This window comes from Lysinibacillus sp. NPDC092081, assembly GCF_044755845.1.
GTDB lineage: Bacteria > Bacillota > Bacilli > Bacillales_A > Planococcaceae > Lysinibacillus.
On sequence record NZ_JBIVRU010000003.1, the window covers coordinates 57,672 to 115,342 of the forward strand.

60 protein-coding genes and 2 pseudogenes (2 of these 62 cut by a window edge) are annotated in these 57,671 nt (G+C 35.2%); 49 read left to right on the plus strand and 13 right to left on the minus strand.

Annotated elements, in window-relative coordinates; all coding sequences use genetic code 11:
• From ptsP to ACIQLB_RS07700, 7 genes are all read left to right on the plus strand, one after another.
• Window positions 1-1,453: the 3' portion of a phosphoenolpyruvate--protein phosphotransferase gene (gene ptsP, locus ACIQLB_RS07670; RefSeq protein ID WP_400723294.1), read on the plus strand. The gene continues 260 nt to the left of window position 1, outside the view; the window shows 1,453 of its 1,713 coding nt (coding positions 261-1,713); its start codon lies beyond the left edge, outside the window; it ends in the stop codon at window positions 1,451-1,453.
• 185 nt (window positions 1,454-1,638) lie between these two features.
• A complete protein-coding gene (locus ACIQLB_RS07675) occupies window positions 1,639-2,508 on the plus strand; it encodes a LysR family transcriptional regulator (protein ID WP_400723297.1) in 870 nt (289 codons plus the stop codon).
• A gap of 47 nt (window positions 2,509-2,555) precedes the next feature.
• A complete protein-coding gene (locus tag ACIQLB_RS07680) occupies window positions 2,556-3,293 on the plus strand; it encodes an urease accessory protein UreH domain-containing protein (protein WP_400723299.1) in 738 nt (245 codons plus the stop codon).
• A gap of 217 nt (window positions 3,294-3,510) precedes the next feature.
• Window positions 3,511-3,834, plus strand: a complete 324-nt coding sequence (locus ACIQLB_RS07685; RefSeq protein WP_053593001.1) for a YnfA family protein — start codon at window positions 3,511-3,513, stop codon at window positions 3,832-3,834.
• A 66-nt stretch (window positions 3,835-3,900) separates the two neighbouring features.
• A complete protein-coding gene (locus ACIQLB_RS07690) occupies window positions 3,901-4,395 on the plus strand; it encodes a hypothetical protein (RefSeq protein WP_400723302.1) in 495 nt (164 codons plus the stop codon).
• A gap of 235 nt (window positions 4,396-4,630) precedes the next feature.
• The gene (locus ACIQLB_RS07695) at window positions 4,631-5,644 is read left to right on the plus strand and encodes an IS1595 family transposase (RefSeq protein WP_400723305.1); all 1,014 of its coding nucleotides are present in this window, start codon (window positions 4,631-4,633) and stop codon (window positions 5,642-5,644) included.
• Window positions 5,645-5,830: 186 nt separating this feature from the next.
• Window positions 5,831-6,364 (plus strand): hypothetical protein, encoded by a 534-nt coding sequence (locus tag ACIQLB_RS07700; protein ID WP_400723308.1) that lies wholly within the window; start codon window positions 5,831-5,833, stop codon window positions 6,362-6,364.
• Window positions 6,365-6,697: 333 nt separating this feature from the next.
• Here ACIQLB_RS07700 and ACIQLB_RS07705 read toward each other — a convergent pair whose 3' ends face one another.
• The gene (locus tag ACIQLB_RS07705; RefSeq protein ID WP_400723311.1) at window positions 6,698-8,041 is read right to left on the minus strand and encodes an NRAMP family divalent metal transporter; all 1,344 of its coding nucleotides are present in this window, start codon (window positions 8,039-8,041) and stop codon (window positions 6,698-6,700) included.
• Between the two features lie 416 nt (window positions 8,042-8,457).
• Between ACIQLB_RS07705 and ytaF the strand changes: the two genes are divergently transcribed.
• The 3 genes from ytaF to ACIQLB_RS07720 all read left to right on the plus strand — a co-directional run bounded on the left by ytaF (window position 8,458) and on the right by ACIQLB_RS07720 (window position 10,815).
• A complete protein-coding gene (gene ytaF, locus ACIQLB_RS07710; protein WP_400723314.1) occupies window positions 8,458-9,087 on the plus strand; it encodes a sporulation membrane protein YtaF in 630 nt (209 codons plus the stop codon).
• Between the two features lie 110 nt (window positions 9,088-9,197).
• Window positions 9,198-9,857: a DUF1232 domain-containing protein gene (locus tag ACIQLB_RS07715; RefSeq protein ID WP_400723317.1), complete on the plus strand. Its 660-nt coding sequence runs from the start codon at window positions 9,198-9,200 to the stop codon at window positions 9,855-9,857.
• 19 nt (window positions 9,858-9,876) lie between these two features.
• Window positions 9,877-10,815, plus strand: coding sequence for an LCP family protein (locus ACIQLB_RS07720; RefSeq protein WP_400723320.1), 939 nt, complete (start codon window positions 9,877-9,879; stop codon window positions 10,813-10,815).
• 332 nt (window positions 10,816-11,147) lie between these two features.
• On the opposite strand, the gene ACIQLB_RS07725 is transcribed toward ACIQLB_RS07720, so the two are convergent.
• From ACIQLB_RS07725 to ACIQLB_RS07740, 4 genes are all read right to left on the minus strand, one after another.
• Window positions 11,148-11,621: a hypothetical protein gene (locus tag ACIQLB_RS07725; RefSeq protein ID WP_400723323.1), complete on the minus strand. Its 474-nt coding sequence runs from the start codon at window positions 11,619-11,621 to the stop codon at window positions 11,148-11,150.
• 61 nt (window positions 11,622-11,682) lie between these two features.
• Window positions 11,683-11,898 carry a hypothetical protein gene (locus ACIQLB_RS07730; RefSeq protein ID WP_400723326.1) on the minus strand — a complete coding sequence of 72 codons (216 nt, stop codon included), beginning with the start codon at window positions 11,896-11,898 and terminating at the stop codon, window positions 11,683-11,685.
• Between the two features lie 210 nt (window positions 11,899-12,108).
• The gene (gene nhaC, locus ACIQLB_RS07735) at window positions 12,109-13,491 is read right to left on the minus strand and encodes a Na+/H+ antiporter NhaC (RefSeq protein ID WP_400723329.1); all 1,383 of its coding nucleotides are present in this window, start codon (window positions 13,489-13,491) and stop codon (window positions 12,109-12,111) included.
• 122 nt (window positions 13,492-13,613) lie between these two features.
• Window positions 13,614-14,381: a sulfite exporter TauE/SafE family protein gene (locus tag ACIQLB_RS07740; RefSeq protein WP_400724041.1), complete on the minus strand. Its 768-nt coding sequence runs from the start codon at window positions 14,379-14,381 to the stop codon at window positions 13,614-13,616.
• Between the two features lie 398 nt (window positions 14,382-14,779).
• On the opposite strand from ACIQLB_RS07740, the gene ACIQLB_RS07745 reads away from it, so the two are divergent.
• The 6 genes from ACIQLB_RS07745 (at window position 14,780) to ACIQLB_RS07770 (ending at window position 20,141) form a co-directional block, all read left to right on the plus strand.
• Window positions 14,780-15,400, plus strand: a complete 621-nt coding sequence (locus tag ACIQLB_RS07745) for a DUF47 domain-containing protein (protein ID WP_400723332.1) — start codon at window positions 14,780-14,782, stop codon at window positions 15,398-15,400.
• 15 nt (window positions 15,401-15,415) lie between these two features.
• On the plus strand, window positions 15,416-16,432 hold the full coding sequence (locus tag ACIQLB_RS07750; RefSeq protein WP_400723335.1) for an inorganic phosphate transporter: 1,017 nt from the start codon (window positions 15,416-15,418) through the stop codon (window positions 16,430-16,432).
• Window positions 16,433-16,689: 257 nt separating this feature from the next.
• Window positions 16,690-17,388 (plus strand): response regulator transcription factor, encoded by a 699-nt coding sequence (locus ACIQLB_RS07755; RefSeq protein WP_400723338.1) that lies wholly within the window; start codon window positions 16,690-16,692, stop codon window positions 17,386-17,388.
• Window positions 17,385-18,842 carry a HAMP domain-containing sensor histidine kinase gene (locus ACIQLB_RS07760; protein ID WP_400723341.1) on the plus strand — a complete coding sequence of 486 codons (1,458 nt, stop codon included), beginning with the start codon at window positions 17,385-17,387 and terminating at the stop codon, window positions 18,840-18,842. The genes ACIQLB_RS07755 and ACIQLB_RS07760 overlap by 4 nt, the downstream gene beginning before the upstream one ends.
• A complete protein-coding gene (locus ACIQLB_RS07765; RefSeq protein WP_400723344.1) occupies window positions 18,842-19,909 on the plus strand; it encodes a LolA family protein in 1,068 nt (355 codons plus the stop codon). Before ACIQLB_RS07760 ends, ACIQLB_RS07765 begins: the two co-directional genes overlap by 1 nt.
• A gap of 10 nt (window positions 19,910-19,919) precedes the next feature.
• Window positions 19,920-20,141 carry a hypothetical protein gene (locus tag ACIQLB_RS07770; protein ID WP_400723347.1) on the plus strand — a complete coding sequence of 74 codons (222 nt, stop codon included), beginning with the start codon at window positions 19,920-19,922 and terminating at the stop codon, window positions 20,139-20,141.
• Window positions 20,142-20,389: 248 nt separating this feature from the next.
• On the opposite strand, the gene fabF is transcribed toward ACIQLB_RS07770, so the two are convergent.
• A complete protein-coding gene (gene fabF / locus ACIQLB_RS07775; RefSeq protein ID WP_400723349.1) occupies window positions 20,390-21,625 on the minus strand; it encodes a beta-ketoacyl-ACP synthase II in 1,236 nt (411 codons plus the stop codon).
• Window positions 21,626-21,746: 121 nt separating this feature from the next.
• Here fabF and ACIQLB_RS07780 point away from each other — a divergent pair, with 121 nt between their 5' ends.
• Window positions 21,747-22,598, plus strand: coding sequence for a helix-turn-helix transcriptional regulator (locus ACIQLB_RS07780; RefSeq protein ID WP_400723352.1), 852 nt, complete (start codon window positions 21,747-21,749; stop codon window positions 22,596-22,598).
• 217 nt (window positions 22,599-22,815) lie between these two features.
• Window positions 22,816-23,763 (plus strand): MBL fold metallo-hydrolase, encoded by a 948-nt coding sequence (locus ACIQLB_RS07785; RefSeq protein WP_400723355.1) that lies wholly within the window; start codon window positions 22,816-22,818, stop codon window positions 23,761-23,763.
• 25 nt (window positions 23,764-23,788) lie between these two features.
• On the opposite strand, the gene ACIQLB_RS07790 is transcribed toward ACIQLB_RS07785, so the two are convergent.
• The 3 genes from ACIQLB_RS07790 to ACIQLB_RS07800 all read right to left on the minus strand — a co-directional run bounded on the left by ACIQLB_RS07790 (window position 23,789) and on the right by ACIQLB_RS07800 (window position 25,050).
• Window positions 23,789-24,118 (minus strand): YrdB family protein, encoded by a 330-nt coding sequence (locus ACIQLB_RS07790; protein ID WP_400723358.1) that lies wholly within the window; start codon window positions 24,116-24,118, stop codon window positions 23,789-23,791.
• A 151-nt stretch (window positions 24,119-24,269) separates the two neighbouring features.
• Entirely contained in the window at window positions 24,270-24,623 is a 354-nt protein-coding gene (locus ACIQLB_RS07795) for a DUF4260 domain-containing protein (protein ID WP_400723361.1), read from the minus strand.
• Entirely contained in the window at window positions 24,610-25,050 is a 441-nt protein-coding gene (locus tag ACIQLB_RS07800; protein WP_400723364.1) for a MerR family transcriptional regulator, read from the minus strand. Before ACIQLB_RS07800 ends, ACIQLB_RS07795 begins: the two co-directional genes overlap by 14 nt.
• Before the next feature lie 113 nt (window positions 25,051-25,163).
• Here ACIQLB_RS07800 and ACIQLB_RS07805 point away from each other — a divergent pair, with 113 nt between their 5' ends.
• From ACIQLB_RS07805 to ACIQLB_RS07835, 7 genes are all read left to right on the plus strand, one after another.
• Entirely contained in the window at window positions 25,164-25,670 is a 507-nt protein-coding gene (locus tag ACIQLB_RS07805; RefSeq protein ID WP_400723367.1) for a sigma-70 family RNA polymerase sigma factor, read from the plus strand.
• Window positions 25,663-26,868 carry a hypothetical protein gene (locus ACIQLB_RS07810; protein ID WP_400723370.1) on the plus strand — a complete coding sequence of 402 codons (1,206 nt, stop codon included), beginning with the start codon at window positions 25,663-25,665 and terminating at the stop codon, window positions 26,866-26,868. Before ACIQLB_RS07805 ends, ACIQLB_RS07810 begins: the two co-directional genes overlap by 8 nt.
• A 284-nt stretch (window positions 26,869-27,152) precedes the next feature.
• The gene (locus ACIQLB_RS07815; protein WP_400723373.1) at window positions 27,153-28,601 is read left to right on the plus strand and encodes a tetratricopeptide repeat-containing diguanylate cyclase; all 1,449 of its coding nucleotides are present in this window, start codon (window positions 27,153-27,155) and stop codon (window positions 28,599-28,601) included.
• Between the two features lie 202 nt (window positions 28,602-28,803).
• Window positions 28,804-29,319, plus strand: a complete 516-nt coding sequence (locus ACIQLB_RS07820; RefSeq protein ID WP_400723375.1) for a sigma-70 family RNA polymerase sigma factor — start codon at window positions 28,804-28,806, stop codon at window positions 29,317-29,319.
• Window positions 29,306-29,968 (plus strand): TIGR04104 family putative zinc finger protein, encoded by a 663-nt coding sequence (locus ACIQLB_RS07825; RefSeq protein ID WP_400723378.1) that lies wholly within the window; start codon window positions 29,306-29,308, stop codon window positions 29,966-29,968. Before ACIQLB_RS07820 ends, ACIQLB_RS07825 begins: the two co-directional genes overlap by 14 nt.
• Window positions 29,969-30,097: 129 nt before the next feature.
• Window positions 30,098-30,682 (plus strand): biotin transporter BioY, encoded by a 585-nt coding sequence (locus ACIQLB_RS07830; protein ID WP_400723381.1) that lies wholly within the window; start codon window positions 30,098-30,100, stop codon window positions 30,680-30,682.
• A gap of 170 nt (window positions 30,683-30,852) precedes the next feature.
• Entirely contained in the window at window positions 30,853-32,427 is a 1,575-nt protein-coding gene (locus ACIQLB_RS07835; RefSeq protein WP_400723384.1) for an amidohydrolase, read from the plus strand.
• 311 nt (window positions 32,428-32,738) lie between these two features.
• Here ACIQLB_RS07835 and ACIQLB_RS07840 read toward each other — a convergent pair whose 3' ends face one another.
• The gene (locus tag ACIQLB_RS07840) at window positions 32,739-33,620 is read right to left on the minus strand and encodes a LysR family transcriptional regulator (protein ID WP_400723387.1); all 882 of its coding nucleotides are present in this window, start codon (window positions 33,618-33,620) and stop codon (window positions 32,739-32,741) included.
• A gap of 110 nt (window positions 33,621-33,730) precedes the next feature.
• Between ACIQLB_RS07840 and ACIQLB_RS07845 the strand changes: the two genes are divergently transcribed.
• The 3 genes from ACIQLB_RS07845 (at window position 33,731) to ACIQLB_RS07855 (ending at window position 35,254) form a co-directional block, all read left to right on the plus strand.
• The gene (locus ACIQLB_RS07845; RefSeq protein ID WP_400723389.1) at window positions 33,731-34,144 is read left to right on the plus strand and encodes a tautomerase family protein; all 414 of its coding nucleotides are present in this window, start codon (window positions 33,731-33,733) and stop codon (window positions 34,142-34,144) included.
• Entirely contained in the window at window positions 34,144-34,458 is a 315-nt protein-coding gene (locus ACIQLB_RS07850; RefSeq protein ID WP_400723392.1) for a carboxymuconolactone decarboxylase family protein, read from the plus strand. The genes ACIQLB_RS07845 and ACIQLB_RS07850 overlap by 1 nt, the downstream gene beginning before the upstream one ends.
• A 67-nt stretch (window positions 34,459-34,525) precedes the next feature.
• Window positions 34,526-35,254 (plus strand): SDR family NAD(P)-dependent oxidoreductase, encoded by a 729-nt coding sequence (locus ACIQLB_RS07855; protein ID WP_400723395.1) that lies wholly within the window; start codon window positions 34,526-34,528, stop codon window positions 35,252-35,254.
• 279 nt (window positions 35,255-35,533) lie between these two features.
• Here ACIQLB_RS07855 and ACIQLB_RS07860 read toward each other — a convergent pair whose 3' ends face one another.
• Complete coding sequence (locus tag ACIQLB_RS07860) at window positions 35,534-35,752, minus strand: FeoB-associated Cys-rich membrane protein (protein ID WP_400723398.1); 219 nt, start codon at window positions 35,750-35,752, stop codon at window positions 35,534-35,536.
• Between the two features lie 254 nt (window positions 35,753-36,006).
• Between ACIQLB_RS07860 and ACIQLB_RS07865 the strand changes: the two genes are divergently transcribed.
• The 13 genes and pseudogenes from ACIQLB_RS07865 (at window position 36,007) to lepB (ending at window position 49,544) form a co-directional block, all read left to right on the plus strand.
• Entirely contained in the window at window positions 36,007-37,776 is a 1,770-nt protein-coding gene (locus tag ACIQLB_RS07865) for a glycerophosphoryl diester phosphodiesterase membrane domain-containing protein (protein ID WP_400723401.1), read from the plus strand.
• 382 nt (window positions 37,777-38,158) lie between these two features.
• The gene (locus ACIQLB_RS07870; RefSeq protein ID WP_400723404.1) at window positions 38,159-39,106 is read left to right on the plus strand and encodes a stalk domain-containing protein; all 948 of its coding nucleotides are present in this window, start codon (window positions 38,159-38,161) and stop codon (window positions 39,104-39,106) included.
• A gap of 230 nt (window positions 39,107-39,336) precedes the next feature.
• Entirely contained in the window at window positions 39,337-39,774 is a 438-nt protein-coding gene (locus ACIQLB_RS07875; protein ID WP_400723407.1) for an NUDIX hydrolase, read from the plus strand.
• A gap of 378 nt (window positions 39,775-40,152) precedes the next feature.
• The gene (locus tag ACIQLB_RS07880; RefSeq protein WP_400723410.1) at window positions 40,153-40,710 is read left to right on the plus strand and encodes a cysteine hydrolase family protein; all 558 of its coding nucleotides are present in this window, start codon (window positions 40,153-40,155) and stop codon (window positions 40,708-40,710) included.
• Complete coding sequence (locus ACIQLB_RS07885) at window positions 40,700-41,245, plus strand: GNAT family N-acetyltransferase (protein WP_400723413.1); 546 nt, start codon at window positions 40,700-40,702, stop codon at window positions 41,243-41,245. The genes ACIQLB_RS07880 and ACIQLB_RS07885 overlap by 11 nt, the downstream gene beginning before the upstream one ends.
• Window positions 41,246-41,323: 78 nt before the next feature.
• A pseudogene (locus tag ACIQLB_RS07890) lies at window positions 41,324-41,464 on the plus strand (GNAT family N-acetyltransferase); the annotation flags it as partial.
• Between the two features lie 173 nt (window positions 41,465-41,637).
• The gene (locus ACIQLB_RS07895; RefSeq protein ID WP_400723416.1) at window positions 41,638-43,584 is read left to right on the plus strand and encodes a primary-amine oxidase; all 1,947 of its coding nucleotides are present in this window, start codon (window positions 41,638-41,640) and stop codon (window positions 43,582-43,584) included.
• Between the two features lie 21 nt (window positions 43,585-43,605).
• Window positions 43,606-44,151 carry a hypothetical protein gene (locus ACIQLB_RS07900; protein WP_400723419.1) on the plus strand — a complete coding sequence of 182 codons (546 nt, stop codon included), beginning with the start codon at window positions 43,606-43,608 and terminating at the stop codon, window positions 44,149-44,151.
• Between the two features lie 14 nt (window positions 44,152-44,165).
• A complete protein-coding gene (locus ACIQLB_RS07905; protein WP_400723422.1) occupies window positions 44,166-45,680 on the plus strand; it encodes an aldehyde dehydrogenase family protein in 1,515 nt (504 codons plus the stop codon).
• 33 nt (window positions 45,681-45,713) lie between these two features.
• A complete protein-coding gene (locus tag ACIQLB_RS07910; RefSeq protein ID WP_400723425.1) occupies window positions 45,714-46,526 on the plus strand; it encodes a DUF6597 domain-containing transcriptional factor in 813 nt (270 codons plus the stop codon).
• 1,055 nt (window positions 46,527-47,581) lie between these two features.
• A complete protein-coding gene (locus ACIQLB_RS07915) occupies window positions 47,582-48,214 on the plus strand; it encodes a TetR/AcrR family transcriptional regulator (protein WP_400723428.1) in 633 nt (210 codons plus the stop codon).
• A gap of 225 nt (window positions 48,215-48,439) precedes the next feature.
• Complete coding sequence (locus ACIQLB_RS07920; RefSeq protein WP_400723431.1) at window positions 48,440-48,673, plus strand: hypothetical protein; 234 nt, start codon at window positions 48,440-48,442, stop codon at window positions 48,671-48,673.
• Between the two features lie 280 nt (window positions 48,674-48,953).
• Window positions 48,954-49,544 (plus strand): signal peptidase I, encoded by a 591-nt coding sequence (lepB, locus tag ACIQLB_RS07925; RefSeq protein WP_400723434.1) that lies wholly within the window; start codon window positions 48,954-48,956, stop codon window positions 49,542-49,544.
• Between the two features lie 176 nt (window positions 49,545-49,720).
• Here lepB and ACIQLB_RS07930 read toward each other — a convergent pair whose 3' ends face one another.
• Window positions 49,721-50,386, minus strand: coding sequence for a DUF4097 family beta strand repeat-containing protein (locus tag ACIQLB_RS07930; protein ID WP_400723436.1), 666 nt, complete (start codon window positions 50,384-50,386; stop codon window positions 49,721-49,723).
• 150 nt (window positions 50,387-50,536) lie between these two features.
• On the opposite strand from ACIQLB_RS07930, the gene ACIQLB_RS07935 reads away from it, so the two are divergent.
• The 4 genes and pseudogenes from ACIQLB_RS07935 to ACIQLB_RS07950 form a co-directional block, all read left to right on the plus strand.
• Window positions 50,537-50,686: a hypothetical protein gene (locus tag ACIQLB_RS07935; RefSeq protein WP_400723439.1), complete on the plus strand. Its 150-nt coding sequence runs from the start codon at window positions 50,537-50,539 to the stop codon at window positions 50,684-50,686.
• Window positions 50,687-50,703: 17 nt separating this feature from the next.
• Entirely contained in the window at window positions 50,704-51,444 is a 741-nt protein-coding gene (locus ACIQLB_RS07940) for a MerR family transcriptional regulator (protein ID WP_400723442.1), read from the plus strand.
• Window positions 51,445-51,467: 23 nt separating this feature from the next.
• Window positions 51,468-52,124 (plus strand): GAP family protein, encoded by a 657-nt coding sequence (locus ACIQLB_RS07945; protein ID WP_400723444.1) that lies wholly within the window; start codon window positions 51,468-51,470, stop codon window positions 52,122-52,124.
• A 109-nt stretch (window positions 52,125-52,233) separates the two neighbouring features.
• Window positions 52,234-52,842 (plus strand): annotated as a pseudogene (locus tag ACIQLB_RS07950) (NUDIX hydrolase); the annotation flags it as partial.
• Between the two features lie 136 nt (window positions 52,843-52,978).
• On the opposite strand, the gene ACIQLB_RS07955 reads toward ACIQLB_RS07950, so the two are convergent.
• The gene (locus ACIQLB_RS07955; RefSeq protein WP_400723447.1) at window positions 52,979-53,572 is read right to left on the minus strand and encodes a YdeI/OmpD-associated family protein; all 594 of its coding nucleotides are present in this window, start codon (window positions 53,570-53,572) and stop codon (window positions 52,979-52,981) included.
• A 326-nt stretch (window positions 53,573-53,898) separates the two neighbouring features.
• Between ACIQLB_RS07955 and ACIQLB_RS07960 the strand changes: the two genes are divergently transcribed.
• The 4 genes from ACIQLB_RS07960 to ACIQLB_RS07975 all read left to right on the plus strand — a co-directional run.
• Window positions 53,899-54,708, plus strand: a complete 810-nt coding sequence (locus ACIQLB_RS07960; protein ID WP_400723450.1) for a hypothetical protein — start codon at window positions 53,899-53,901, stop codon at window positions 54,706-54,708.
• Between the two features lie 918 nt (window positions 54,709-55,626).
• Complete coding sequence (locus ACIQLB_RS07965; protein ID WP_400723453.1) at window positions 55,627-55,839, plus strand: hypothetical protein; 213 nt, start codon at window positions 55,627-55,629, stop codon at window positions 55,837-55,839.
• Window positions 55,840-56,031: 192 nt separating this feature from the next.
• Window positions 56,032-56,598: a hypothetical protein gene (locus ACIQLB_RS07970; RefSeq protein ID WP_400723456.1), complete on the plus strand. Its 567-nt coding sequence runs from the start codon at window positions 56,032-56,034 to the stop codon at window positions 56,596-56,598.
• A 731-nt stretch (window positions 56,599-57,329) separates the two neighbouring features.
• A protein-coding gene (locus tag ACIQLB_RS07975) for a GNAT family N-acetyltransferase (RefSeq protein WP_400723459.1) crosses the window boundary here: on the plus strand, window positions 57,330-57,671 show its 5' portion. The gene runs 96 nt beyond the window's last position; the window shows 342 of its 438 coding nt (coding positions 1-342); it begins with the start codon at window positions 57,330-57,332; its stop codon lies off the right edge, out of view.

Here is a 57,671-nt window from a genome sequence, read left to right on the forward strand (position 1 = left end):
ACCGATCAAACAAAAAATTGCTGAAGAAGCTGTGAATGCTGAATATGCATTGAATGAAGTTTCGACGATGTTTGTATCATTATTTGAAGGTATGGATAACGAATATATGAGTGAACGTGCTGCAGATATAAAAGACGTATCAAACCGCGTTTTAGCGCATCTACTCGGTGTACATATTCCAAATCCAAGCAATATTAATGAACAGGTGATTGTTGTAGCAACTGATTTAACACCTTCTGAGACAGCACAATTGGACCGTAACTTTGTACTTGGTTTTACAACGGATATTGGTGGTCGTACATCTCACTCTGCCATTATGGCACGTTCACTAGAAATTCCAGCCGTTGTAGGGACAGGTACAGCAACTGAGTCTATTCAAGATGGTGATTTATTAATCGTGGATGGTTTAACAGGTGAAGTACTTGTAAACCCAACAGAAGATGTGGTTGCAACCTATCGAAAAAAAGCAGAAGACTTTACTGCTCAACAAGCAGAATGGGCAATATTACTAAACGAAAAAACGGTTTCTAAAGATGGCGTTCAAGTTGAACTAGCTGCTAACATTGGGTCACCGAATGATTTAGAGGGTGTTCTACGTCACGGTGGTGAAGGAATCGGTTTATATCGTACAGAATTTTTATATATGGGACGAGACAACTTACCATCTGAGGAAGAACAATTTACTGCCTATAAAACGGTCTTAGAAGGAATGGAAGGTAAAGCGGTTGTCATCCGTACACTTGATATTGGTGGAGATAAAAATTTACCCTATTTACCACTCCAAGATGAAATGAATCCGTTCCTCGGCCATCGCGCGATTCGTCTATGTTTAGATTATCAAGACATTTTCCGTACACAATTGCGCGCATTATTACGTGCATCCAATTATGGTAACCTAAAAATTATGTTCCCTATGATTGCCACATTGCAAGAATTCCGTGACGCGAAAGGGATTCTTTTAGAAGAAAAGGAAAACCTACTTGCACAAGGCGTAGCTGTTAGTGAGCAGATTGAAATCGGCATTATGGTTGAAATTCCATCGACGGCAGTGATGGCAGATATTTTTGCGAAAGAAGTGGACTTCTTCTCGATTGGTACAAATGATTTAATCCAATATACGATGGCAGCGGATCGTATGAACGAAAAAGTATCTTATTTATATCAACCTTATAATCCGGCTATTTTACGTTTGGTTAAAATAGTCATTGATGCAGCACACAAAGAAGAGAAGTGGGCCGGTATGTGTGGCGAAATGGCAGGGGATGAATATGCTGTACCCCTCTTACTTGGTTTAGGTCTAGATGAATTTTCAATGAGTGCAACATCCATTTTAAAAACACGTTCCTTAATTAAAAATTTATCTGTAGCGGATATGCAAGCATTAGCATCAGAAGCGTTACAATTAGCAACATCCGATGAAGTATTAGATAAAGTGAAGCAAGCTGTTAACTAATCGTTTAAAAACAATGAGACAACATAATAAGTAGTTGAAGATACAAGGAATTGAGGATCTTCAACTGCTTTTTTATTGTACAATTTCCGTAAATGTTTGGTATGAACAATCGCCAGTTTTTAGAAAATGTTTCAAGATGTAAATAGAATTCGATATAATGAATGAAAAACTAGAGAGGCCTATTTATGGAAACAGAATGGTTACGAACTTTTATTGTTGCTGCGAAAACAGAAAATTTTCGTGAAACGGCAGAACAACGTTTTATTACACAATCAACAGTTTCTAAGCATATTCAACACCTAGAAAAAGACCTACAAACAATGCTTTTTGATAGACAGGGGAAGCATGTGAAGTTAAATTATATTGGTGCTCACTTCCTTCAACATGCCGAGAAAATGATGGCAACGATCGATGAAGGTTTACAAAATACAGTTTCCTTCTTGAATAGTTTCACGTCCCAGTTAACAATTGGTGTTTCACCACAAATTGCTAATTCTACATTGCCAGTCATCATTCATGCATTTCAGCAGCAAAATCCTTCTATTCAATTATCAATCGAACTGTTAAAGTCCAATGAAATCGGGGAAGCGGTACATGCAGGCAAAGTAGATATCGGTTTGTCAAAATTAACATCGACACGTGACATTGGCACGGTCCTACTCGCACAGGAACCGCTTCAATTGATTACTCCGATATCCAAAAGGGCGACAGATTCAAGGACTCTTTTACAAGAGGAAACTATATTAACGCATGAATATGCACCGTACTGGGAGGACATACAACAAGTATTACAGCAATTTCCAAGCTATAAAAGTATGAATATTAATCAAACAGAGGTTATAAAAAACTTTGTTAAGCAAGGATTAGGAATTGCCTTTTTACCAAAGAGTGTCATTGAGGCTGAATCTCACCAGCAATTGCTTCAAAGCTATTCGTTAAAGGAATGTGCCCATATCGTTTCGAATACCTATTTTTTAACGAAATATGTATCAGCGGATATTGAGGCGTTCTTAGCAGTTTGTCATCTGATATACAAAGACGTAGTTAATAACTAGAGGTACTAAATCTGTGACTTACTATAAAAAATAGAAGGTGTTTCTAGATGTATAATTTAATGTCGAAAATAAGCCAAATCATTAGTGGACCTATTACGGTATTTTTAAACTCGTATGAACATTCCCCATTCATTATTGCGATTCTTCTTGGATTAATAGGTGCTTTAGCTCCTTGTCAATTAACGGGGAATATGAGTGCTATCACTTTTTATGGAAATCGAACATTGCAAATGAAAAACAATTGGCAAGAAATTGCTTTTTTTGTATTAGGGAAAGTCGTCGTATTTAGTTTAATAGGTTTCTTTGCTTGGTTATTCGGTCAGTCCTTTGAAACTGAGATGACTAAGTATTTTCCTATTTTTCGTAAAGCGATTGGTCCGATCATGCTCATAACAGGACTCGTGCTAATTGGAATATTAAAATTGAAATTTCTAAATCGAATTCCTCAGTATATTCCGTCTGTTTTAAAAGAGGGGAAATTGGGCTCCTTTCTGATGGGTGCTAGTTTTTCCATAGCCTTTTGCCCTACGATGTTTGTGCTATTTTTCGTGTGGTTAATGCCAACAGTTGTAACTTCCTCGTATGGTGTAGTTTTGCCTGCCATTTTTGGTATAGCAACCTCTGTGCCACTACTAGTGATGCTGGGGCTTATTCATTTTTTTGACGCAAAAAGATTCATTATGCGTACAAGCATGAAAATGGGAAGAGTGATTCAAATCTTAGCGGGTGTTATGCTGATTATTATAGGCGTAGCAGATACGATTACATACTGGGGATTGAATTAAAGAGGAAGAAGCAAGAAAGGGTAGTTTATTTAAACATAATAGCGATATCTACTTTCAAAATTTCGCCTATCTCCTATTATAATAAACAATCGCTTATAAATGGTTGTACAGGAGAAAGGCGAAATTTTTTGATTTCATTCATGGTAACGTGCTTTTATGTATAATAGTGCAGATAGTGCAAATTTTCTTTTAAACATATACAGAAAGAGTGAAAAAAATGATTGGTGCAACATTATTATTTATCCTCGCAGGAATTGGCGAAATTGGGGGCGGCTATTTAATTTGGCTTTGGTTAAGAGAAGGTAAACCATTTTATTGGGGAATTATAGGCGGGATTGCGTTGGCTTTATATGGAGTTGTCGCAACTTTTCAGACCTTCCCAACGTTTGGAAGAGTATACGCAGCCTATGGAGGTGTCTTTATTGTCCTTTCCATTTTGTGGGGCTGGGGAATCGACGGGAAAAAACCAGACATCTTGGATTTCGTTGGAGCAGGCATTTGTTTGATTGGTGTTTTGGTGATTTTAATACCTCGTTCATGATAGGTAGAATGTTATTTTTATGAACCTTCACAATTTGAGTAAAATCATCATTGTGAAGAGTGTCGATTGTATTTAGAAGTGATGGAGCAGACAACAAATGATATTCTGCCAGAAGAAGTAATGATAGCAAAAGCGCCTTTTAAAAGAATTAATAAAAAGCGTCGTATTCAAGTCTTAATTTCCATTTTGCTTACTTTTATTATGACAATTATAGGTTCTCTAGTTGTTCAAGAAGTGGATGCTGTACATCAAATCTTTTTTCCGATGAGTACGGCTACTGTCAATTTAACGGATAATAAGGAAGAATGGAATACATTATATTTTAATGACGAAGATTATTTAAAGTTCGATAGTATTTTTGGGGACAAGGAAGTCGTTAATCATGCAAATAGTAATGGTAATGTAATTCTAAGAATCAAAGATGTAGATGGTCATGTTGTGGTTGATGAAATTGAGATATCACCAGGAAAAAGCATAAAATTGGATGGACTAAAGATTCATATAAAATATTCTTTTGAAATTAAGGCTAAAAAAGGTCAATATTTAATTAATATAGTTTGAAAACTAGAAGTCTGCTAAGAGTACTAAGTAAAACCACTAAATTCTCAAAATGATATGGAAGAACGTATATTACCAAATGAAAATCTACGTTCTTAGACAAATGGAATGTTCGTTAGAAATTACGAAATGCAGTCTGGAATTTCAAACAAACAAATATAAAGAAAGGCTGTTTTCGTATAGATTGTTGCTCTCTTGAAAATACTGAATATAATGCATTTTCAGGAGGCGTTCAATAATGTGGAGATATGTATATGAAGCAGTCGGAGAATTAGGAAAAGCAGATCAACTAGCCTTATTTAAGGCAATGAAACAAGATCTATATCCAAAAGAAGAAAATAAAATGGAAGAATTACTTCCTAAGATCAAGGAGTCTCGCTTTTCGTCTGGTTTAGGTTGTCTTCATTGTGGAAGTACTGCCGTAAAACGTAATGGTACATATCGTTCTAGACAAAGATATTTATGTAAGGATTGTGGAAAAACATTTAATGATATGACAAATACGCCTTTTTCAGGTTCGCGTTATCCGGAAAAATGGATTGAATACATTAAAATGATGATAAACGGTGTTACATTACCGAAGATTTCAGACTCTTTAAAAATTCATATATCTACCGCATTTTATTGGAGACATAAGATTTTAAACGCTTTAGGAAGTCACGGCTTCAACCAATTATCTGGCATAATTGAAAGTGATGAGACTTTCTTTCGTGAATCTTTAAAAGGTCGTAGATTTACACATCGTAAACCAAAAAAACGAGGAATTTCAAATCAGAAAATTGCTGTAGTTGTAGCACAAGATCGAAATAACAATATTATTGCGAGGATGGCGGGTAGAGGTCGTGTAAAAGCAGAAGAAATTGATGGGGTTATCGGGAATTATATAGCCCATTCTTCTTTGTTATGCACTGATACCGCTACCAATTATAAAAAAATTGCAGCAGCAAAAAATCTTAAACACGAAACAGTTAATCTTAATCAAAATCAACGAGTAAAAAAAGGGATATTCCACATACAACACGTTAATAACTTCCATCGCCGTTTGAAAGGATGGATGGAACGATTTCAGGGAGTTGGTACGTATTATTTGGATAGTTACCTTTACTGGTATTGTTGGCTTGAGTTACATAAAAACTTGGCATTTGAAAATCAGGTAGAGCAAATGCTTATTTCAACTTGTCAAAAATCTAACTATTTCACAATTGAAGCAATAAGAAAAGGCAAAGAGCACCATTTATCAGATGCTTTTTAAGCGGATTCAGTGGTTTACTGTTATTCAATTAGCGAAGTAAAAAGAGGTTTTTGCTGAATTAATATAGTTAATTTGATAAAAAATGGAACTTCTTCATTGTTTCTCCTTATGAATATAATATACAATATATATGCGTGTGTTTTTATACTACTAGATTTTTTGTAAGTAAAAGTGTGGGGTGGTTAATTGAATTTTATTACTTGGTCAATTATTGCAGCAGAAATTGGTTTTTGGATTGTTATAATACTCGGTCTTACTTTACGTTATGTTTATAACTATAAAAAAACGGGATCGTTCTTTTTACTTCTAACACCCGTGATTGACTTGTTTCTGTTAATCGTAACTGCTATGGATCTATTAAAGGGTGAAGATGCAACTACGTCTCACGCAATTGCTGCCATCTATTTAGGTGTGTCGATTGCTTTTGGAAAGAGTATCGTTCGTTGGGCTGATGAAAGGTTCTTATACTACATAAAAAAAGAGGGAACAAAACCTGAAAAAAAGACTGGTTTCGCATTTGCTCGTAATTCTTTGAAAGGGTCTTTTCAGCATTTATTTGCATATATCATCGGAGCAGGATTTTTATTAATATTGATATACCTAGTAAATGATGCGGACCGTAGCTCTAAACTTTTTGAAACACTAAAAGTATGGTCTTTAGTACTGGGAATTGATTTTATCATATCTATTTCATATTTCATTTGGCCACGAGGAAAATAGTTATTTTACATAGAAGTAAGTAAAATATTTTAAAAATAATGAATTTTTTTCTTCAACTAACCAGAGGAGGATAACATATTCTCAATAATAGCTAGCCAGCGCAGTAGTACTGGCTCAGACCTTTCAAAATACAAAGATTTTAATATCATAAAAGAATGAAGGATGAATTAGTCCATAGTATGAACGAGAAGCAAACCAGTGGATATTATAAAAAATCAAATAATTGCTTTTCATGCAGAGAAGCATTAATAAAAAATGCCCTAATTTGTTAAAAAATAACAAGTTAAGGCATTTTTTATTTCCACAGTATAGATAAAGTAGACATCCTTCATTTTAAGACATAGTACCATTTATTGTTAAAATAATTGTTATCACCGACACAGCCGAATAAAGTGATACGATTCCCCATCCAAATATTCGATTCCACCAGGAGTTAGCGTGTTCTCCCATAATCTTGCGATTGTTGGTAAGCATAACTAAAAAGATAAGATCAGGAACAAACAGCATAATTGCAAAAATTTGAGTAAAGACAGCCATCATACTTAATGGTAAACCAGGGATTAATATAACCACTGCTCCTATTAATAGACAGCCAAAATAGAGGCCATAGAACTTTGGTGCTTCCGATATTTTATGGTTTTGACTTCTTTTCCAACCAAAGGCTCCGGCAACAGTATAGGCTGAGGAAAAGGAGATTGTAATGGCAGCAAGCCAGCCGGCATTGAATAACCCTAAAGCAAATAAAACGCTACCTAAGTGGCCGGTAACCGGCACGAAAGCGGAAATCAACTCAGCCGGATTCGAATCATCGAGATTAGCCACCTGTCCTACGAGTGCAGCACCGCAAATCATTACGGCAGCCGCAAAGATTGGCTGCAACAGGGAACCAAGTGCAATGTCGATACGTCCTAATCGTAAATCTTTGCGTGTTAGCCCTTTATCCAGGGTTGTGTTGTTGTTGTAATATAACATAAATGGAGCGATGGCATTTCCGATTGTTGCCAAGATAAACACCAACATTCCATCTGAGTGTAGATTCCATGATATACTAGGCCAACTAGAAAATACTTTACCAATTTCAGCAGGATCGGGATGAGATAGAAAGGCAACAATGATAAATACGACATTGATTATCCCGACAAATATCCCTAATCGCTCTTTTGACCAATATCCCATAAAAAACATAACAAAACAGACAAAGGCTAAACTGATGAGATCACTTATCCATAGTGGCAGCCCTATTAGTGTCAGCCCAGCAGTCATTCCTATAAACTCAGTTACAATGTACATCAAGTTTGCCAGCGCTAATGCCGCCACGCTGGTATAGTGCCAAAACGACCCAAAATGTCGTTGAAGCAATTGCCTATACTCGGTTTTGGTTACTGCCCCTAGACGCATAGACATCTCCTGCATGCTATAGTCTATCGGTGCGAGCAGAAACAGCAAAGGAAGAAAAAAGCTAATGCCAAACGTGGCTCCTGTCATCGTATAACTGATCATACCTCCAGCATCATTGTTGGATAGTGAAGAGATAATACCTGGCCCTAAAAGTGCCCAAAAAAGCCATAGCTTTTTTTTAAATCCTGACCTGCCTTTTGTTACCCTCTCTTGAAAGGATATATTTTCGTCCGATGTTATTTCTTTTGAAGAAACTGAATGTAAATCTCTTTCACTCATTGCTTTTTCACTCCCCTTTTGATTTTATATATCCGCATTCTATTCTCAAGTGTTGAAAAAGTTGCATGGCCACAAAACTTTTTGTTGATAGAAACTCAATAAATGTTGTCATTTATTCAACAAAAGTTTAAATAAGTGAAACCTTAAATCAACAGTTAAGATAGCATATATAAACTATAGGGAGATGGTGATTGAAGGCAGTAGAATATGTACATGGATGTTTTTATCCTGTTGTTAACCCTGCCCGTCGGAACGAAAATCAACCTCTTGTTATGTTGATGAGCCAATATTTTTCTAAGCTTTTGCTTTATTAATTCGCACACTTTATTGTGTTACCAAGATATTGTTGTTTTTAGATATTTAGGCAACATTTGTCAACATGAATAATATGATATAAGAAAAAAGGGGTGTGGTGAGTGAATTGGTTAATCATTTTGGCTTTTACTTTTTCATCCAGTATCGATAATTTAGGTGTCGGGCTATCTTACGGGATTCGAAAGATAAATGTTAGATTTGATAAAAATATATTAATCTCGATCATTTGTTTTCTTATGAGTATGGGAGGCATTACATTTGGTGTATGGATGTCAAAAATTCTTCCAGGTATACTTCCTGTGGTCATCGGAGCGTTTTTATTATTTATCATCGGCATTCGGATTATTCTTTTGGCTAAACCACGGAAACAAGAAACTTCAATAGTGAATAGTAAAGAAATGCAGTCCTATAAAAATGTTCAAGATATTTTAAGAAATCCCGAGGAAGCTCAATTCAAGTCTGGGGAAATTGGATGGGGAGAAGCTGTACTTCTCGGCATTGCCTTATCGGCGAATGCACTTACGAATGGGGTAGGTGCAGGTTTACTCGGTCTTTCGCCGCTTGTCATCTCGATACTTGCTGCAATTGGGAGTTTTATTACGGTTTGGTTAGGTGTCAATTTAGGAAGTAAAGTAGCGGATGTTCGGATCGGCACATTCACTGTAGGGCAGTTTGGAACAATTATTAGTGGAGTAATGTTGTTAATAATTGCTTTTGCTGCTTTCTTCTAAACTAAAACGTTGACAAAATGTCAACGTAATTATACACTTCTTGAGAATGATAATTTCATTTAGACGACTACTTTAGTCACGTTAGTCACTGTAAGAAGGGAGAATCGACAATGGCTGAACAGAGAAACAGTAATACACTTGGTTTATTGCTGAGAGAGTTATTGAAAGAACGTTCATTATCTATGCGGAAGTTTAGTGAACTCACTGGAATCGATACAGCTACGATCTCACGGTTAATAAATGATAAGAGAAAAGCGACGCCACAACATTTAGAAAAATTTGCTGATTGCCTTGAAGTTCCTTTAATCAATCTTTTTGAAGCAGCAGGATACCCGATTGAACAGAAGCAAGAAGAGTCAGATTCAGATGATATTCATACGTCTGTTGACGCAATACAAGCTCTTCTTAAGTCTTCAAATGTTTACGATGATCAATTTTCGGTATCAAATGTTGAACAGAAACTAGAAAGCTATGGATTATATGCGCAAACAGAAGAAGGTAAAAATACGATTCTTAAGGATTTTGATAAAAAAATTAAGAGTGTAGGAAGCGTAGGCCCATTTATAAGCCAATTAAAAGATCTATATGAGAAATTCACATCGGGGAAAGGAACACTTTTTGAACTAACCTTAATTGGAAGTACATTATTATATTTTATTATTCCAGTAGATGTTATACCGGATTATTTATTTCCTATTGGTTATTTAGACGATGCAATAGCTGTACAACTTACTACAAAGGCGTTACTAAAAAAAATAACTTCGAGTTAAATGATAGGTGGATTGATTTATGAAAAGAAGCAAAAAGAGCCGTAAATGGCTAAGAAATTTGTTCTTAGCATTCGCATTAGTAATCGTAGCAGGGATTATTTATGGGGTTTATCAATACAATAGCGGATTAGCTATGGCAGACGATGGTCATATAAAAGAAAACGAAAAGGCGTTTGACCCATTTGAAGGTGCGGATGTGCAATTTGGTCAGATTAATGTGCTATTAATAGGAAGTGACGCTAGAGACGAGGATGGTAGATCGGATAGTTTAATGATTGCACACTATGATCAAAAAACAAATGATGTCAAACTTGTTTCGATTATGAGGGATACGTATGTCGACATCCCAGATCACGGAATGAATAAAATAAATGCTGCTTTTGCTTTTGGGGGTCCTGAACTTGTAAGGAAAACAATTAAGCAAAATTTTGATATTGATGTAAATTACTACGCTCTTGTTGATTTTAAAGGTTTCCCTAAAATAGTAGATCTTTTAGCACCGGATGGGATTGAGGTTGATATTCCTTATGAAATGTCCCATGGAATTGGTATGACATTACATCCTGGGGAACAAGTTTTACATGGTAACGAGTTATTAGGTTATGTACGATTCCGCCATGATCGTTTAAGTGATTTTGGGCGAGTGGAACGCCAGCAAGAGGTTTTGGGTAAGGTGAAAGAACAAATCGGTGTTTCAAGCTTAATGAATTTACCAAAAATTCTTGGCGTTGCAGATTCCTACATTGATACAAATGTTGATAATAAAACAATCCTTACAATTGCAAAAGGGATGGTAGATGGAAAATCTAAAGGTATTGATACTTTACGAATTCCTGTTGCAGATGCTTATGAAGACAAACGTGTCGATGTAGGTGACGTCTTGGATATTGACTTAGATAAGAACAAACAGGCATTAGAAGACTTTTTATCATCAAAGGATAATGGAAAAAATGACTAAGATACTTGATGAGACAAAAGGAAAAATAATTAAATAGTTAGCAAGGCAATGTACAAAAAAATTAGAGTATGTTTTGAACAATTCTTTCAAAACATACTCTTTTTGCTGTTTTACATGCCAATCTTATATTGGATATTTTTCCTATTTGCAAATTACATTACCATCAGGTTCGTGAATATTCTCATATAAATTGATGCAAGCAAGTCCGTTAAACTTCCTCCAAATTTTGAAATAAAATAGAAAGGGAAAACGTCAATTTAGCATTAGTTTCGATGAACCTTATCATAAGTAAGTAATGGGCTCTTATGTCTTGTAGTTAAAGTAACGAAAGATTATTTAGCAATAGGAACAACCGTTAATTTCATTTTTTGATTATTTGGATTTAATTCATATTGTTCCCCAGACTTTGTAGTAATTGTTGCTGCTTCGCCTGTGTACTTTTCATCCATGTAGGCGAAGACAAAATCCTTAGTTTCAATAGAAATCATTTCACCAGGTTTACCTTCGACTAAATGTTGTAAACTGTATCCTGCTGTACTATATATAAAAACAGCAATGGCTGGAGAATCATTGACCTTTAAAGCAAAAACAGTTAATCCATCTCCATTAAACCAAAAATCTTTTTTTGTAATGACAGATATACTTTTAGCGAGTGTATATTCTTCAAAAAGGTGAAATTCGATCACCCTCCATAGATTTTCTTGTGAAGGGTATTCCTCTTTTGTCCATGTAAAGACTTGCGTAACTTTTCCATGTTTATCAACTCTAAGATCGACGCCAATTTGTGGTGTTTCCGTTGCATGCACACTAAACTGACCAACTGTATAGTCAGGCTCAAAGTGCTTAGGCGTTACCGAAAATTGTTGATTACAAATAAGTTTCTAATTGAATATATCTTTCTGCATGAGTTTTGATTTTTAAAGTAGGATAGTAAGCAATATAGCTTATATAACTGATAACCAGCAGAATAGTAATAGCTAATACGCTTTTTTTTCGTTTTCTAAAAATGAAAGCGATTAGTAAAATAATGCTAAATAGAGTAAGAGCAATCACGCTAAAATAAATTAATTCAGCTGGTGTCAATTTCATACCCCCTCGAATAAAGTGATTACTTTTAGCATAGCAGAGGAAATTAAGATAAAACACATAAATTCGTTAAATATCTTTTTAAACCTGCTGATTTGGTTAATTGAAGGTATAATGAACTCTTCTATAGTTTTTCTTTTTATCTTATCTACTAATTTAAAGGGGAAGATAGAAAAAGGTAGCTGACGAATTCATCAGCTACCCATCTTATTTTTCAAGTTTCGTTAATGTTTTACCGCTCCAACCAAAGATAATCGTCAAAATTGGTCCTAGTAGACAGAAGAAGGTAAATGGTAGGTAAGTTGTTGTTGGGATATCTAGTACACTAGCAATGAAAATACCACAAACACTCCACGGGACAAGAGGATTGACTACAGTACCTGAGTCCTCCATAACACGAGATAAATTTTTAGGGGCCAGCCCTACCTTCTCAAATTGTGCTTTAAATGCTTCACCTGTAAGTAGGATGGATAAATATTGCTCACCAATTAATGTGTTAACACCAATCCCCGTAATGGCAGCTCCTGTAATAACAGAGCCAGCACTTTTAAAGAGGCTCTCTACCTTCGATAAAATACTTTGAATAATGCCGAGCGTAAATAATAGACCGCCCATTGTTAATGCTAATAAGACTAAGGCAATTGTAAATAACATACTGTTCATACCACCGCGACTCAGTAATGCATCCACGTCTTTATTCCCCGTAGAAGATACATAGCCTTCAAAAAGGATTTTAAAGACATTTGTTAGTGCAATCGGTTCTTGTATGTAGGCAAGTCCAACACCAATAATTGAGACGACTGCGAGTGTGATAAGTGCAGGTGCTTTATAAAAAGTCATAATAACAAGAACAACAATTGGCAATAATGTATACCAATGAATAAGTCCAGTTGACAGTAAGCCCTCTTTAAATTGCTCAACTGTATCAAAAGAAGTATTTGCTTCTGTTGGCGATAAAATTGAATAAAGGACAAATGAGATCAGGAAAGCTGGAATCGTTGTCCAACCCATATTTTTAATATGCTCGAAAAGATCTACACCAACCGTACCAGATGCAAGATTTGTTGTATCCGAAAGGGGAGACATTTTATCTCCAAAGAAAGCTCCAGAAACAATCGCACCAGCCGTTATCGCTAAAGAAATGTCCATTGCACCAGCGATCCCCATAAAAGCAACGCCCACAGTTGCTACAGTAGTTAAAGAACTACCAACAGAAACACCAACGATACTACAAATCAAAAATACGATGGCAAAGAAAAAGCTTGGTGAAACTGTTAAAAAGCCATAGTAGATAAGTGTTGGAATTGTGCCGCCCATAATCCAGCTCGAAATTAAAATACCAATAAAGAAGAAAATAAAAACTGCTCCAAGTCCAGCACTTGCACCTGCAACCATCCCAGCTTCAAGCTCACGAAACGGAATTTTTTTTAGTAATCCATAAGCAATTAAAAGTGAAATGACAAGAAAAATAGGTATATGGGGTGTTGCTTTTAAATGCCCAATACTGTATGCCATCGTGGCAATAATTAAAAGTATAATAAAGCTTGCCTCGATAAATCGAGGGTTACTCTTTGCTGCAATTCGAAACATGCTAATCCTCCTAATAGTTACTTCTCCGCTTCAACGCGGTGAAGCCTAAAAGAATTATAGCACGCTAATAAATTTTGTCAATTGGCTAATAAACTTCGATAATAAAATTGGTAGTATTTTATTTAATGGATGCTGAAATAATCCCATGCATTTTTGACAATTAATGTACAAGTCATGATGATAAAAATAATACGCATCATTTTTGTCCCACGTTTCAGGGCAAATTTCGAACCCATGATTGCACCGAAAATCATGACGAAACCCATAGGTAAACCGTATAAAAAATTTACCTTTCCTAATAGTAAAAACATAGCAAGTGCGGCTAGGTTCGATGTGAAATTAAAGGCTTTTGCATTACCTGCAGCTTGCAAGAAATCATTTCCCATCATTAATAAAATAAAAATGAAAAAAGAACCAGTGCCAGGTCCGAAGAAACCATCGTAAAAGCCAACAGCGGCAAAAGCGCCAATAAAGGCTATTTTCTTCACAGTACTTAATGTCCGTTCTTCAGGTTGTTGTCCCCAATCTTTTTTGAAAATTGTATAAGAGGTAACAAGGACGAGCATAACAAGCATTAGAGGCTTTAAAATAGCTGGTGAAACAAGATGCACGGTGTATGCACCGATAAATGAACCAATAAAAATAAAAGGCATTATTTTCTTATTCTTATTAATATCAACCTTGCCAGCTCGTAAAAAAGTTAACATGCTAGTCCCATTGCTAATTGTATTTGCGAGTTTGTTTGTGGCAATTGCTGTACTTGGGGGTAAACCAACAGCCATAAGCGCAGGTAATGAAATTAATCCTCCGCCACCGACAATCGCATTTAAAAAGGATGCGATAAAGCCAAGTACTAAAAGTATTATAAGTGATAGTAAATCGATGTCCATATGTATGATACTCAACCCTCTTTAATGCATATTGTGTAAGTTACACTTTTCTTATAACAGTACTGCGAATTGTAATAAATGACAATGGAGGAATGTAAATATCGTTTACAATCCCTTAACATTGATAACGATAAAAACATAAAAGGAAAAAAAGTTTTTTCAAGTATTTTTATAAAAATGAAAGAAAAAACGGTGATTTTTAAGAAAAATCGATAATTTTTGTTATCGAGTTTCCAACGTTTTCAACTTGGAAAAGCACCTAAAAAAAATTGTGGCAAATTTTATATTACATTTTTGTAAATTCAACTATTTTATGTTTAAAAATCTGTAGAATTATGTGAAAGTTTTGTTATGATGATTGCAGAAATCGACAATATTCATTCAACAGGAGGAACATGATGTTCAACTCAAACAAGCAAGATCCATTTTTTAAGGCATTGTTAAACATTTCTAAAAACGTTAAAGAAGGTATTTATTACGCTCATAACGCACGTATTGAAAATATAGATTCACTAAAAGAAATCGCAGACACAATGAAGCAATATGAAACAAGTGGAGATAAATTGATTCACGAGCTTATCGTCATGCTCAATAAATCATTTATGACACCTATCGAGCGTGAAGATATTTTATCACTTGCCAATAAATTAGATGATGTTATTGATGGAATGGAAGGCTGTATTGCTCATTTTGACATGTACAATTTAACAGAAGTGACAGACCCTATGCGCCAATTCTTAACATATATTGCGAAAAGTACAGATGAAATGGTCCAAGCAATGGAGCTATTAAATAGTAAAAAGCTTGTTGAAATGCGTAAACATGCTATTCAAATTAAGGACTATGAGCGTGAATGTGATGAAATTTTCCGCTCTTCGATGAAGCAATTATTTATTCAAGAAAAAGATCCGATGCGCATCATCGTCTTCAAGAGTATCTATGAACAATTTGAAGATATTGCAGACTACTGTCAAACTGTAGCAAATACAATTGAAACAATAATTATGCGTAACGCGTAAGATGGAGAGTACGAAATGGATACAATATTACTGATAACAATATTAGTCGTTATGTTCGCGCTTGTGTTCGATTTTATTAACGGCTTCCATGATACAGCCAACGCGATCGCAACTTCTGTATCAACAAGGGCATTGAAGCCACGTACAGCAATCTATATGGCTGCGATTATGAATTTCATCGGAGCTATAACATTCGTTGGGGTAGCAAAAGCATTAACAAAGGATATTGTTGACCCGTTCAGCTTAAATACTTTTACTGGAGATACTACAGGTTCTGTCGTTATTTTAGCGGCATTATTATCAGCGATCACATGGAATTTAGTAACGTGGTACTTTGGAATTCCATCTAGTTCATCGCATACATTGATCGGTTCTGTGGCAGGTGCTGCAATCGCGGCAGCCGGCTTTAATGTGCTGAACTACAGTGGCTTTATAAAAATCCTTCAAGCGCTTATTTTCTCACCATTACTTGCGTTTGCAGCTGGTTTCTTAATGATGTCTTTATTTAAAGTACTATTTAAGGATATGAATTTATATCGAACGAATAAAGGCTTCCGGACAATGCAAATTGGTACAGCAGCTTTACAATCATTTACTCACGGTACAAACGATGCGCAAAAAGCGATGGGGATTATTACACTAGCTTTAATTGCAGGAGGCTTGCATCACACAGACGATATTCCTTTCTGGGTACGTTTTGCGGCAGCATGTGCGATGGGTCTTGGTACTTCTGTAGGTGGTTATAAAATCATCAAAACAGTCGGCGGCAAGATTATGAAAATCCGTCCAGTAAACGGGGTAGCAGCAGACCTTGCTTCTGCATCCATCATCTTCGGTGCGACATTAATTCACTTACCAGTATCTACAACACATGTTATTTCTTCATCTATTATGGGTGTAGGAACAGCACATCGTGTAAAAGGTGTTAAATGGGGCATGGCACGTAAAATTGTGACGACATGGGTAATCACGATGCCAATTTCCGCAGTCATGGCTGCAACTATTTACTTTATCTTAAGTTTATTTTTCTAACATAATGAGGGAATGCACAAATTACGTGCATTCCTTTTTTTATTTGATTAATTGGATAGGTAGAGCGACGGAAAGGCTGAGCAGAGCGACGGATAGAAAAAGCAAAGCGACGGAAAGAACGCCTGAAACGACGGAAAGAAATGAAGGAGACGGATTGCTCAGTGACGAAAAGCCAAATCTATGGTAATTATAAAGAAAGTGTAAAGTCCAGAAAAAATGTCTTTTTACATAGTAAGGTTAGTACAGGAGGAAAACAGATGAGAGAAAAGCTATTACTGATTGAGGATGATACGGCGATAGGACGTATTGTGAAGGATACGCTTGAGCAAGAGGGTTACCAAATTACTTGGGCAACAACAGGACTTGAAGGGCTAGCTGATTTTCAAGCAGATACGTTCGATTTAGTGTTAGTCGATTGGATGTTACCGGAGATGGATGGTCTTACGGTTTGCCAAAATATTCGGTGGGAAAGTGATGTTCCTATTTTAATGATGAGTGCGCGTAAGGAAGAGGCAGATAAGGTTGAGGGCTTGCAGGGCGCTGACGATTATATAGCGAAACCGTTTAGCTTAGAGGAGTTAAAGGCACGTGTAGCCTCACACTTACGTCGCTGGAAACGTTATACGAAAAAAGAAATAACAGAAGATGTAACATCCTTTGCTCATGGTTTAAAAATTGATTGGCAAAAGGAAACAGTGCGGCTTGATGATAAAGAGCTTGCCTTAACACAGAAGGAATTCGCTCTATTAAAACTACTTGCGAAAAATCCAAGCCAAACTTTTTCAAAAGAAGAGCTATACCAGCATATTTGGCAACAGGCAAGCGTAGATGAAACACATACAGTCACAGTACATATAAAGGCACTACGAGAAAAGCTAAAAGACCCAGTAAAATCACCGTATTACATACAAACCGTATGGGGCAAGGGTTACCGCTTTATCGGTGAACTATTATGAAGATTAAAACATGGTTACTCATCACTTTTTTCATCGTGATGGTTTTACCGATAACAGGTGCTTATAGCCTTTATGTGTGGATTAATGCCTATTATCAAGATAAAAACGGAGTTGCTGAGTATTTCGAAAAATTAACAGAGCTTAATCAGGTGAAATCTGTTCTCGAAAATCCTATGTATTATACAAAAAATGCGGATATCAAAGATATTGAAGCACTAACGAATGATCATCTTGCAATTACACTTTATTCGAAATCAGGCTTGTTTTTGTATTCCTCAAATCCATTGAAATCGGTGTCAGGGATTGATTCTAAAGATAGTGTTTTTAAAGGTTTATATGAGCTAAAGCAAAATTACAATGCCTTTACTTATAAAGAGCCGGTTTATCAAGATGGAGAATTGTTTGGGGTTTATGAGATTCAATTAGTGAGGACGGATTGGGTAAAAGGCGTAGAAAATCGTTCTTGGCTTGTAATAGCAAGCTCTATATTATTATTTCTCCTTATTTATTTTGCAGTTATGATGCTACTTAACCGTAGATTAAATCGACCGTTACATGAACTGATGCGGCAAATGCGTGCTTTTGCAAAGGGGGAGCATGTGGAATCCAATTTAGTGGCAAGAAAAGATGAAATTGGGGAACTTGCTCAAACCTTTCTTGCCATGCAGGACGAAATTGAAATGGCTCGTACTCACTTAAAAGCTGAACAACAGCAAAAGGAGCTAATGATAGCAAGTATTTCCCATGATTTGAAAACACCCCTTACAGCTATTCAAGCATATGCTGAGTCTTTACAAAGCAAGACATTATCAGAAGAACAGCAAGAAGAGTACCGACAAATTATTTTAACAAAGTCTGAAACGATGAAGCATATGTTTGAGGATTTATTGATGTACACTTTACTGCAATCGACAAGCTATCATTTAGAACTTGTTGCAGTAGATGGGGCAGAGTATTTTGAAATGGCACTGTCTGATTATGAGCAACTATGTAAGGATCAAGGTTTTTTGCTTGAAGTTACTTGTGACATAGAGGGTATGTTTGCAGTGCATCCGAAGCAGCTTCAACGAGTGATCGACAATTTAATGAGTAATGCTTGGCGCTATGGAGCAGTAGGTACAACGATAGGTTTAGCAGCCGTGAATGCTGGGCAGTGTCCTATAGGGTGCTTTGATATTGTATCGAAAGCATTAATAAAGCAGGATGGTATGTATATCATTGTGCAAAATAGCGGGCAAGGTGTAAAAAAAGAGGATATCGAGAAGTTATTCGAGCCCATGTACCAAGCAGATACAGCACGAACAAAGGCTGGGGAGCGCGGCACTGGACTAGGATTAAATATAGCAAAACAAATAATAGAAAAACACGGTGGGTCAGTAGAGCTTGTATCTAAAGAAGGCTATGGAACAGCTGCACTTTGCTGGTTGCCACCATTTAAAGGAGAGATTTCATAATGAATTGGAAAAAATCATTACGTGCAGCGGGTTTAGTGGCCGCACTAACATTTAGCTTAGTAGGTTGTAATACAGAGGGGTCATATTCACCCCAGGAAATTATTGATCAAGCATTACAGGAAACGAAAGAACCACTTACTTATTATGGTGAATACAAAATGGATATGGGTGAGATTGGTGGAAAAGCTCAAGTCAAGGAGTGGACTAAAGATGGTAAAAGACGTATTGAGATGACAGCTGAAAATGGTGAGCATATCATCACAGTCAACAATGGCTCACAAATCATTATATATGATGTTGTAAAAAACACTGTTCATAAAATGGATTTAGGCGAAGGTGGTTTCGATGGTTTCCAATCACCAAGAGATCAGGCAGAATCATTATTTAATCTAGTAAAGGATACACATGATGTGAAGATTGCAGGAGAAGAGAAGATTGCTGGAAGAGATACGTATAAAATTGTAGCAAAAGCCAAAAAAGATAATACTTTAATAGGGGATATAGAAGTATGGGTCGATAAAAAAACATGGGTAACGTTAAAAACAATAACAAATAGTGCTGGAAATAAAATGACATCAGAGTATACGAAACTGGATGACAGTGCAAAAATTGATGATGCACAATTTACAATTGATATTCCAAAGGATGCAAAAGTGGAAGAAATAAGTGTACCTGAACCTGAATCAGTGACATTGGATACAGTGAAAGAACAGCTTGGCGAATTTTTAATGGTGCCAGAAGGAAATGGATTAACTTTGGAGGGTATTTCATTAGATAAAGGGATAGAAGATCGTTCAGAGTATACCTTTAATTATTCAAAGAATGGTCAGAAAGAAATTTCAGTAACAGTTTTTAAAGCAAATAGTAATGCCAATAAGGAAGAGTCTGTTTTAGGTGAAAAAGAAATGGACATCCGTGGCCAAAAAGGTACTGTAATGGACGAGAAAAAATTCCGTTATATTGGCTGGCAGGAAAATGGCTATCAATATGGCATTATGATTGGAAATTCTGATCTAACAATCGAAAACCTGGTAGCCTATGCAAAACAAATGGCCATCGTTAAATGAGGTGAGTTTTATGAAGAGAAATGAATTAATAAAATGTCTCGCATTGTTTCTATTTAGCACAGTTTTTTTATACGGTGTAGGTGAAACATATGGCGTTCCATGGCTGCAATTTCATTTCTTAGGACAATACAATGATGAAGGTTTTTATTTCAGTTTTAGTTCTTTAACCCCTATACTTGGTGGCTTACTAATTGTTGCGTTATATGAAACGAAGATTAAACGACTTATTTAATATGAGGAAATCCACTTTGAAAAAAGAGTGGATTTTCTTTTTTGTCTTGATTGTGTGAAGTCAATAAAGTTATTTAATATTGAAGTCTAAAATAAGCATTAGTCCGCAAATGTGACGGATGCGATTCAAAAGCTCATACAAAAATCTAAGGGTACTCCGTTTTCTACTTGTTCAACAAACGGGCCATTTAACGGAATAAATCTAACCATTTCCTTAAGAAACGGTTAGATTTACGAGAGAAAGTTTATTCACTCGTATTTCTTTAAAACAATAGCCGCATTATGACCACCGAAACCGAATGAGTTAGACAGACCCGTATTTATCTTCACTTGGCGAGCAATAGACGGTACATAATCAAGATCACATAATGGATCAGGATTTTCTAAGTTAATTGTTGGAGGAATTATACCTTCCTTTAAACTTAGTGCTAAAGCAATTGCTTCAACACCGCCTGCTGCCCCAAACATATGACCGAGCATAGATTTATTAGCTGTTACTGGAATCTGATAAGCATGTTTACCAAACAGCTGCTTAATAGCCATCGTTTCGGAGATGTCTCCCACTTTTGTACTTGTTGCATGGGCACTAATAACATCAATTTCTTCAGGCGATATATTTGCATTTTTTATAGCTGATTTCATTGCAAGGTAGGCCCCTTTACCTTCCGGATGCGTAGCTACGATATGGTGTGCGTCTGAACTTGCACCATATCCAATGACTTCTGCATAAATCTTTGCCTCTCTACGTAAAGCATGAGATAAAGATTCTAAGATTAGAATTCCAGCTCCTTCTGACATAACAAATCCATCTCGATTTTCATCAAATGGACGACTAGCTTTAGTGGGATCATCGTTTCTTTTTGATAATGCTGTAGCATTACCAAAGCTTGCTATTGATAAGTCTGTTATAGCTGCCTCTGTTCCACCTGCGAACACAACGTCAACTTCTCCAGAACGAATTAGTCTAAAGGCTTCACCAATAGCTGTATTTCCAATTGCACAAGCAGAAACGGGCGACAAAGAAGGTCCCATTGCGTTCCACTTGATACTAATTTGTGCTGCAGCAGCATTAGAAATCATGGCAGGCACTAAAGTCGGGCTAACTCTTCTAGGCCCCTTCTGTCTAAGCACATCAATATTTTCAATCAAGGTTTCAATTCCCCCAATACCTGAACCTACATATACGCCTAACCTTTCTACATCTATACAATCGAGGTCTAACTTAGAATCTACCCAAGCTTGTTCAGCTGCAGCCAAAGCAAATTGAGAAAAACGATCCAAACGTCTAGCTTCGTTCTTTCCTAAAATTTCATCTGCATCAAATTCTTGAACAATACCTGCAAATTTTGTCTTATGGTTAGTAATATCAAATGTATCGATAGTGGATATACCAGATTCCCCATTAATCAAATTATTCCAAAATGTTTGGATGTTGTTTCCTAAAGGAGACACTATCCCCATACCAGTAATCACAACTCTTTCCACTTTCATACCTCCAAATAAATGATTTACTTGTATTTTATATCTATTTTATCCTATTACAAGTTGTTGTTTATCCTGGTATAATTTCTAATAGGTTAAATTGATAAGATGAGGAGTTTTAAAAATGAATGATAAAACTAGGCTTGAAGCATTGTCGACATTCTTAAAAGCTAAGCGTGCCCAAATTAAGCCAGAGTCTGTTGGTTTGCCTGCCGGAAATCGGAGAAGGACACCTGGATTACGAAGAGAAGAGGTTGCACAATTAGCAGGTGTAAGTACCACTTGGTATACATGGCTAGAGCAAGGAAGAGATATAAAAGTTTCTTCAATCGTACTTGATTGTATTTCTACAGCTCTACAATTAAATAATGATGAAAGAGACTACATATATGACCTGGCAATAGGGACAAAATCAGAAATTACAAATCAAAAAAATAATCAATCAGAGCTTAGCCCTTCTTTAAAGCGAATACTAACTGAATTAACATATTGTCCGACTATCATTACAGATCGACATTGCCATATAGTGGGCTGGAATCCGGCAGCTGCTCATGTTTTTTTAGATTTTGAACAAATACCGAATGATCAAAGAAATTTGATTCGTTTAGTGTTCACTAGAAAAGAATTTAAAGCATTGGCCGTCAATTGGGAGCATTTTGCGAAAGGTTTTCTTGCTATTTTCCGTACCTATTATGGACACTATTTAGGCGATGAATGGTACAACCAATTTATTAATGAAATGAGTTATTCTCATTTAGAATTTCAGGATTTGTGGCAAGAAAGTCAAGTGAGTAAGGCACCAGAAATGATAATTGAATTCAGACATGCTAAAGCAGGCAAAATGTTGTTTAATTTAACTTCTCTTCAGGTTCAAGGTGAGATGGACTTACGGTGCAGTGTCTATACACCAGTAGAGGAAACGGATACAGAGAATAAATTAAAGCGATTAATGAAAAGGGTTTCGGTTAAAAATTAATAAAGTATTTTCGTTATTCCAATATAAGGAGCGATTGTAGACAAGAAGTAAAGGATGATACATATTATTGATAACTAATATAGATCACCCTTTATTTTTTATGGCTTTTTACGATTTAGGTCTTGATAATAAATTAAACAACTTTATTTTCACGAAACATTGATTTATCTTCAAGAATGAATCTATAATATGTAAAAACTTCAAAGGGGAGCTATGAATGGAGCGGGAGATTGTAGAAACAACATATTTTACTTTGCATACTTTATGTGACGGTGTGTTTGCTGCCATTGCTAAACCAGGTCAAGGTGCTTGGAGTAATGCAGGAATAATTGATTTAGGTGACGAGCTTCTAGTTTTTGATTCGCTAAGTACTCCTTCAGCGGGGGAAGAGTTAAGACGCCAAGCTGAAAGTTTAACGGGTAAGAAAGTAAAGTATTTGATTAACAGTCATTATCACGGGGATCACGTTTTTGGAAATCAAGTGTTTTCAGATACAACGATTATTTCTACATATGTTACGGAGAAATTGTGCAAAGAAAAGAATATGATTGAAGACTATGAGAAGGAAAAGCAGGACATGAATCAATACCTGCTTCATCTTAAAAATCAAATCGATTCAACAGAGGACACCATTATAAAAGCGAGTTTAATCAACCAATATCAAGAAATGTCGAAAGTGTTGGATGACTTATTTCAATTACAACTTGTGTTACCATCCTTGTTGTTTGAAGAAAAATTGACCATCAGGGGTTCCGATAAAACTGTAGAATTATACTGTTTAGGCGGAGGGCATTCACCGAGTGATACATTTATGTATCTACCTAAAGAAAAAATAGCTTTTATGGGTGATTTAGCGACAGAGGATTTACATGTACCGATCTATAACCCTGAAGAATTTTTGACCACATTAAAGCGAGTTAAACAAATCGATATAAATGTAATTGTACCTGGTCATGGTAATGTTGCAGATTTGACTTTATGCGATACATTAATTGATTATTTGTCTTTAATGACTCAACGCGCAAAAGAAGCTCTTCAACGAAAATTGTCACTAGAAGATTTTATTTCTGAATTTGGTATTCCTAAAGAGTATAGGGAATGGAAGGGAGTAAACGGTATTAAAGCTAATCTTACAACGATATACAAGTACTTTCAAAAAAGCTAAATCCACTTTTAAAAACGTGGATTTTTTAGCGTTGATGAAATACGGACAATAGAATCTGATTAATGATAATTAGTATTGCAAATATAGTCGCTAATTGTGTTCGTCCTGTAGCATACAGAGTTATGACGGCTAAAGAGAATATCACAAATTCAAGCATAAAATGTAAAGTCCCATTCAATGGAAATGTTGCTTTAGGTGAACCGAACATGCTCCAAATAACTACGAACAAAGCGGGTGCTCCAATGCCAAGTAAAAGCTTGAAGAACATGCCTTTCCCAGTTTGTATACCCCAATATCCATAAGCCATTAACACACAAATTTCTAATAGAAAACGAAGACCTAAATTCAACACCATAGTATCCCTCCGAAAAATTGGATTTTGAAAGGGTAAACATCAACGCTTATAAAGTGAACAGAAATGCTAATGAAAACGCTCATCGCTGATAAAACTACAAACATCGCTGATAAAACTATCAAAACCGCCGATAAGATCGCAACTTCGATTCTTAAGCTATTTGCTGTAAATGAGTTTTAGTAAAGGCTTCATCATATTTTAAACCATAGCCTAGTGCACGATCTAAAAAGATATGGGCTAGCCAAATTATAGAGGCCATTAGTAGCGGTGTCGATACAGTGACAAAACCTATAATCAAGAGAATGACTGGGAAAACTAAACTATGACCAATATTGTAAAAGAACGCGCCAACTTTAGTGTTTACAATGTAGCCTAACATGCTTATATCAGGTAGTAATAACAGCAATACAAAATAGAGGAACGAAAATTCAAAATGCCAGTAGAAAAATACACTTCCTACAAATGCTAGTAAATATTCCAATGAGATAATATTACGTAGTTTCATGATGACCACTTCCTTTTTGTAATTTATTATACATATCGTCGATCAGTGAACCGATGACCAATTTATTTTCCGCGTATTTTCCTTCAGCTAATAATGTTTGAGTGAGCTGCAAGGATTGTAGTGCCTGCTGATAAAAAAGTAACTGCTGTTCAATGTGGGTGATCTTTATAGAGAAAAGCTGTACTGTTTCTTGATTGCAGGAATCTGAAATGGGCTTTTGCTCTAGTGTAAGAAGCTGTTTGATTTCTTGTAATGTAAAGCCAGCCTGTCTTAATACTAAAATGAATTTTATTGTATGTTCACAAGTGACATCATACACTCGATAGCCATTGTCCTGTTTATTTGGATGTAGTAATCCTTCTTTTTCATAGAAACGCACGGTATCAGTAGATAAATTATACTTAGCTGCAAACTGTTTGATTTGCATATGAACACCTCCTTGAATTTATCCTAACATTGGAGTGTACTCCAAGGTTAAATTTTTGAAAATGAAGTGAAACGGTCAGTTATTGGCAGTCGTTAATAGTATAAGAGGGGGAGGTGGACGGCATACTTGAAAAAATTATGGATGAACATGCAGAACATTTATTACGTCTCGCCTATTTTTACGTGAAAAATACGCACGCAGCAGAAGATATCGTGCAGGAGGTTTTTATAAAATTTTCTCAGCATGGATATGAGGAACGTGGACAGCTACGTGCTTATCTATCTAGATTAACGATTAATAAAAGCAAGGATTATTTAAAAAGCTGGCATTATAAAAAATTAATTTTACAAGAAAAAATATTTCCGGTGAAGGCCAACATACAGCGCGATGCACTAATTGAAGCAGAAGAAAGATCGCATATTGGGGCAGCTATTTTACAGCTTCCATTGACATATAGAGAGCCAATTATCCTTTACTATTATGAAGAAATGAAGATTGCCGACATAGCACAAGTTCTAGGTATTCTAGAAAATACTGTGAAAACTAGGCTAAGAAGGGCAAGAGAAGCCTTGAAGTCTCATTTAAAGCAGGAGGAATGGGAGGTGCTTGGACATGAATGAATGGCAAAAAGAAATGGTGAAAGTAGCAGGGGATATAAGTGAGAGTAAGGAGCGTGTCAAAAAACGTGTTTTACAGCAGCAGAATGTCAAAGCTAAAAAGCCCATTCGTTTCGCACTTTTAACAGCAATTGTGACGTTTTGCTTAGTTGGATTTATCATGGTACAGCTACTAAATAAGGAAACGAAACAATCGGCAAACAAGTTTAACGATACACTGCTTACTCATTTCGAAAAAATCACGCGTATCAATTGGGGCAAACAAGACGAGGAATTTTACTCAAAAGAGGCATTTGAACGCTACAAGAAGGTAGTTGCCATTTATTATTATGCGAAATCACTTGATATTCAATATTCTGAGGCAGAGCTAAAGGCTGTGAGAAATGAGCATTATGACGAGCTTGTTACGCTACAACAAGTACCTGAATATGCAGAGCTTTTTAAAGAAGAAGGAGTCGATAAATATTTTAAGAAGTATTTGGAGCCATTGTTACCGATGTATGCAACTAGAAAAAAGCTTGAAACCTTTTATTTAGAAAAATACCCCACTTTTCCAAAAGGTATAGTACAACAAATAGCCGCTCAAGATGCTCTCCGTTATTTTGATAAACATTTTGCTGAGCAGGCAAAAACATTTCAGGAGCAAAATGGCATCAAGAATTATAATAGTAGCTCACATGGAACTATATATATGGGAACAGTCATAAAAGTAGAGGTAGAATCCAATGCTTTTCTATTTGTTAAAGGAGTTGTTCCGAAGGACTTAGAAAACCTTTCTCAAGAGCAGATCATGAAAAAGTACCCAAAAGCTACTTGGTATCCGGTTATGGATGATTTCTTCCTTAAGCAAGGAGATTATGTTTGTTTAGAATCAAATAGTAGCCAGTCAATTGATGAAAATGGAATTGTCACACATTACGGGGTATTAAACAATGTGGAAATTAGTGAACCAACAGTCACTACTAAGCTCAACATCCAAAATGAACAGGAAGCCATTCAATTCTTTCGACAAACAGTGTGGCAGCCTGCTGAAGATATGGAAAGCCCTCCAGATTATTCATTTATGCTAGAGGGAGTTCGTGTAGATGTCTGGCTTAGTTACGGTCAATCACTTTATGTATATAAAGAGGGTTACGGAATTGTACATCTTAGTCAAAAAAGATCAGAAGAGTTAAAGGCGATATTAGGTATTGAAAAGTAATTTATATTCATTCCATTGACGACAGTCAGCAAGTCTCTTTAAAGAAGAGACTTGTTTTTTATTTGCCAGGAACTTATAGTTTTTGTACTACTATAAATATTTTCCATATAAAAAGAGTCGTTTTTACAGGTATATACAATCTTTTTAGGAGAAATGAATCACTTATTATTATTATGAGGTTAATTTTACTCATAAATTTGAAAATAAATGAGTCTGAGGAATTGTAATATTATGCACATAAAGATAGTATTAAAGAAGTAGGGGTTAATATAAGGAGGGGCGGTATGAACACACAGGAGTTTGAAGAATTATGGATTACGCTAAATGAATTGTATAATGCGGATCGCTTTATAGAATATATAGAAATAAGTAGTGCCGCAATTGAAAGTGCTATTGCGCTTGGTATGTATAAAAAAGCAATCCTGTTATTACGCTATAGCTGTGCAAGCTATTTTCAAACAGGTGATTTGCAAGTTTCCATTAGTGTGCTTGAGCAATATCGCGAATTAACCTTTCAATATGGCGATGATATCGATTTAATCCATCATTATATTTTAGCGTCCATTTATTGGGGGACATTGGGTCATTTAAAGAAATCTAAAGAGTTTATGATTAAGGGATTAGAGATTGCTGAGCGTATTCAACATATAGATAGTATAGGGAAAATTTATAATAATTTAAGCGACTTAGAAAACTCTTTAGGGAACTATCAAAAAGCGAAGAATTTTGCATTAAAGAGCTTATACTATGCTAATTTTTTTGAGAAAAAGCATGAAAATCCTTATACAGGGATTATTTATTCAAAAATAAACTTAGCTGTCGCACAAATTTGGTTGGAGGAATTTGATGAAGCAGATGAATTATTGCAAGAGCTGTTGGCGATGATTCAGAAACCACCTTATTCCAAGGTACAATTGGAGGTTATGAATGCCTATGCTTTACTTTGTGAAAAACAAGGACGCATTGGCGAGGCCATTGATTTGTACCAAAAGTCGAAGCACTACGCCTTACAAAATAATGATTTATCTATGCTTCAAACAATCTACAATTCTTTGGTGAAGCTAATAGAAGAGCAAGGTAATAAAATTGTATTATGCTCGATACAAAAGGAATATATTAACATTTTACTTGAAATACAAAGGGAAAATTATACTCATTTGTTATTTGAGATGGAGTACAATGACCAGAAGAAACAATTAGAAAAAAACTCTTTCATTGATCCATTAACGAATATATATAATCGACGATATTTTGATGAGAATGCTGTGAAAATGGTAGAGAAAGCTTCAGCAGAAAATCAGCAATTAGCATTAATGATGATTGATTTAGATCATTTTAAAGAAATCAATGATACAAATGGTCATTTATTTGGTGATGATACTTTAACGATTACTGCTACTAAATTAAAAGACTATTTTCAACCATTCGAGTCGATAGTTGCTCGTTTTGGCGGAGATGAGTTTATTGTTCTTAGTCAATTACAGAAGGGTGAATCTGTACAAATGATGGCGGAAAATCTCTATCAAACATTAAACTCTATGTCTGTAACAATCAATGATGAGACCGTTCATTTGGAATTTAGTATTGGCGTAAGTACAAACAATCAAGGCCAAATTACAGCGGTCGAAGAGTTGATCCATAATGCGGACACAGCACTATATACGTCCAAGCGCAACGGTCGTAACCAAATCACGGTCTTTAATCATTATAGTGATGCGGGAAATAGTAAATAAACAAGGCAGATGATTTGTATTAGCGGATTTCATATTGTGGCGTTCGATTATAGCGAAATATTTCTATCATAAAGGATCTGCTTCATTTCAACGAACAGTCGTTGGAGTTTGGCAGATTCTTTTCTTTTAAATATTTTTTTAAAAAATGAATCGGAAATGAAGTGGCGTCCGTCAGTAGTTTAGAAAGAAGGTGGGACAACAAATGGATATCGAAAAAATTATTGCAGAGCACGGTGACTATTTACTAAAGGTTGCTTATTTATATGTGAAAAATGAAGCAACAGCTGAAGACATTGTGCAGGATGTGTTTATCGCCTTTTATCAAAAGCAGGAGCAATTTCGTCAAGAATCATCATTACGTACATATTTAGTGAAAATGACGGTCAATCGAAGCCATGATTATTTGCGTAGTTGGAAAAGTAAACGACTGACACTCTTTGAAAAAATAACAGGGCGTACGACAGCGGTCACGCCTGAAAAAGAATTACTTGCGAAGTCTACAAAACGAGAGCTAGTGGAAGCTTTGTTTACATTATCTGTGGCATATAGGGAAGTACTGATTCTCTATTATTTTGAGGATATGACAACAGTGGAAATTGCACAGCTCGTATGTTGTCCAGAAGCAACAATACGTACAAGATTACAGCGTGCGAGAAAGCAACTTGCAACAGCAATCGGTGATTATGATTGGGAGGTGTTACGCCATGAATCAATTTAAAGAAGATGTGCTAAATGAACTTCGGGATGTAAAGCTTACAGATGAAAAAAAACAAGCAATTGCCCAAAAAGCTCGTAGTAAAACTAAACAAAGAAGAAGTAGTCCGTGGCAATATCGCGTGGTACTAGCAACGTTTACGCTTTTTGTCATTGGTTTTAGTTATTTATTATCACACAATAAAAATTCAGGAAGTCATCAGGCAGCTAGCTTACAGCAAAAATCGGACACATGGAGTATATGGACATTTTTACAATACGACTTAGTAAAAGGTATATTGCTTTTTAGCTTTTTGGTAGGGATTGCTTTTATTATTAAACGGGTGTTAATCAAGAAAGGATATGGCCTTCCGGTATGCATTGAGTGTGGGGAAACTTGGTCAGAAAAGCAAGCTCGAAAAATGTACCGGAAAAATGGACAACTAGAATGTCCTTATTGTGGGAAGAAACAATATCGTACGAAAAAATCTATGCAAGTGGGTGGCATTTTAACATTTCCAATTCCTTTTTTCGTTTTTATGCAACTTGTTTTTGATAATATTACGATTGGAATTATTTTCTTTATAGCTGGTGTTCTTATTTATTATCGTCTATTAGCACCGTATGTCTTTGATTTACAAGAAAATGATCCTATCAATGATCCGCTTTGGTAATTTGTGAAGAAAAATTGCTAGTTCACTATAGCAATTTTTCGAAATAGATTGACAACAGTTTTTATTTGCATTATCTTTGTGTTAACTTGTTTTCAGCATGAGTTAACATACAAAGGGAGGCAATTTTGTTTGAAAAAAAGTAGTACATACAATTATGTGTTAGCGGCATTTGGAGCAGCGATTATTGCTGTTCTTGCACAAGTAACGATTCCGCTACCACTTATTCCAATTACAGGACAAACATTAGCAGTAGGCTTAGTCGTAACGATTTTAGGGACAAGAGTTGGTACGTTATCAGTACTGCTTTATATTTTACTTGGTGCAGCAAGTCTTCCGGTATTTAGCGGTTTTTCAGGGGGATTGGGTATTTTAGTTGGTCCTACAGGTGGCTATATTGTTGGATTCCTTGTTACGGCAATTATAATGGGCTTATACTTAGATAAATTTGGGCTAACAATTTTCCACGCAATTGTTGCGAACATCATTGGGATGGTTGTGACATTGGCGTTTGGAACGACTTGGTTAAAAATTGTTGGAGATTTAACTTGGACAGCAGCATTTATGGGTGGTGCGGCACCATTTATCGTCGTAGGTATTGTGAAAGCTGTTCTAGCAGCATGGTTTGGCGTAATTGTTCGTCGTCGCTTAGAGCGAGCACATTTAATTTCTTTCAGCGGGTTCCAAACACCCGCTGAACAGAGGAACTCAGTCTAAGAACGCCACGTCCTGTGGCAACTACTGAGTGACCAACATCGAGTTGGCCCAAGCCTCCGGCGGATGTCACGGAATCGGAAAGGAGTTCTTTGTGCTAGCACAAAGCCGATTCCGGACGCAATTATGCCGAGGCATAATTGATTAGAAGCAATTGCATAGGAGGAATTGTTTTGGCAACGTTATGGACAGGTGGAAAAATTTACACGATGGCGCAAGTTGGCGAAACAGTTGAAGCAGTCCTTGTAAAAGAAGGGAAAATTGTGGCGACAGGCTCGGTAGATAACTTGTCGCCACATGCTACTTCTATTCAACATTTACAAGGGAATGTGATGTATCCAGGCTTTGTCGATAGTCATTTACATATTATTGGCTACGGGGAGAAATTAAAGCATATTGATGTATCGAACGTCAGAAGTAAAGACGAGCTACTGGCAATTATTCGTGAACGGATGCTAGAAGTTCCTGCTGATGAATGGATCATCGCAATAGGGCTTAATGAGACACAATTTGAAAGGCCTATTTTTCCAACATTAGCGGAGCTTGATGCTCTAGGTGAAGCACATTTAATTATTAAGCGCAGCTGTCATCATTTAATTTTAGCTAATTCCAAGGCGCTGGCATTTGCGGGAATAACAAAGGACACACCATCTCCAGAAGGTGGTGTCATTGATAAGGTGGATGGACAGCTAACAGGAGTCTTAAAAGATGCAGCATTGTATATGATTGTGAACAATATGCCTCATATTACGCCTGAGTATATTGAGGATGCTCTCGAAAAGGCGGTAATATCCCTGCAATCATATGGCTTAGTAGGTGGTCATTCTGAGGATTTAAGTTATTACGGACCGCCGTTTCAACCAATACATGCTTTTCGAAAGATTGTTGAGGCAAAGCAAGCGTTTAAAGTTCATTTATTACAACACCATACGGTATTTGAAGAAGTTGCCAAGATGGAAGAAACATCTTCTCCTTATTTAGAGTTTGGTGCCATGAAGATTTTTATCGATGGTGCCTTTGGAGGACGTACTGCTGCTCTTCGTGAACCGTACTGTGATGAACCAGGCAATTGCGGTATGCTCGTACATTCAACAGAACAATTAGAAGAATATGTTCAACTTGCACGTCAACATGGACAAACAGTGGCAGTGCATGCCATTGGAGATTTAGCCATTGAAATAATTTTAAAAGTATTTGCCGTCCATCCGCCCCGCGAAGGTGAATTAGATCGTGTTATTCATTGTAGCTTGGTCGATGAAGGTATTTTAGAAAAACTTGCTGCGTTGCCTGTCGCAGTGGATATGCAACCGCAATTTGTGCAGGGAGAGTATGAGGCAGAACTAGCTAGGCTAGGGAAGGAACGAGCAAAAGGCTTGCACCCGTTAAAATCGCTACTAGATCGTGGATTAGTTGTTGCAGGTGGTAGTGATGCCCCGATTGAAGTACCCAATCCCTTACATGGTATATATGCTGCGGTAACAAGACGGAATTTTGGAGAATCTCATAATGGCTACGGTCCAGAGGAAAAAGTTTCGCGCTTTGAGGCAGTAGGACTCTATACTGTAGGAGCTGCACAAATAATAGCGCAAGACCATGTCCGAGGTAAGATTGAAAAAGGTTATACAGCAGACTTCACTATTCTAGAAGAGGATCTTTTTACGATAGCTATCGAAAATATTCCACAAGTAAAAGTCGCTTATACGGTTGTTGATGGCCGTATCGTTTATGAAAAAAGTGCCCAGTCATAACGGTCACATTTTGCGAAAAAGCTATACTTTATTAAAAGTAACCATCTTAATTCATTGACATAATATTTTTATAAGAACGTGAAAAACGCTGTAAAGAATAAACTTTACAGCGTTTTAGCTTGTCGACAACAAATAATGTGGAACAATAAACAAAGGTTGATTTTCACTCCGAGTGGCGCTTAATCTCCTCGTCACTCCGTTCCTGCGGGGCTTTCAGCGTAAGCTCATCCCGTAGGAGTCGCCACTCTCTGTGAAAAATAAACGGTTCCTCATCACAGGGTGTGTCGAACAAGCTTAAACCAAACTAGAATTTAAGGCAATAACAATAACGATTCAATTAACTTCATAAGTTGTTGTTTTGTCTGGCTCAAATAGTTTCTTTTTTTAGAAGAAATTAATAATCCTATAGGCATTTTCGGATCAAATCCTTTAACCTTTAATGATATATTTGTTTGTTCTAAACTAGTTCCCTTAGGGATAATGCCTATTGCATTCCCAAAAATCATTTGTGGAATGAGATGCAATGCATTGCAATTGTAGACTCTTTTAAAGGATAAATTGTTTTCTGATAAGAAAGCATTCACAGATCGAGAATAATAACAACTATTCTCTCCAATTATAATAGGGTAATTAATGATATCAGATATTTCAATTGCCCCTTTTTCTAATATTGGATGATGAGGATTATTTACAATAAATTCAATTTGTTCTTTACAAAGTGGAGTGAAATTCACATTGGAACTATTTTTGTTGTTTCCACAAACAGCAAAATCAATTTTATTTTGATCTACCATTTGTGATAAAAGCGCTGTATTTCCCACGACAAAATCACAATGTATGTACGGTTTCTCATTGTTTAAATATTTTAATATAGACGGGATTAATTTTTGGGCAACAGATTCTGTTAGTCCTATTTTTACTGTTCCTTTCTCCTCATTACTTATTCGCTGCGCTTGAGTTATTGAATAATCCCAATGGATTAACAAGTCATCTACTTCCTCTACAAATAAAGTGCCTTCATCTGTCAACCTGGCATCCCACCCTCGTTCAAATAAAAGAAAACCAATTTCCTTTTCTAGTTTTTTTATATGAGTTGTTACGGTTGACTGAGCATAGTTTAATTTTTTTGCCGCAAGTGAAAAAGTTCCTTCTTCAACAATTGTTTTAAATGTATTTAACTCTTTTATTTCCATTTTGACACCTCATCTTCATCGGTTTTATTGATAATAATGTGATTTATTTTCAATTATACAAATCGAAGTCGCGGAAGTAAAATAAAGTTTATAAGAGAGGGAGTGAATATATGCCGTTTGTCCATGTTTATTATCGAGAAGATCTATTGAATAAAGAAGACTTAAAAAAGGTGAGTAATCGTATTCATCATTCATTAATTGAACATTTTAAAATTCCGGTAGATGATTATTTTCACATGTGTTTACCTTACCAATCTAATCAATTTTTTTACGATCCGGATTATCTCTTAGAAGGGGAGAAAAAGAGATCAGATAAAATGATATATATTTCCATTACATGTGCGCCAGGAAGAACAATAAATCAGAAAAAGAATTTGTATCAATCCATTTCGGAAGTTTTTTATCATCAGTTAAACATCTCTACAACTGATATTTTTATTACATTAAACGAGTCTTCTGCTGAAAACTGGTCATTTGGTCAAGGAATAGCACAAATGGTTAATATGAAGGAGGAAAAAGAATAGTGAATGATCGTATCGAATCCAATATACCTAAGAAAATGAGAGATATTGCTCCCGATTTTGTTGATTACGGTGAAAACATATTATTCGAAAAAGTATGGAGAGATCCTACGTTAACATCAAAAGAAAGAAGTTTATGTACACTATCTGCTCTAATTAGTATTGGTAATACTGAACAACTAGGATTTCATCTACAATTGGCTGAAAAAAATGGAATTAATGAAAAGGAAATTATTGCTTTGATAACACATTTGGCCTTCTATGTTGGATGGCCTAAAGCAGCTGCAGCGTTAAACGTAGTACTGAGTAAAAAATGACTATATGGTATCACATTAAAAGCATCTATTTAATAGGGAAAAGATGAAATAAAAGAGGTGTAAAACTTTGTTTAAAAATAAAGTGGTATTGGTAACTGGTGGTGCAACAGGAATTGGAAGTGCAACCTGTATAAAGCTATCTTCTCTAGGCGCTAAGGTGATTGTAAACTATTCAAAGTCGGTTCAAGAAGCACAGGATACGTACAATCAATTATCAAATCCTGGGCTGTTGTATCAGGCAGATATTAGTGATGAAAGACAAGTGAAAGAAATGATTTCTGCTTGTATTCAAAAGTTTGGAAAGTTAGATTATCTCGTTAACAATGTTGGTATTACACATCAATTAGCTATGGATGATTTTGATGGATCGACTGATGCAATCTGGGATAAACTTTGGGCTGTAAATGTTAAAGGAACATTTTACTGTATTAAGGCAACTGTACCCTATTTAAGAAAAGGAGAAGATTCAGCAATTGTTAATGTTGGAAGTGTAGCAGGTATAACCGGCTTAGGCTCCTCCGTTCCATATGCAGTAACAAAATCTGCTGTGCATGGATTAACAAAATCACTTGCCTTTTCCCTAGCACCAGACATAAGAATTAATAGTATTGCTCCCGGTGCTGTTGATACAAGGTGGTGGAAAGGAAATGAAGAGAAAATGGAAGCACTAGCTGGAAATATTCTGTTAAAAAGGATTTCCACACCGGAGGACATTGCTGAAACCATTTGTTATACACTTCTTCAAAAGTCACTAACCGGACAAATCATAACAGCAGACAATGGTCAAACTATGTAAGAATCGATTACCTTTTTATATAAAGTATTGAAATGTTGAAAAGTACTGTTTGTAATAATCCATCAGTAAACATCTTTTTGTGGCTTCATAATAAAATTACACCATTCCCCCTTTGGATATGATCATGTACTGTAACTCGAATAATTGGTAATAAAAAATGATCAATCTTTTTTATAAAAAATAATTTCATTGACATAATATTTTTATAACAACGTGAAAAACGCTGTCAAGAATAAACTTTACAGCGTTTTTTTCATGCAACAATAATTTTTTAAGAAGCTACCGTCTTTCTGATAAATCTTTCACTTGATGCTCTAGCATTTTCACTCGTGTTGTTAAATCATCTACTTTTTGCTGAAGTGTTTCTTGAGGAGGCAGAGGAGCTGTAGATTTCATTTTTTTAATCATATTAATCATCACGAAAAACAGGGCCAGGAAAATTACAAGAAGTACGGTTGTAATAATATCTCCAAGGTTAAAAATTGTTTGTATCATCATTATTAGCCCCCTTTATTTGTATCGATTTTATTATTTACCGAGTTACAACCAAAAAAGTTTCAAGAAAATATTTATAGACACCATAAATACAGAAATCTTATCATTTTTTCTTGCATATTATATGGGACAAATTGTATTTCAAGAGCTAAATGTAATTTGAAATAAATGACTTTACATATCATATAGAAAGAGCTTATAAAAATCGTAAAGATGCTTAAGATAGGGGATACGATAGGTATGACTGAGGTGAGTAAATGCACAAAGAGGGACAAGTAATGCGACAAGCCGTCTTCAATATTTATATGTATCGCATCGATTATATACAGGTTTTCGCACTGATTAAGTTATTTCAGTTTTTATTAATTGTTCCTATGACGGCTATCGTATTTAAGCTAATGCTGAGAGTAACGGGCTACACACATATTACAGAGAAAAATATTCAAAGTTTTATGGTGCATCCCTTTGTCATCTCGATGATTATTCTTTTGATGATGCTCATGTTGCTATTTATTTATTATGAAATGGGCTTTCTTTTTTTAATGGCCTTTTATCAACAACGGGGAATTCGCTATCGATATCTACACATATGGCAGCAACTCAATCGTAAGGTTATTTCTTTTTTTAGTATTCAAGTCATTTTTTTATTTATTTATATTGCCCTTTTATTGCCATTAGCCTCATTTATATTTCCACTAACGTTCACTCAAGCAATGTCCATTCCGCATTTTTTGACTGATGAAATAATGAGTAATCGTTCGGGGCGTTTACTTTATGCTGTTGTAGTAATTGTTTTAGTAATTGTGGGGATACGTAGCATTTTGGCATTGCCGATTTTTACAATCCAGCCCAAAATAACATTATTTCGTTCATTGATACAAAGCTGGCGTTTTTCAAGGCAGGGCTTGTTTAAACTCCTTGGATTATTAGCTATGCTTGTTACGGTTCATTTACTAGTGATGCTTGGAATTACACTTATAAGCACCTTGCCATTATATATTTTGGAGCGTTTGATACCGACTACAGCACTTGTCACAGCGGCGATTACTCTTGCTTTTTTAGAAATGGTTTTCGTCGTGTTATTTAGTTTGCTGCAAGCAATGTTTTCACAAGTAATAGTGGCTTTTACCTATAATACGCCTTTAGGCAAGTCAAGGTTTACACCGAAATTTAAGAAACGGCGCTATAAGCCATTGTTTTTCATTGTTTTGGTTGTTTTCATCGTATTAAGTGTGATGAATATTATTTCGTTAGAGAAAAGTGTTTATGCACCAGACACCAAAATTATTGCTCATCGTGGCTACACAACAGGTAATGTGGAAAATACGATCAGTGGCCTTGTCAGTGCAGCAAGTACAGGTGCAGATCTAATCGAGATCGATATTCAGCAAACAGTAGATGGACAATTCGTTGTATTTCATGATCAAACATTAAGAAGACTAACTGGTAAAAATGGTGTTATCGCCAATATGACGCTCGGAGAATTAAAGACATTATCGATTCATGCTAATGGCTTTAACGACAAAATTTCATCTTTAGATGATTTTATTGAAGTAGCAAAAACGCTAAATGTTTCCTTACTAATTGAATTGAAAGTTCATGGTAAAGAAACGGAAGATATATTGCCCAAGTTAGTAGAAAAACTGAAGTCTTATAAGGTGCTCGATACGTATTATGTGCAATCATCAGATCCACAAATGATGACACAGTTAAAAAAATTGGCGCCGAACTTACGTGTTGGGATTGTCTATGCTTTAAATATCGGGCCTATGGATGAAACAGTTGATTTTATTTCACTTGAGGAAGCATGGGTAACAGATCAACTAATTGCAGAGGTGAAGCAACAAAAGATTGATTTGTTTGTCTGGACATTGAATGAAGACCGATCATTACAAGAATTTATTCGGAAAAATGTCAATGGAGTCATTACCGATCTCCCAGATATAGCTTTGAAAATAAGGAAAAAACAAAATGAGCGTGAATATTTTTTGCAGCGTATATTAAATCTACTGCAATTCATGTTTTAGTTTTATGTGATTAAATGCAATACCCGCGCGAAGCAGGGAAATACCCGCGGAAGACGAGCGAATACCCGCGCGAAGCAGGGAAATACCCGCGGAAGACGAGCGAATACCCGCGCGAAGCAGGGAAATACCCGCGGAAGACGAGCAAATACCCGCGCGAAGTAGGAAAATACCAGCGGAAGGAGAAAATACCCGCGCGAAGCAAGAGATTACCCGCAAAATGAATAAAATATTCATCTAAAAGTTAGAGTGAAAGCCGTGATTCTTCATCGTAAAAGAATCACGGCTTTTTTAGATGCATAAAAAAATGTTGGAAATGTTGTAACCTTTTTCTTTTATAATCGACTACTACATTGAATTCGTGAAATGAAGGAGATGCTTTTTTATGAAAATGACGAAAGTCGTACCATTTGCCATGTCAGCATTATTAATCGGGGGCGCTGTAGTAGCTCCAACTGCATCAGCAAAAGAAGCAGAAGCGGTTGTGACAAACGCTACTGATAATAATGAACAAAATCCGCAAGTTCAACCTATTTTTATTAAAATAGCTGGAACAATTGAAAATGTTGAAAAACGTGAGGATTCAACATATTACACTGTTAAAGAGGACGAAAATACAAATGTTTTTGTCGTAAATGACGACACACTAGTTTTCGATAATACTGGTAAAGAAGTTAAACTCCAAAAAGGTGATAAAGTAACGGCTTACACGTATGCTAACAAACCAATGTTGATGATTTATCCACCACAATATAATCCAGAAGTAATTATTGTTGAAACAAAAGAAATGGGAACTGTAGAAGTAGACTTTTTCAATAAAGAATTAGTGAATACTGATAACACGTTAAAGCTAAATGTTGGTAAAGAAACGGAATTACTTAGCCTGTCTGGTAAAAAAGTAAAGGCTGAGGATTTAGCAGAACAACATTTACTAGTGTTCTACACAATTGCAACAATGAGTATCCCAGCACAAACACCACCTTCAAAAGTTGTCGTTTTAGATACGATTCTACAAGAGCCGGGTGAGGTTGATCCTGGTGAAGTGGATCCATCTAAAGCTGCTGTACAAGAAATTATAAACAAAGATTTTTATGAGGTTGAAGGTACTAAAATGGTACCGCTACGTTTAATTGCCGAAGAGTTAGGCTTTAAAGTAGAATCAACAGGGAAAGGCGCTATTATTTCTAAAGGCGCATTATCTTATACAATTACGCGTGGTCAAAAAGAATATGGCTATAATAAAGCACTTCATTATTTTGAAGTGGCACCCGCTTTATTAGAACCAACAAAAACATATGTACCAGTTGAATTTGTTGAAGAATTAATGAAATAAAACAATTGAACTTCTCCCTGTCAAGTGACGGAGGAAATAGTAAAAATATTGAACGGCTTAATCCCTATATACTAATGGGCTTAAGCCGTTTAATCGTTTTTGGTAACGTTCAATTATTACAATGTCTCTTACCTATGCAGAATAATACTTGCGGTAGAAAAAATCGATAAAGGAGAAGACTCTTCTGATGTAGAAAATACATATAAAATACTTCAATAGGAGGCAATTATATGTTTATCGTTAATGTTGAAGCGGCAATATACAAAAATGAAAAATGGCTGATAATAAAACGTAGTGAAAAAGAAGAACACGCAGGGGGAGCATTTTCTCTTGTTGGAGGTAAAGTAGAAAAGGGAGGGTTCTCAACAAATATTTTAGAAAGAACACTTATAAGGGAAATTGCCGAAGAAGTTGGAGTGAAGGTTTCAAACCTAAGATATGTTAATAGTTCCTCCTTTCTGACAGATGCAGGTATTAGTGTTGTAGACATCGTATTTCTTTGTAGTCATCAGTTTGGAGAAGCCTTTGCAAAGAGTCCTGATGAAGTTGACAGTGTCGTGTGGATGACAACTGAACAAATACTCGATAATTCTTCTATACCTATTTATTTAAAGGAAAATATACAACTTGCAGATAAATTAGCAAGAAATAATACAACGGTATCATGATGTTAATTAGTTGCCATTCTATGCTTCATCAAATTATGCATTGAATTTAATGAACCGAAATATTCCATTAAGAAGGCAGCGTAACCATCTAAATTTAGGTGTATGGATAATTGAAAGTTTGTTAATTGAAGTAGATTCTTGGGGGAATAAGTATCTAAATGAAATCTTGAGGTAGAGGAACAAAGCTAAAAACATCACGTCCAGTGATTACGTCTTCGTGACAAACAATATGTCCTAAAACGAGGTTCATTAGATGCAAGCCAGAATGCGTCCATTTAAAAATTGATGTCTACCTCTTTTTTTAAAATTCTCTTTAAATGGAAAATAGATTTTTGTACAATTAGGTAATTAAAGGTCAGAATCTTAAAGGAGAATTATATGAAACAGGCATTAATTATTATAGATATGCAGGAAGCTTTCTTCTTGGATAGCCAAAACTACTTATTTGATTATGAAAAAGTGTTAGAAAATATTAATATGTTAATTACTTGGGCACGGCACAGTGAAGTTCCGATTATTTTTATCCAGCATACGGATTCAAATAAAGACGACGATTTTGCGTTTGGCAAGCCAGGTTGGGATTTATATCACGGGCTTCTACGACAACCGGAGGATAAAGTGATTCAAAAAACAACGTGGGATGCATTCTATCAGACTGAATTAACGCCATACATACAGGAACAACAAATTGAACAGCTTATTTTCGCAGGTGCTCAAACAGAATTTTGCCTAGATACGACCATTCGTAATGCTTACAGCCATGGATACCATCATAATATTTTAGTTGAAGGTGCACATACCACACTAGATAGTGAAGTATTAAATGCACAGCAAATTATTAAACACCACGAGTCCGTTTGGCACAATCGATTCGTGAAAATTCAGCCACGTACTTTTTTCAAAATAAGTAAAAGGGGTTTCAATAATGCTCATTAACAGCCAAGAATTTAATGTAAATGAACTTCATTATACAATTAGATCCGCTAATATCGAAGATGCCCAAGCATTATCAGATTTAAGGTTACAGCTTGATGGTGAAACGGAAAACTTTGATAGAGAACAAGGGGAAGGCTTTATCGATATGAAAGGATTTGAAGCGATTATTAAGGAAGACTCAGAAAGTCCAAGGAATTTGTGTTTAGTAGCGGTGGTCGATAATCGCATCGTCGGATTTTCTAGATGTGAGGGGTCTTCATTAAAAAGATTTGCTCATAAAGTAGATTTCGGTGTAGGTGTATTAATGGAGTTTTGGCGCTATGGGATAGGCAAAAATTTCTTGAAAGCAACGGTAGAATGGGCTGACGCTAATGACATTAAAAAAATGGTCTTGACTGTTGTAGAGACAAATGACAAAGCGATTTTGCTCTATAAAAAGCTTGGCTTTGAAATTGAAGGCGTTTTAAAAAATGATAAGCTGCTTTCAGATGGCAACTATTATAATACGATTGTCATGGGAAGGATTAAGGCATAATTTGAAAATAAACCCAGCTAAGCAAATAGGTGCTTAGCTGGGTTTTTTACAACAAAAACTACTTGCTTCTCAAATTGGCACGAAAAAATGACCTGGACATACGATTCTTTGCAAACACGTAATGCATATTTGAATTTAACGAAATTACATGGATTTTGTGATACGTATATTGAGAATTGCTATGGCAAGATGGAAGACGGTCTAAATGGTGGTCTCCCGAAGAGAACTATAAACAGCTTAATTAGTGTTTTTTATAAAAATAACACTTGAAGCAGAAAATATTGTATTTTTTAGCTAAAAATAGCTTATCTATAAAAATGCCGTTATTTACAATCACTTTGCTGAATTTTCTGATTATAATACAAGAGAACTAATTATAAGGGGTTGATAGAATGTCAGTAAAGGTTAATCCAAACGTTGAGCTAAGCCACCCATTATCACCATTATCTGAAGTAGAAATTGAAAAAGCTGTTCAAATAGCCAAGGAACAGCAACAGTTGTCTGAACATGTACGATTTATGTCGGTGATGTTACATGAACCTAAAAAATCAGAAGTACTAAATTACAAACCAGGTAATACTGTAGATCGCCAAGTATTTTTAGTGATTTTAGATGATAAAGAATTGAAAACATTTGAAGCAGTTGTAAATTTAACTTCAGAAAAAGTTGATTCCTACGAACATATTCCTGGCGTACAACCAAATGTAGCCTTAGAGGAATTTGAGCAATGTGAAGAATTAGTAAAGAGCCACCCTGATTTTGTAGCAGCTTTACAGAAACGTGGCATTGACAATCCTGATTTAATCATGGTGGATCCTTGGTCAGCAGGGAATTTTGGTGTTCAGGAACATGAAGGTAAACGTTTACTTCGTGCGATTTGTTGGCAAAAACAATCACTAGAAGATAACGGATATGCTTACCCTTTAACAGGTATTGTAACGTATGTAGACCTAAACAAAATGGAAGTTTACAAAGTAGAAGATCACGGGGTACGTCCAATTCCAACAACATCAGGTAATTACCATCCTGAAGTTGATGAATCAATTGTGTTTAGAAATGATTTAAAACCATTGGAAATCATTCAACCTGAAGGTCCAAGCTTTACAATTGAAGGTAATTTGATCAAATGGCAAAAGTGGAGTTTCCGCTATGGATTTACACCACGTGAGGGCCTTGTATTATACACAATTAATTACCATGACAAAGGCAAGGATCGTCCAGTTCTTTATCGTGCAGCATTATCAGAAATGGTTGTCCCTTATGGTGAACCAACATTTTCTCATAACACACAAAATGCCTTTGATGCTGGTGAATATGGAATGGGTCAATTAGCCAATTCGTTAGAACTAGGTTGCGACTGCTTAGGCGAAATTCAATACTTTGATGGTGTTGTAGCTGATGTTAAAGGAAATGCGCGTACGATCAAAAATGCGATTTGCTTACACGAAGAAGATTACGGGATTGGTTGGAAACATACAGATTGGCGTACAGGCCATGTAGAAGTACGGCGCTCACGTCGACTAGTGATTTCATTCTTCTGTACAGTTGGAAATTATGATTACGGCTTCTATTGGAGTTTCTATCAAGACGGTACGATTGAAGCAGAAGTCAAACTAACAGGTATTTTAAACACTGGTACATGTGAAGATGGCATCCAAACAAAATATGGATCTGAGATTTCCCCAGGATTAAACGCATCACATCATCAACACTTCTTTAATTTCCGACTTGATACGATGTTAGACGGTGAAAATAACTCAGTAGTTGAAACAGAAACAGTATCAGAATCATTGGGAGAACACAATCCGAATGGCAATGGTTTCTATCCTCTTTCACGTATCTTTAAAACGGAGAAGGAAGCGTTACGTAATTTAGACCTAAAAACTCAGCGTACTTGGAAAATTATCAATAAAAACTCACTTAACCGAGTGAATCAACCTGTTGGATATAAAATTTTGCCTGGCGAAAATTGCTTCCCGTTTGCTCATGAAGAAGCAAGCGTTATGAAACGTGCTGGTTTCCTTAAACACCATTTACACGTTACGCAATTTGATGAAAATGAAAAATATGCAACAGGTATGTATCCAAATCAACATGCTGGAGGAGATGGACTTCCAAAATACGTTGAGAATAACCGTTCAATTGATGATGAAGATATCGTCGTTTGGTACACAATGGGTCATCATCATATCCCGCGGCCTGAAGATTGGCCTGTAATGCCAACTGCATACATCAATTTCCAATTAAAACCAGTTGGATTCTTTGATCGAAACCCAGCAATAGACGTTCCTAGACCGGACAAGAAGTGTCACACAACGTCATCTTGTCATATTCAATAAAACTCTTAAAGGAGTGATTATATGCTACCATTCCTAAGCATGTTGGTGATTGTTACTTTTACGGTAATCACTAACCGTTTATTAAAACAGCGTTTTGCTAATCATGGCATGGCCAAGTGCTGTATAATGCTGATTTCTATGACAATGAGTACTACTGTTGGGATAAATATGGCTACCTGGCTTCCCGATATGGTACTAGGTGCAATTGCGTCTATTATTATTTCTATGGCATTAGGCTATTTACTGTCTACAGGCTTACCAATATACTTATTCATGGAAAGTGTAGGATCTAGTTTTATGGGAGCAATGATGGGCGTGATGCTAACATTAATGACCACCCAATATTTAACGTTAAGCATTATCTTTTTTACAATGATGTTTATTGTAAGTGCTATCATTTCTATCGGTGTATGGAATCGTGAGATGTTTCCTATCTTTATAAAAGCCATTCCAAAGCATATTTACCTTGTGGCAGGTTTAATGATTTGTGTACTAGTATTAAGTAGTTTTGAGATTCAACATGAGGTACCTGTAAAAGCAGAACAACAGCATCATCATCATCATTAAAGGGGTCGATAATTATGCTAAATGTTAAACCGAGTATTGAAGAATCTAGCATTCAATTCAAAAAGAAATATGACAATTTTATTGGTGGTGAATGGGTAGCACCCGTAAATGGAGAGTATTTCGATAATAGTACGCCTATCACGAAAGAAGTATTTACACGTGTAGCTCGTTCAACAAAAGAAGATGTAGAGCTAGCATTAGATGCCGCTCATGAAGCCCAAAAAACTTGGGGGAAAACACCCGTAGCAGAACGGGCACGTATCTTACTAGCCATTGCTGATCGTATGGAAGAAAATCTTGAAAAAATTGCAAGGGTAGAAACTTTGGATAATGGGAAAGCGATTCGTGAAACTATGTATGCTGATATTCCATTGGCAATTGATAATTTCCGCTATTTTGCAAGTGCCATTCGCACACAACAAGGGCAAGTGACACCTTTTGATGAGGATACAGTAGCTTATCATTACCAAGAACCTATTGGTGTAGTTGGCCAAATCATTCCATGGAACTTTCCTATTTTAATGGCAGCTTGGAAATTGGCGCCAGCACTTGCTGCAGGAAATAGTGTTGTATTAAAATTAGCAGAACAAACGCCGGTATCATTCTTATTCGTAGTTGAACTTATTCAAGATCTATTACCAAAAGGTGTATTAAACGTCATTAATGGTTTTGGTGTAGAGGTAGGGAAAGAGTTAGCTTCAAGCCCACGTATTGCCAAAGTGGCCTTTACGGGTTCTACAGCTGTCGGCAAACTGATTATGAAATATGCATCTGAGAATCTAATTCCTGTTACACTAGAGTTAGGTGGCAAATCTCCTAATATCTTCTTTGAAGATGTCATGGATGCTGATGACGGATATCTAGATAAGGCGATTGAAGGATTAGTTATGTTTGCTTTAAATCAAGGGGAAGTTTGCACTTGTCCATCTAGAGCCTTGATCCATGAGTCTATTTATGATCGTTTCATGGAAAAAGCCATTGAACGAGTAGAGCAAATTAAAGTTGGTGATCCATTCGAACTTGAAACAATGATGGGTGCACAGGCTTCAGAAGAACAACATAAAAAAATTCTTTCTTATTTTGAAATTGCCAAACAAGATGGTGCAGAATGTTTAATCGGTGGCGCCGAAAATCACCTGGATAATTTAGATGGTTATTTTATTAAACCAACTATTTTTAAAGGCAATAACAAAATGCGTATTTTCCAAGAAGAAATTTTCGGTCCTGTATTGGCAGTGACTACGTTTAAAACCTTCGAGGAAGCGATTGAAATTGCAAATGATACGATGTATGGATTAGGGGCAGCTGTATGGTCACGTAATACAAACGTTACCTATAAAGCAAGTCGAGAGATCCAAGCAGGACGTGTTTGGATAAATACGTATCACCAATACCCTGCTGGTGCAGCATTTGGCGGCTACAAAAAGTCAGGCGTCGGTCGCGAAAATCATTTAAAAGCTTTAGAATCGTATCAATCAACTAAATGTGTCTTAGCTAGTTACAATGAACAGGCGCAAGGATTCTTTTAATTTTACCTAAGAGTGAAGTGAGGGGGCGGCTTATTGAGTAGCTATTATCCAATCCAACCTGAATTGGTCCAAAAAACGTATTCTTATAGAGAATTGGCTCCAAACAGCAATTTAAACCAGGATATACTATTTTATTATGAGTTTGAACCAATAGGCATTAATAGTGATATTCATGTCATTCCTGATGCTTGCCAAGATATAATGTTTTACATGGGCAAAGATCAAAAGGTTGTCTTAGGGAATACCCCAACTACACGTGAAATTTATTCATTTACCCCAAAAGGTAAATATTTTGGTGTTCGTCTAAATCCAAAACAAACAGTTATTCAATACAATTACGCATTAAAACAAATTGTTCAACAACCGTTTGTTAATGTTGAATTAGGCTGCACACTAGACTCTAAATTTATACAAGCTGTTTTTGAAGCAGGAGATTTCGAACAAAGGGTTCAGATTTGTAATGAGTATTTTTGTTCTCAAAAAAAGGAAAAAAGCTTGGGTGATGAAATATTCGCTACTTGTTTTGATTCTATTATTGAAAATAATGGGCTGTTCTTACCAGATGTAATTCAGCATAAAACAGGTTATTCTGAACGATATATCCGAGAACTTTTCTACAAAAAAACAGGTTTTGGACCAAAAAAGCTAAGTAAATTCATACGTATTCAACTCTTACTTCAACATTTTTCTTTTGAAGAGACACCTGTAAACATTGACCAATATGGTTACTATGATCCTTCACATTATTACAAAGAATTTAAAAGTTTACTTGTAATAACACCTGCTGAATATATAAAAGAAATTTTAGGTTGGAAAAATATAAAACGAAAGTTTCTATCTTATTAGCCCCTCAAAGCTTTCACTCTTTCTTATAAAAACATACGAATGTGAACTGCCCCGTAAATGTTAGACATCAATCTAAATTTTACGGGGGTTTTTTTTATGGCAAAAGTAAATGCTGAACAACGAAATCAAGCAGTTCAGCTATACTTAAATGGAAATGAATCTAAGATTGAAATCGCGGAAGACATCGAGTGACAGACCCGATTGTATGTGAATGGGTACGCCGTTGGGCTATTGGAGTGGAGATTGTAATTTCTGGTTCTTACCTTATTCTTTTGCAAGGAGAGCTATGGGAAGGTATGTAGGTTTTATTTACATTGGTATAGATATGTAAATTTCTTATTCCCTGAAATTCCAACACTTGTTCCAGCAGCATGATTTTTGGTATTTTTATGATAGTGCATATTATCGGTATTAAAGAGTATGCAACCATAGAAATGGTTCAATGTTCTGTGGCTGTTGGATTATTAGCTCCAAAACAAGCACCATATTTGGCGATGAACAAAACAAATAACAATACATAATATAGAAACATGAAATCTTTATCTTCATTCAGTCAAACACCTACTAAATGAAGATAAAGCCTCCGGCGGATGTCATGGATTTTGAAAGGAATGAATTGTGTGGCACAATTCAAAATCCGGACGCAATTACGCCAAGGCGAAATTGATAAAAAAAGGATGATGTATTATTTCTATAGTAAGAACTGGTACCCTTCCTAACGGAGAAATACATGACGGCTGGGAAGATGTTGATGTTGTTTGGGACATTGATCGGTGGGAGAGTGACGGCGGTAGAAGTCTAAGTACGCTGTATTGAGAGGGATAGTATTCTGAGAGATATACTTATCGTAAATAAATTTTTCTATTACCTTCCACAATCTTCTGTGGAGGGCTTTTTTAGCTTGCTTAAAGCCTAATTCATAGATCTGCTGTACCCTTTGCTTATTATAAAATTAATAAACTTGTAAGGAATGAGTAAGAAAAAAGAGAAAATCGATTCGTACAATGAAAGTACGAAATGAAAGGGACATGATATTAATTAGAGGAACCGATCTAATGGCTAAAAATCTTACTGAAGAAGATATTCCATTTCTTAAACAAAAATTACTTAAAATCTGCGCTAAAAGTTGGAAAACGAAAGGATTCAAATTAACTAGTATCGCTACTCTTACTAATGAAGTTGGAATATCAACGGAAACTTTTTACAAGCTATATAAATCAAAAGAAGAGCTGTTTCTAGAGGTGCTGTCCATGATTCAAAATCAATTGAAAGAACAATGGGACTCTATGATACAGACTAACTCAGGTATTGAAGGGTTTAAAAAAGCGATGAACTGGCTTTTTGAAGAGTATGTAAAGCATCCGTCATTATATAATTTCAACAATCCGGAATATCATTTGTTTTTTAAAAAGTTACCTAAAGAAAAAATTGAAAATCTAAGAGAAAATGATATGAATTTTTTGGATGATGTATTAGAGAGTTCAAATTTAAATATGAGAATACCAAAAGAAAAAGCTTATGGAATCTTTAGTACTTTATTATATACGGCAGCGATGAATAAAGATTTAGTGTATAACAAATGTGAAATATTCAACATTCTTCTTGATAGTTCTATAGATCAAATTTTTGCAAAATCTCCTTCTTTAGCAAACCAAAATGCTAATAAAGTACCTTGGTGTCAAAAATAGAGGGAGATTACTAATGGGGAAAATAATATCAGATTTCTTACAACAAAATAATACTATAGGAATATTCAGCTACATATCAATTGGACTTGCACTTGTAGTGTTTATTATTGGTTTGTTTTAAAAAAGAAAAAATATGGCATATACGTTTTGGTTTCTAGTTTCTTACTGATAATTAATCCAGCTATAAATTATTTCTTAAAATAATTCTAACGGAGGTAAATAAAAATGATTAAACAATTAGATGCTGCTTTGATTAAGGTAAATAAGATGGTTGGGGTAAATGTGAAAACGCCAAAAGTAACAAAATCAAAACTGCAATATAGTAGGTATTTAACAACTGCAGTAGGAGTAGGAGGATTAACATTGGGGATTATTGGTCCATCGAAGTCGTTATTAGTTCTCGGAACAATAGGTATTTTAAGTTCAATTGTAACAACGAATGAAATAAGGGAATTTTAAAAATGTCTAGGTACTCAATAGATGGACTGCTCCTTGTCAAGTAGACAATGGCAATAATAAAAATGTATTAAGCGGCTTGAGCCCTTGAATTTTAAAGGGCTCAGGTCGTTATATCGTTTCTGATAGAGAGAAATGGATATAGTCAGCAATCGCATACAATGGCTTCTTGAATTTTGTTTGTGAATGAATTTTCCAAGAAAACTTAATTATTTGAACAGAAAATTGAAACTATTTTCCTTTTTTTACGTATTAAATAAGAGAAATACTAGGAGGTGAAATTTTGGAAGAAAAAATACAGGGAAAACAAAAAAATGAGTTTGTTGAATGGATAAAGGCAATTGCCTTCGCTTTATTGGTGGCTTTTTTAATCAAGCAGTTTTTATTTACGCCAGTACTCGTAAATGGTGCTTCTATGGAGCCAGCACTAGAAGACCACGATCGTGTTATTGTTAATAGAATTGGTCCGAAATTTAAGTCAATTGATCGATTTGACGTTGTTGTTATTAATAATGTTATTATACAGAATGAAGAAAAAAATATTATTAAACGTATCATTGGTCTACCAGGAGATAAAATCGAGTATAAGGATGATCAATTATACATAAACGGAGAAAAGTACAGTGAACCTTATTTAGATCAGTACAAGAAGGAATTAAAAGATCCCGGGTCACTTACTTATGATTTTACGTTAGAACAAGACTTAAATGAAACTACGGTACCTGAAGGGTATTACTTTGTATTAGGTGATAATCGTCGTGTAAGTAATGATAGTAGAAATCCTGAGATAGGGTTCATCCCTAAAGAAAAAATAATGGGTACAACAAGTATCATCTGTTGGCCGATCGAGCATATTGACCTCAGATTTAACTGATAGATCGAAAGCTTAAAAACTTGATAAAGATAATACACATGACCACTCCACGATGAGTGGTTTTTTTGTTGTAACTAAAGGGCAGAGAGTGTGTAGTAATTGTCACTTCTTTTAAAAGAAATGGCATAGCATATTTAACTTTAAAGATGCTATGCCATATAAATCTATCTATCCTATTAATTCAAATCTATATTTCCTGACTTCGTTACAATTTGCATCTTATGATCACCATCACCTGAAATACCCTGTAAGCCCTTATTTGTCTTTGAATTGCCGTTTAGAGTTAAACCGATTGATGGTCTACCACTGTTTGTATGGATATCTAATTCTAAATTAGGCTGTTTTTCATCAAAATTCACTGATACTTTACCACTTGTGGTTGTTATCTTTACATCATTATTCAATTTTATCAAATGAAGTTTAACATGACCGCTGCTTGAGCGTATTTCAATGTCATTTTGAATTAATTCCTTTCCAGTAACATTACCAGAAGATCCATCAAGAAATATTTTCCCTTTGAATTGCTTAGGTACTTTAACTTCTAAAGTCGGTTTTTTCCTAAGATTAAATAATCGTGTAATATCAGTATCCAATTTAATCGATAACTGTTTTGAAGATTTCTCTACTATTGCACCCGGTCCGTCATCATTCACCGTTAAAATTGCTTCTATTTCAGTTGTTTCGCTTGGAGAAAACACAACATCTGTACTTGCAAAATTTATCAAAATTTCCTCAATATCTTCTATGGATTCTTTATTTACGACGACTTCTTCCTCCTTTGTTGAACAGCCTGCAAGCATAATTAGTAATAAAAATAAACTAATAGTTGTTTGTTTAATCATTTTCCTCCCTCCTTAAACTTGATTGTATTAGATGACGTAAGGTCAGTTTCAAATTTTATGCAACAGGATGTTTAATGACTTGAAAGTGACGTTGCGTCATCTTTTATACTGTTAGTAGAGCTTTTACTTTAATAAAAGGAGAATCCTATTATGAAGAAAGACGATATTATTATTTATGCTTGCGTTATTATTGGAGCAGGAGTCGGTTTACTTTTTGATAATGCTTTTCCAGGGGTACTAATTGGCTTAGGGATTGGTTACGTATTAAAAACCATGTTTTTTAATAATACAAATGAATAAGAAAGTAGGGTATTAACTTGTTTCATATTAACGAATTTAAAAAACTGAGCGGTGTATCAGTTAGAACCTTAAGATATTATGACAAAATGGGACTTCTGAAACCTGTCTCAAAAACTGAAGGAGGTCATCGATTATACTCAAACACGGAGTTGAAGAAACTTCAGCAAATACAATTCTTAAAAACTATAGGATTTCAATTAAGTGAAATTAAAATGATGCTAGAGTCCGAAGAATGGGATTGGTCCAATAGTCTAATGAAACAACTATCTTATGTTATAAGTGAAAAGGACCGTCTTTCAAAGATAGAAATTAATTTAAGGGAACTAATAAACGGTATAGCGATTGATGGGGAAGAATTTAGGATTAAAAAAATTATGGATTTATATAATAATAAGGATTCTAAAGAAGTGTTAAAGAATAATCGGGATACATTAAATTTTAAAAACATGGGAGTACTAGAAAAACTTCCGAAAATGGGTAGTAGTGATCCGGACTCTTTAGAGTGGATTGCTTTAGTAGGGCAATTAAAAAAATATATGCACCTTGGTTATAGTAATACACGAATTCAAAATATTATTAAGAGAATGGATGTAAAAAAAGGTGAAGATTATAATGGCGAAGATGCTTTTTTAGATAAACTTTGGGACATTAGAATGTCACCCGAGGAATCTCAAAAATATCATTTATATCCAATGGATCAGGAAATCCTTAACTTTATGGAAAAGGCATATATATATTATCTCGGACATAAATCATAGTTATTTGAAATGTGGAGGGAAAGATGGGAACAGATATATTAATTTATTTGGGTGGCTTAGCTCTTTTAGATACATTAAGCCCTACAATTATTGGTGTTACTTTATTTCTCGTTTTAACAGACAATAGAAATTTAACATCAAGATTATTAGCATATCTTCTTACGGTTGGGCTACTATATTTTTCATTAGGTATCATCATGATGTTAGGCCTAAATTTTATTATGGAAGCATTCTCTAACATTTTTCAAAATAAAATAGTTAGCTGGGTCATTTTTATAGTAGGGGTGATATTATTTACTGCTAGCTTTTTTATCCCTGCAAATAAAAAAGATAATATGCCAAAGCCAAAAACTCAAAGCATATTCTCCATTATTATTATTGGTGTTAGTACTTTTATTATTGAGGCAGGCATGGCTTTACCGTATTTTGCCGCTATTGGCTTATTAACGACAAAAGATCTACCTTTTTATCAGTGGCTGCCAATTATAGCAGCATACAATATTATTATGGTTTTACCGGCTCTGCTTATATTTTTAGGATATAAATTGTTTGGAAAGTTGATAAACCCTACCTTAGTTAATCTTCGGAATAAAATAGCAAGCAGTTCAAGTTCTACCTTATCCTGGATTATGTGTATAGTTGGTGTGATATTAATATTTTACACTATAGATTATCTCTAATAAGTCTTTGTGAATGTAACAGATACAAAAAGTAACAAGACGATTAAAAGCAGTAATAAACGTTTAATCATTATGTTGATTTTATAAAGGTAGGTAATCGCCATGAGTTAAATGGTTAGAGTGGGCAAAGAAGATCCAAGCAATATCCCAAGCAGGATTAACTTTTTCAAAAGACGTTTACGATATAGAACGTTATGAAGAATTAAGAAATTTAAGTGCCGAGATTATGAGAGAATACACTGGAATAGAATTAGAAAAAATCAAGGATTTATTTATGAATGAAACGGGTTATCAAACACCTAAAATAGATGTTCGAGGAGTAGTATTTAATAACAATAAAATACTAATGGTAAGAGAAAAAATTGATGATAGATGGTCTTTGCCAGGTGGTTTCTGTGATATAGGTTTGTCGCCTAGTGAAAACATTGTCAAAGAAATTAAAGAAGAAGCGGGTTACGATGTAGTTCCTACGAAATTACTTGCTGTATTGGATATGAATAAGCATCCTCATCCACCTCAACCATATCATTATTATAAATTGTTTATTCAATGTGAAGTTACTGGTGGGTATGCAAGAAATGGTTTGGAGACAAAAGGAGTAAACTTTTATCATGAAGATCATTTACCAAAGCTTTCTTTAGGGAGAAATACAGATACTCAAATCAAAATGCTTTTTGAATTTTTAAGAAATCCTCATAAAGGTACAATATTTGATTAACTATTATGAAGAATGGAAGCATGCTAAGAATTGAAAGTTGTTCCTATGTAATGATAAAAGTCCAATTTCTTAATTTTGAAATTGGACTTTTATATTTATAATACAAAACCGATTAAAAAGGTGTGGCTCAATAAACTTAATCATTTAATCCTTTTCCATCGAGAATTTGCTGCGTGCATTTTTCAATTCTTGACACGCGCGTTTTAGATTGTTTAGGTTGAGAAAAATGTAGAATATATGCTCTTTGTCGCCCTGGTGTCAATTCTTCAAAAGCAGTTTTCAAGGTAGGCATCTCATTGAATTTATTGTGAAGTTCTTCAGGAATTATGTATTCCTTATGCTCTTTCATTGGCACTTCTAAACCTGCTTTTTCTACTTCAATGGCTTCATAAATATAGTCTTTTATGATAGTTTCCATTCCAACTATTTCTTGAACGCTAGTGAAACGAATTTGGCGTGCGGCCTGTACATTTTCAGTCTGTTGAATTAGAATCCCATGGGCATCCTTTAACAAGGCACCTTTGTGAAACAGAAGTGCACAATAATCTTTAAAGCCATGTATTAACACAATGTTCTTGTTCTCAAGCGTGTAACAAGGATGCATCCATTTAAATTCTTCAGTTAGTTCACAGTCAAGAACGATATTTCTCAACACCGAATATTCTTCCTGCCACTTTTTAGCTTTACTTAAAAATTCATCAACTTTCGGATTCATTTTACTTTTTGTCATCAAGGAACACCCCTCTACAATTTATTAATCTGCTGATATCAATTTCTCTAATCGTTTTATAATAAAACATTAATTAGTGTTATGTCTAGCTATAAATAGGGAACTAATATCGCTAATCTACAAAGAATTGCGATGAGTTTTATCTTTGCTAGTAGAACGATGAATTGTGGAGGACAGTAATTACAATATAGGATAGAGAAACTGACAATGGAAAATACATTGAGATTTTTTACATCGTTTTATTAAGATTGGTAGAATATCAGATTATTGGTATATAATGCTAGGGGATAATGTTTTCTAAAATAAAGTTGAGCAGGGAGAGAATAATGAAAAAATTATTTATTGCGTTACTAGCAGCGTTTGTCTTTGCAGTAGTAAATCCAACAAAATCAGAAGCGAAAGTGATGTATGATGGAGCAGAAATTGTCAAAGGGCAAACAGGGAAAATGACCTTTAATAAAGATGTGAAAGTGTACAAGAAAAACGTCAATGGACAGTTTGAATCGATGTTAGTTAAAAAGGGAAACTACTTCCGCGTATATAATATCGAAAAATACAATGGGCAAACGTATTATTGGATGAGCTCTGGTTATCGTGTACAAGCAACAAATTTAACAGTATTTATGGCGATTCCGTTTGAACAGCGTGTACAATTTTATGATAACCCCGCATATTTGTGGATAAATAGAAATAAACCATTTAACTCATTTTACATGGAAGATGATAGTTTGGGGACGCATACACATTCCTATTACACGTATTTAAATATATGGGGAGATTTTAAAATTGAACAAGGAGAGCTTGTCGATACCTATGATCTTGGTTTTATAGGTGGCGGTATTAAAAGAAATAAAATTGATTCAACAGACATTCAAATAATAGAACCTCAACCTGTTAATAAGGATACATTATTTATTGTAACAAAGGATACAGTGCAGCATATAAAACCGTATCTAATCAACAATAATGATTATTATCAAAGATTTGCTGGTCAATTGAAAGCTGGAACTGTTCTAAAAAGTGAAGGCTTTAAAATTGGTAACTATTACGCGGTGAATTTAATTGAACCAGAGTTTTACAACAGAACATTTTTCATACCTCAAAGCTATGTAATTGAAAAAGCTTTAGAGAAATAAGGTGCCAAATGTTTTTATTCCTAAGTTTCGTAAGGATTTATCATAAAGCAAAGAACGAAGAGATTGAAAAAGTATTTAACTTTAAATAGTTAAGACATTTTCTGTAATTTATAGTAACAAGTATTAAAACTTTGAATTTCGTATTACCCATAACCATTAATTTATTGTCGACGATTATTAATAGATTAGGAATTATATATAGCTCTCTTAGTTATTTGTTAAGGGGGCTATTTTTTATGGTTGGTTGACATGAGAATAGGATGTTTGTTGATGTCTTGGAGCGGTTTTTTTCGAGAGAGCCTAAGAAGTGGAATCTAGTAAGAGTTAACCTATTGAAATGTTCATTGATCTAATGCTTGCTTTACTGACACTTAAAAAAACCACTCCTTGTTCTTGATTAGTAAATAATTTTCGCAGCAATCTTTATTATTTTTTTCTCTTCACTTAGCCCAATACTGGAAGGTGTTGTACCGTTAACTTGCATTTCTGTCACTTTACGTTTGGTAAAATAATTGATGCTGCACAGCAAGTGTTTATTGAGAATGGTTTAAAACAGAGGAAGCAAGAATTTGAAAACGAGATAAGTAATTTAGATTCTGCTTATATAGGCCACAGAAATAAAATTGGATATAATATGAAATTAGCAATTCTTTATGAACTGTTTCAACAGTTGACCCTCAGCTTAGACAAGAATTTTAGCAGATAATGAAATATTAGCTACGCAAAAAAAAGATGCGAGAATTAAGCTGAACATTAAACGGAATCAATTAGAGGGTTTAATTGAAAATATTTGAAGATAATTACAAAATTAATTTTAAGTCATATCTAACAAGGTATGGCTTTTTATTATGCATCAAAATCATATTACACAGTTAACCATTTCCAGTCTATGATTAGTCTAGAAGGTGGTGGTAGAAGGTGGGTAGTAATTTAGAACATATTAATATCAATTTTTGTGAACAAAACGGAGATGTAATTATGACGTATGACATCAACGACACTCTATCAGCTCTGATTCCGAACGTTGGTGATGTAGTTAATATTGATGGTAATTACAGGGCAGTGAGTGAAAGAGCTTTTACTTACAGTCCAAAAAGTATTGTAGTTACAATCTATTTAGAAGAATTATAATCAGGATTTTCAAAGTCACACTCATTATGAGTTGTGGCTTTTTATTATGTGTTTGTAATAAAAAAGGCTGTCTTCTCAAAGATGGTTGTTATCGAACAACTAGGTAGTTTAGTCCAGGAAATTAATTGGTTTTTTAGGTAAAATATAGATAAATTTTGTATGAGATTTTTCAACTGTAGGAGGAGTCGAATTATGAAGTTAATGAAAATAGTATATACAGGATTATTGGTAAGTGCTTTATTAACGGGATGTACGAAGGAAGAAACTAAAATTGAAGAAGTAAAACCGGAAGAAACTAAAGTCAACAACGCGAAGGTGTGGAAGGACGTTTCAACTCCTGAAGGCTTCAACAATTATGGAATCGAACCAACGTTGGAAGCTTGGATTGCCTATCACGCCGAAGATATTACCAAAACAACCGACGTGAACGAATATTATCCGAAGGCGGATCGACTCACTTCGGAAATGAAATATTTTCGGGTTCAAGGCGACGACCTTCAAAAGGACTTTGAAAATCTGAATGTGCTTCAAATTTGGATGGGACATCTTGTTTATGTTTTATCGAGACAGGACACGCTAGAGCCTGATAGGGCAAAGTTCAATGACGACTTAAAAAAGTCTTTTAAGTATTTCACTGAATTACTTCACGATCTCGACATTGTCATAAATTACGATGGAAAGGGCGAAACATTCGGGCTCACACGCCAATTAGACGGGAACAAGGTTAAAGAATTGGAATCGTACCTCTATATAAATTGACGAGTTTCAAGGTCACTTCTAAGGGTGTTATATTTTGGATGTCTGGCAAGGTCTATGTCTCTATATAAACGATTTAACATAAATTCAGTTTAGTATTTACGAAGGGCTTTAGTTGAAGGAGGATTTATTGAAACTCAAAAGACAAAGAGCAAGGTGACCTACAATATGTGTAGAATCAACTTGCTCTTTATGTTTTAACAGCAACAATCTATACGAAAACAGCCTAAAAGAAAAATGCTTTTATGTATTTTGTTAATTTAATCGTATGACAATGCCTTTTCCTTTAGCATCGTCACCTTCTTAACTAGAAGAAGATTTTTTCAATTACAAAGAAAACCAAAAGTAATTCAGAATAAGTGAGCTTTAATTCAACTTTCATATTTTCACCACCTTTTATTTAGTTAATAACTATACTGTGTGGTGAGCGTAAATTATATTCCAACTATGTCGAAAGCAGAAGAAGTGACGAATGGGAATCCAGGTTCACCAGTATTACAGGGAGGAGTAGAAAATATAATTAAATAGGGCATTGATAAGAAACATATACAAGCACAGCATTTAACAGCACTGCGAAATAAAGAACTTACTACAGTTAGTGTTCTAGCCCTAGTAGCAACCGTGATGGATCGCAGTAGTTTGCTTAAATAAAGACTTATAAAATGGTACTATAATGATAGATTGGTAAATCGGTAATAAAGCTAAATATGAGATCGAGAAGGGAGGTATTATAAATGGAAATTAGAAAGCCGAACAACTTAGAACTAGAAGAAATTATAGCTCTTTCGCCACAAGCTTTATTTGATGGTACACTGGGCGGAGTAAGTGCAACAAATGAAAAAGTTTTAAACCTTATAGAACCTCTTCTAAAAAAAGGGTGCTATTATTTGATAGCAACAGAGAATAATGAGTTAATGGGATGGATCCTGATTGGGGAAAATAAAGACCAATTTACGGAACAATTAAATGGGTTTATTTATGAGCTATTTGTAAAAGAGATATTTAGAGGTAGAGGTATTTCGAAAGAATTAATGAATGTTGCCATTGGACAATTGAGACAGGAAGGATATTCCGAA

Excerpts from the sequence above, each read along its gene's own strand:
- ACIQLB_RS07675 (WP_400723297.1), top strand. The coding sequence starts at position 1,639 with ATGGAAACAGAATGGTTACGAACTTTTATTGTTGCTGCGAAAACAGAA.
- ACIQLB_RS07680 (WP_400723299.1), top strand. The coding sequence starts at position 2,556 with ATGTATAATTTAATGTCGAAAATAAGCCAAATCATTAGTGGACCTATT.
- ACIQLB_RS07685 (WP_053593001.1), top strand. The coding sequence starts at position 3,511 with ATGATTGGTGCAACATTATTATTTATCCTCGCAGGAATTGGCGAAATT.
- ACIQLB_RS07695 (WP_400723305.1), top strand. The coding sequence starts at position 4,631 with ATGTGGAGATATGTATATGAAGCAGTCGGAGAATTAGGAAAAGCAGAT.
- ACIQLB_RS07705 (WP_400723311.1), bottom strand. The coding sequence starts at position 8,041 with ATGAGTGAAAGAGATTTACATTCAGTTTCTTCAAAAGAAATAACATCG.
- ACIQLB_RS07715 (WP_400723317.1), top strand. The coding sequence starts at position 9,198 with ATGGCTGAACAGAGAAACAGTAATACACTTGGTTTATTGCTGAGAGAG.
- ACIQLB_RS07720 (WP_400723320.1), top strand. The coding sequence starts at position 9,877 with ATGAAAAGAAGCAAAAAGAGCCGTAAATGGCTAAGAAATTTGTTCTTA.
- nhaC (WP_400723329.1), bottom strand. The coding sequence starts at position 13,491 with ATGTTTCGAATTGCAGCAAAGAGTAACCCTCGATTTATCGAGGCAAGC.
- ACIQLB_RS07740 (WP_400724041.1), bottom strand. The coding sequence starts at position 14,381 with ATGGACATCGATTTACTATCACTTATAATACTTTTAGTACTTGGCTTT.
- ACIQLB_RS07745 (WP_400723332.1), top strand. The coding sequence starts at position 14,780 with ATGTTCAACTCAAACAAGCAAGATCCATTTTTTAAGGCATTGTTAAAC.
- ACIQLB_RS07750 (WP_400723335.1), top strand. The coding sequence starts at position 15,416 with ATGGATACAATATTACTGATAACAATATTAGTCGTTATGTTCGCGCTT.
- ACIQLB_RS07755 (WP_400723338.1), top strand. The coding sequence starts at position 16,690 with ATGAGAGAAAAGCTATTACTGATTGAGGATGATACGGCGATAGGACGT.
- ACIQLB_RS07760 (WP_400723341.1), top strand. The coding sequence starts at position 17,385 with ATGAAGATTAAAACATGGTTACTCATCACTTTTTTCATCGTGATGGTT.
- ACIQLB_RS07765 (WP_400723344.1), top strand. The coding sequence starts at position 18,842 with ATGAATTGGAAAAAATCATTACGTGCAGCGGGTTTAGTGGCCGCACTA.
- ACIQLB_RS07770 (WP_400723347.1), top strand. The coding sequence starts at position 19,920 with ATGAAGAGAAATGAATTAATAAAATGTCTCGCATTGTTTCTATTTAGC.
- ACIQLB_RS07780 (WP_400723352.1), top strand. The coding sequence starts at position 21,747 with ATGAATGATAAAACTAGGCTTGAAGCATTGTCGACATTCTTAAAAGCT.
- ACIQLB_RS07785 (WP_400723355.1), top strand. The coding sequence starts at position 22,816 with ATGGAGCGGGAGATTGTAGAAACAACATATTTTACTTTGCATACTTTA.
- ACIQLB_RS07790 (WP_400723358.1), bottom strand. The coding sequence starts at position 24,118 with ATGGTGTTGAATTTAGGTCTTCGTTTTCTATTAGAAATTTGTGTGTTA.
- ACIQLB_RS07795 (WP_400723361.1), bottom strand. The coding sequence starts at position 24,623 with ATGAAACTACGTAATATTATCTCATTGGAATATTTACTAGCATTTGTA.
- ACIQLB_RS07800 (WP_400723364.1), bottom strand. The coding sequence starts at position 25,050 with ATGCAAATCAAACAGTTTGCAGCTAAGTATAATTTATCTACTGATACC.
- ACIQLB_RS07810 (WP_400723370.1), top strand. The coding sequence starts at position 25,663 with ATGAATGAATGGCAAAAAGAAATGGTGAAAGTAGCAGGGGATATAAGT.
- ACIQLB_RS07815 (WP_400723373.1), top strand. The coding sequence starts at position 27,153 with ATGAACACACAGGAGTTTGAAGAATTATGGATTACGCTAAATGAATTG.
- ACIQLB_RS07820 (WP_400723375.1), top strand. The coding sequence starts at position 28,804 with ATGGATATCGAAAAAATTATTGCAGAGCACGGTGACTATTTACTAAAG.
- ACIQLB_RS07825 (WP_400723378.1), top strand. The coding sequence starts at position 29,306 with ATGAATCAATTTAAAGAAGATGTGCTAAATGAACTTCGGGATGTAAAG.
- ACIQLB_RS07840 (WP_400723387.1), bottom strand. The coding sequence starts at position 33,620 with ATGGAAATAAAAGAGTTAAATACATTTAAAACAATTGTTGAAGAAGGA.
- ACIQLB_RS07845 (WP_400723389.1), top strand. The coding sequence starts at position 33,731 with ATGCCGTTTGTCCATGTTTATTATCGAGAAGATCTATTGAATAAAGAA.
- ACIQLB_RS07860 (WP_400723398.1), bottom strand. The coding sequence starts at position 35,752 with ATGATGATACAAACAATTTTTAACCTTGGAGATATTATTACAACCGTA.
- ACIQLB_RS07865 (WP_400723401.1), top strand. The coding sequence starts at position 36,007 with ATGCACAAAGAGGGACAAGTAATGCGACAAGCCGTCTTCAATATTTAT.
- ACIQLB_RS07870 (WP_400723404.1), top strand. The coding sequence starts at position 38,159 with ATGAAAATGACGAAAGTCGTACCATTTGCCATGTCAGCATTATTAATC.
- ACIQLB_RS07875 (WP_400723407.1), top strand. The coding sequence starts at position 39,337 with ATGTTTATCGTTAATGTTGAAGCGGCAATATACAAAAATGAAAAATGG.
- ACIQLB_RS07880 (WP_400723410.1), top strand. The coding sequence starts at position 40,153 with ATGAAACAGGCATTAATTATTATAGATATGCAGGAAGCTTTCTTCTTG.
- ACIQLB_RS07885 (WP_400723413.1), top strand. The coding sequence starts at position 40,700 with ATGCTCATTAACAGCCAAGAATTTAATGTAAATGAACTTCATTATACA.
- ACIQLB_RS07895 (WP_400723416.1), top strand. The coding sequence starts at position 41,638 with ATGTCAGTAAAGGTTAATCCAAACGTTGAGCTAAGCCACCCATTATCA.
- ACIQLB_RS07900 (WP_400723419.1), top strand. The coding sequence starts at position 43,606 with ATGCTACCATTCCTAAGCATGTTGGTGATTGTTACTTTTACGGTAATC.
- ACIQLB_RS07905 (WP_400723422.1), top strand. The coding sequence starts at position 44,166 with ATGCTAAATGTTAAACCGAGTATTGAAGAATCTAGCATTCAATTCAAA.
- ACIQLB_RS07915 (WP_400723428.1), top strand. The coding sequence starts at position 47,582 with ATGGCTAAAAATCTTACTGAAGAAGATATTCCATTTCTTAAACAAAAA.
- ACIQLB_RS07920 (WP_400723431.1), top strand. The coding sequence starts at position 48,440 with ATGATTAAACAATTAGATGCTGCTTTGATTAAGGTAAATAAGATGGTT.
- ACIQLB_RS07930 (WP_400723436.1), bottom strand. The coding sequence starts at position 50,386 with ATGATTAAACAAACAACTATTAGTTTATTTTTATTACTAATTATGCTT.
- ACIQLB_RS07935 (WP_400723439.1), top strand. The coding sequence starts at position 50,537 with ATGAAGAAAGACGATATTATTATTTATGCTTGCGTTATTATTGGAGCA.
- ACIQLB_RS07945 (WP_400723444.1), top strand. The coding sequence starts at position 51,468 with ATGGGAACAGATATATTAATTTATTTGGGTGGCTTAGCTCTTTTAGAT.
- ACIQLB_RS07955 (WP_400723447.1), bottom strand. The coding sequence starts at position 53,572 with ATGACAAAAAGTAAAATGAATCCGAAAGTTGATGAATTTTTAAGTAAA.
- ACIQLB_RS07960 (WP_400723450.1), top strand. The coding sequence starts at position 53,899 with ATGAAAAAATTATTTATTGCGTTACTAGCAGCGTTTGTCTTTGCAGTA.
- ACIQLB_RS07970 (WP_400723456.1), top strand. The coding sequence starts at position 56,032 with ATGAAGTTAATGAAAATAGTATATACAGGATTATTGGTAAGTGCTTTA.